This is a genomic window from Shinella sp. SUS2 (assembly GCF_001262505.1).
Taxonomy (GTDB): Bacteria; Pseudomonadota; Alphaproteobacteria; order Rhizobiales; family Rhizobiaceae; genus Shinella.
The window spans coordinates 1-56,639 of the sequence record NZ_KQ410740.1 but is presented as its reverse complement, the minus strand read 5'-3'; the positions used below and the strand labels follow the sequence as shown (position 1 = coordinate 56,639).

52 protein-coding genes are annotated in these 56,639 nt (G+C 63.1%); 34 read left to right on the top strand and 18 right to left on the bottom strand.

Going from position 1 to position 56,639, the window contains the following annotated elements; genetic code table 11:
- The first annotated feature begins 141 nt into the window (after window positions 1–141).
- From AKG11_RS25025 to AKG11_RS25005, 5 genes are all read left to right on the top strand, one after another.
- Window positions 142–972 (top strand): amidohydrolase family protein, encoded by an 831-nt coding sequence (locus AKG11_RS25025; RefSeq protein ID WP_050745879.1) that lies wholly within the window; start codon window positions 142–144, stop codon window positions 970–972.
- A 165-nt stretch (window positions 973–1,137) separates the two neighbouring features.
- Window positions 1,138–2,655, top strand: coding sequence for a sugar ABC transporter ATP-binding protein (locus AKG11_RS25020; protein ID WP_050745878.1), 1,518 nt, complete (start codon window positions 1,138–1,140; stop codon window positions 2,653–2,655).
- A complete protein-coding gene (locus AKG11_RS25015) occupies window positions 2,652–3,650 on the top strand; it encodes an ABC transporter permease (RefSeq protein WP_050745877.1) in 999 nt (332 codons plus the stop codon). Before AKG11_RS25020 ends, AKG11_RS25015 begins: the two co-directional genes overlap by 4 nt.
- Window positions 3,650–4,603, top strand: a complete 954-nt coding sequence (locus tag AKG11_RS25010) for an ABC transporter permease (protein ID WP_023511927.1) — start codon at window positions 3,650–3,652, stop codon at window positions 4,601–4,603. The genes AKG11_RS25015 and AKG11_RS25010 overlap by 1 nt, the downstream gene beginning before the upstream one ends.
- A 28-nt stretch (window positions 4,604–4,631) precedes the next feature.
- Entirely contained in the window at window positions 4,632–5,570 is a 939-nt protein-coding gene (locus AKG11_RS25005) for a sugar ABC transporter substrate-binding protein (protein WP_050745953.1), read from the top strand.
- A 195-nt stretch (window positions 5,571–5,765) separates the two neighbouring features.
- Here AKG11_RS25005 and AKG11_RS25000 read toward each other — a convergent pair whose 3' ends face one another.
- The 3 genes from AKG11_RS25000 to AKG11_RS24990 all read right to left on the bottom strand — a co-directional run bounded on the left by AKG11_RS25000 (window position 5,766) and on the right by AKG11_RS24990 (window position 8,984).
- Window positions 5,766–6,551, bottom strand: a complete 786-nt coding sequence (locus tag AKG11_RS25000) for a sulfite exporter TauE/SafE family protein (RefSeq protein WP_050745876.1) — start codon at window positions 6,549–6,551, stop codon at window positions 5,766–5,768.
- Between the two features lie 67 nt (window positions 6,552–6,618).
- Window positions 6,619–7,497 (bottom strand): MBL fold metallo-hydrolase, encoded by an 879-nt coding sequence (locus AKG11_RS24995; RefSeq protein ID WP_050745875.1) that lies wholly within the window; start codon window positions 7,495–7,497, stop codon window positions 6,619–6,621.
- A gap of 2 nt (window positions 7,498–7,499) precedes the next feature.
- Window positions 7,500–8,984 carry an aminotransferase class V-fold PLP-dependent enzyme gene (locus tag AKG11_RS24990; protein WP_050745952.1) on the bottom strand — a complete coding sequence of 495 codons (1,485 nt, stop codon included), beginning with the start codon at window positions 8,982–8,984 and terminating at the stop codon, window positions 7,500–7,502.
- Between the two features lie 95 nt (window positions 8,985–9,079).
- Here AKG11_RS24990 and AKG11_RS24985 point away from each other — a divergent pair, with 95 nt between their 5' ends.
- Complete coding sequence (locus tag AKG11_RS24985; protein WP_050745874.1) at window positions 9,080–9,565, top strand: Lrp/AsnC family transcriptional regulator; 486 nt, start codon at window positions 9,080–9,082, stop codon at window positions 9,563–9,565.
- 252 nt (window positions 9,566–9,817) lie between these two features.
- Entirely contained in the window at window positions 9,818–9,964 is a 147-nt protein-coding gene (locus AKG11_RS35460) for a hypothetical protein (RefSeq protein WP_245290194.1), read from the top strand.
- Window positions 9,965–10,054: 90 nt separating this feature from the next.
- Here the strand turns inward: AKG11_RS35460 and lhgO are convergent, their stop codons facing one another.
- The 5 genes from lhgO to AKG11_RS24955 all read right to left on the bottom strand — a co-directional run bounded on the left by lhgO (window position 10,055) and on the right by AKG11_RS24955 (window position 16,010).
- Window positions 10,055–11,275 carry an L-2-hydroxyglutarate oxidase gene (lhgO, locus tag AKG11_RS24975; protein ID WP_050745873.1) on the bottom strand — a complete coding sequence of 407 codons (1,221 nt, stop codon included), beginning with the start codon at window positions 11,273–11,275 and terminating at the stop codon, window positions 10,055–10,057.
- 50 nt (window positions 11,276–11,325) lie between these two features.
- The gene (locus AKG11_RS24970) at window positions 11,326–12,243 is read right to left on the bottom strand and encodes a polysaccharide deacetylase family protein (protein ID WP_023513937.1); all 918 of its coding nucleotides are present in this window, start codon (window positions 12,241–12,243) and stop codon (window positions 11,326–11,328) included.
- Window positions 12,244–12,304: 61 nt separating this feature from the next.
- Window positions 12,305–13,405: a substrate-binding domain-containing protein gene (locus tag AKG11_RS24965; protein ID WP_050745872.1), complete on the bottom strand. Its 1,101-nt coding sequence runs from the start codon at window positions 13,403–13,405 to the stop codon at window positions 12,305–12,307.
- A 26-nt stretch (window positions 13,406–13,431) separates the two neighbouring features.
- The gene (locus AKG11_RS24960) at window positions 13,432–14,478 is read right to left on the bottom strand and encodes an ABC transporter permease (RefSeq protein ID WP_050745871.1); all 1,047 of its coding nucleotides are present in this window, start codon (window positions 14,476–14,478) and stop codon (window positions 13,432–13,434) included.
- On the bottom strand, window positions 14,478–16,010 hold the full coding sequence (locus tag AKG11_RS24955) for a sugar ABC transporter ATP-binding protein (RefSeq protein WP_050745870.1): 1,533 nt from the start codon (window positions 16,008–16,010) through the stop codon (window positions 14,478–14,480). The genes AKG11_RS24960 and AKG11_RS24955 overlap by 1 nt, the downstream gene beginning before the upstream one ends.
- 149 nt (window positions 16,011–16,159) lie before the next feature.
- Between AKG11_RS24955 and AKG11_RS24950 the strand changes: the two genes are divergently transcribed.
- Window positions 16,160–16,993, top strand: a complete 834-nt coding sequence (locus tag AKG11_RS24950; protein WP_023515968.1) for an AraC family transcriptional regulator — start codon at window positions 16,160–16,162, stop codon at window positions 16,991–16,993.
- A 307-nt stretch (window positions 16,994–17,300) separates the two neighbouring features.
- Window positions 17,301–17,468: a hypothetical protein gene (locus tag AKG11_RS34685; RefSeq protein ID WP_156334134.1), complete on the top strand. Its 168-nt coding sequence runs from the start codon at window positions 17,301–17,303 to the stop codon at window positions 17,466–17,468.
- Between the two features lie 97 nt (window positions 17,469–17,565).
- Here the strand turns inward: AKG11_RS34685 and AKG11_RS24945 are convergent, their stop codons facing one another.
- Window positions 17,566–17,868 carry a hypothetical protein gene (locus AKG11_RS24945; RefSeq protein ID WP_050745869.1) on the bottom strand — a complete coding sequence of 101 codons (303 nt, stop codon included), beginning with the start codon at window positions 17,866–17,868 and terminating at the stop codon, window positions 17,566–17,568.
- Between the two features lie 138 nt (window positions 17,869–18,006).
- Between AKG11_RS24945 and AKG11_RS24940 the strand changes: the two genes are divergently transcribed.
- The 9 genes from AKG11_RS24940 to AKG11_RS24900 all read left to right on the top strand — a co-directional run bounded on the left by AKG11_RS24940 (window position 18,007) and on the right by AKG11_RS24900 (window position 27,704).
- Window positions 18,007–19,167 (top strand): mandelate racemase/muconate lactonizing enzyme family protein, encoded by a 1,161-nt coding sequence (locus tag AKG11_RS24940; RefSeq protein WP_050745868.1) that lies wholly within the window; start codon window positions 18,007–18,009, stop codon window positions 19,165–19,167.
- A 36-nt stretch (window positions 19,168–19,203) separates the two neighbouring features.
- The gene (locus tag AKG11_RS24935) at window positions 19,204–20,376 is read left to right on the top strand and encodes a M24 family metallopeptidase (protein ID WP_050745867.1); all 1,173 of its coding nucleotides are present in this window, start codon (window positions 19,204–19,206) and stop codon (window positions 20,374–20,376) included.
- Between the two features lie 112 nt (window positions 20,377–20,488).
- A complete protein-coding gene (locus AKG11_RS24930; RefSeq protein ID WP_050745866.1) occupies window positions 20,489–21,928 on the top strand; it encodes an amidohydrolase family protein in 1,440 nt (479 codons plus the stop codon).
- 589 nt (window positions 21,929–22,517) lie between these two features.
- Window positions 22,518–23,606, top strand: a complete 1,089-nt coding sequence (locus AKG11_RS24925) for an NAD/NADP octopine/nopaline dehydrogenase family protein (RefSeq protein ID WP_023512516.1) — start codon at window positions 22,518–22,520, stop codon at window positions 23,604–23,606.
- Window positions 23,603–24,493 (top strand): dipicolinate synthase subunit DpsA, encoded by an 891-nt coding sequence (locus AKG11_RS24920; RefSeq protein WP_050745865.1) that lies wholly within the window; start codon window positions 23,603–23,605, stop codon window positions 24,491–24,493. Before AKG11_RS24925 ends, AKG11_RS24920 begins: the two co-directional genes overlap by 4 nt.
- Entirely contained in the window at window positions 24,490–25,836 is a 1,347-nt protein-coding gene (locus tag AKG11_RS24915) for a dihydroorotase (RefSeq protein WP_050745864.1), read from the top strand. Before AKG11_RS24920 ends, AKG11_RS24915 begins: the two co-directional genes overlap by 4 nt.
- Complete coding sequence (locus AKG11_RS24910; protein WP_245290195.1) at window positions 25,815–26,516, top strand: resolvase; 702 nt, start codon at window positions 25,815–25,817, stop codon at window positions 26,514–26,516. The genes AKG11_RS24915 and AKG11_RS24910 overlap by 22 nt, the downstream gene beginning before the upstream one ends.
- Before the next feature lies 1 nt (window position 26,517).
- Entirely contained in the window at window positions 26,518–26,715 is a 198-nt protein-coding gene (locus AKG11_RS24905) for a 2-hydroxymuconate tautomerase (protein ID WP_018431063.1), read from the top strand.
- A complete protein-coding gene (locus AKG11_RS24900; protein ID WP_050745863.1) occupies window positions 26,715–27,704 on the top strand; it encodes an isochorismatase family protein in 990 nt (329 codons plus the stop codon). Before AKG11_RS24905 ends, AKG11_RS24900 begins: the two co-directional genes overlap by 1 nt.
- A 77-nt stretch (window positions 27,705–27,781) precedes the next feature.
- On the opposite strand, the gene AKG11_RS24895 is transcribed toward AKG11_RS24900, so the two are convergent.
- Complete coding sequence (locus AKG11_RS24895; protein ID WP_082342639.1) at window positions 27,782–29,155, bottom strand: cytosine deaminase; 1,374 nt, start codon at window positions 29,153–29,155, stop codon at window positions 27,782–27,784.
- Window positions 29,156–29,306: 151 nt separating this feature from the next.
- Here AKG11_RS24895 and AKG11_RS24890 point away from each other — a divergent pair, with 151 nt between their 5' ends.
- The 8 genes from AKG11_RS24890 (at window position 29,307) to AKG11_RS24855 (ending at window position 37,831) form a co-directional block, all read left to right on the top strand.
- Complete coding sequence (locus AKG11_RS24890) at window positions 29,307–30,113, top strand: GntR family transcriptional regulator (RefSeq protein ID WP_023512510.1); 807 nt, start codon at window positions 29,307–29,309, stop codon at window positions 30,111–30,113.
- Window positions 30,114–30,136: 23 nt separating this feature from the next.
- Complete coding sequence (locus AKG11_RS24885) at window positions 30,137–30,604, top strand: RidA family protein (RefSeq protein WP_050745862.1); 468 nt, start codon at window positions 30,137–30,139, stop codon at window positions 30,602–30,604.
- A gap of 2 nt (window positions 30,605–30,606) precedes the next feature.
- On the top strand, window positions 30,607–31,605 hold the full coding sequence (locus AKG11_RS24880) for a CobW family GTP-binding protein (protein ID WP_050745861.1): 999 nt from the start codon (window positions 30,607–30,609) through the stop codon (window positions 31,603–31,605).
- Between the two features lie 332 nt (window positions 31,606–31,937).
- A complete protein-coding gene (locus AKG11_RS24875; RefSeq protein WP_050745860.1) occupies window positions 31,938–32,933 on the top strand; it encodes an ABC transporter substrate-binding protein in 996 nt (331 codons plus the stop codon).
- Window positions 32,934–32,997: 64 nt separating this feature from the next.
- Window positions 32,998–33,768 carry an ABC transporter permease gene (locus AKG11_RS24870; protein ID WP_024270775.1) on the top strand — a complete coding sequence of 257 codons (771 nt, stop codon included), beginning with the start codon at window positions 32,998–33,000 and terminating at the stop codon, window positions 33,766–33,768.
- A gap of 50 nt (window positions 33,769–33,818) precedes the next feature.
- On the top strand, window positions 33,819–34,619 hold the full coding sequence (locus AKG11_RS24865; RefSeq protein WP_024270776.1) for an ABC transporter ATP-binding protein: 801 nt from the start codon (window positions 33,819–33,821) through the stop codon (window positions 34,617–34,619).
- Window positions 34,620–34,797: 178 nt separating this feature from the next.
- Window positions 34,798–36,378 (top strand): Re/Si-specific NAD(P)(+) transhydrogenase subunit alpha, encoded by a 1,581-nt coding sequence (locus AKG11_RS24860; protein ID WP_050745859.1) that lies wholly within the window; start codon window positions 34,798–34,800, stop codon window positions 36,376–36,378.
- A 19-nt stretch (window positions 36,379–36,397) separates the two neighbouring features.
- Window positions 36,398–37,831 carry an NAD(P)(+) transhydrogenase (Re/Si-specific) subunit beta gene (locus tag AKG11_RS24855; protein ID WP_050745858.1) on the top strand — a complete coding sequence of 478 codons (1,434 nt, stop codon included), beginning with the start codon at window positions 36,398–36,400 and terminating at the stop codon, window positions 37,829–37,831.
- Window positions 37,832–37,954: 123 nt separating this feature from the next.
- On the opposite strand, the gene AKG11_RS24850 is transcribed toward AKG11_RS24855, so the two are convergent.
- Window positions 37,955–38,989, bottom strand: coding sequence for a helix-turn-helix transcriptional regulator (locus tag AKG11_RS24850; RefSeq protein WP_050745857.1), 1,035 nt, complete (start codon window positions 38,987–38,989; stop codon window positions 37,955–37,957).
- Window positions 38,990–39,341: 352 nt separating this feature from the next.
- Between AKG11_RS24850 and AKG11_RS24845 the strand changes: the two genes are divergently transcribed.
- The 8 genes from AKG11_RS24845 (at window position 39,342) to AKG11_RS24810 (ending at window position 49,099) form a co-directional block, all read left to right on the top strand.
- A complete protein-coding gene (locus AKG11_RS24845; RefSeq protein WP_050745856.1) occupies window positions 39,342–40,895 on the top strand; it encodes an ABC transporter substrate-binding protein in 1,554 nt (517 codons plus the stop codon).
- Window positions 40,896–40,993: 98 nt separating this feature from the next.
- Window positions 40,994–41,983 carry an ABC transporter permease gene (locus tag AKG11_RS24840; RefSeq protein WP_050745855.1) on the top strand — a complete coding sequence of 330 codons (990 nt, stop codon included), beginning with the start codon at window positions 40,994–40,996 and terminating at the stop codon, window positions 41,981–41,983.
- Entirely contained in the window at window positions 41,983–42,897 is a 915-nt protein-coding gene (locus AKG11_RS24835; protein WP_050745854.1) for an ABC transporter permease, read from the top strand. The genes AKG11_RS24840 and AKG11_RS24835 overlap by 1 nt, the downstream gene beginning before the upstream one ends.
- A complete protein-coding gene (locus tag AKG11_RS24830) occupies window positions 42,894–44,726 on the top strand; it encodes a dipeptide ABC transporter ATP-binding protein (RefSeq protein ID WP_050745853.1) in 1,833 nt (610 codons plus the stop codon). Before AKG11_RS24835 ends, AKG11_RS24830 begins: the two co-directional genes overlap by 4 nt.
- Window positions 44,723–45,295 (top strand): GMC family oxidoreductase N-terminal domain-containing protein, encoded by a 573-nt coding sequence (locus tag AKG11_RS35860; RefSeq protein ID WP_157255832.1) that lies wholly within the window; start codon window positions 44,723–44,725, stop codon window positions 45,293–45,295. The genes AKG11_RS24830 and AKG11_RS35860 overlap by 4 nt, the downstream gene beginning before the upstream one ends.
- Complete coding sequence (locus AKG11_RS35855; protein ID WP_371260150.1) at window positions 45,201–46,346, top strand: GMC family oxidoreductase; 1,146 nt, start codon at window positions 45,201–45,203, stop codon at window positions 46,344–46,346. The genes AKG11_RS35860 and AKG11_RS35855 overlap by 95 nt, the downstream gene beginning before the upstream one ends.
- Before the next feature lie 116 nt (window positions 46,347–46,462).
- Window positions 46,463–47,896, top strand: a complete 1,434-nt coding sequence (locus tag AKG11_RS24815; RefSeq protein WP_050745850.1) for an aldehyde dehydrogenase — start codon at window positions 46,463–46,465, stop codon at window positions 47,894–47,896.
- A 30-nt stretch (window positions 47,897–47,926) separates the two neighbouring features.
- Complete coding sequence (locus AKG11_RS24810; RefSeq protein ID WP_050745849.1) at window positions 47,927–49,099, top strand: M20 aminoacylase family protein; 1,173 nt, start codon at window positions 47,927–47,929, stop codon at window positions 49,097–49,099.
- A 109-nt stretch (window positions 49,100–49,208) separates the two neighbouring features.
- Here the strand turns inward: AKG11_RS24810 and AKG11_RS24805 are convergent, their stop codons facing one another.
- From AKG11_RS24805 to AKG11_RS24775, 7 genes are all read right to left on the bottom strand, one after another.
- The gene (locus tag AKG11_RS24805; protein ID WP_023512292.1) at window positions 49,209–50,003 is read right to left on the bottom strand and encodes an ABC transporter permease; all 795 of its coding nucleotides are present in this window, start codon (window positions 50,001–50,003) and stop codon (window positions 49,209–49,211) included.
- An 11-nt stretch (window positions 50,004–50,014) separates the two neighbouring features.
- Window positions 50,015–50,875, bottom strand: a complete 861-nt coding sequence (locus AKG11_RS24800; RefSeq protein ID WP_023512291.1) for an ABC transporter permease — start codon at window positions 50,873–50,875, stop codon at window positions 50,015–50,017.
- Complete coding sequence (locus AKG11_RS24795; RefSeq protein WP_050745949.1) at window positions 50,872–51,945, bottom strand: ABC transporter ATP-binding protein; 1,074 nt, start codon at window positions 51,943–51,945, stop codon at window positions 50,872–50,874. The genes AKG11_RS24800 and AKG11_RS24795 overlap by 4 nt, the downstream gene beginning before the upstream one ends.
- Window positions 51,946–52,065: 120 nt before the next feature.
- A complete protein-coding gene (locus tag AKG11_RS24790) occupies window positions 52,066–53,121 on the bottom strand; it encodes an ABC transporter substrate-binding protein (RefSeq protein WP_024270780.1) in 1,056 nt (351 codons plus the stop codon).
- 58 nt (window positions 53,122–53,179) lie between these two features.
- Window positions 53,180–53,842: an RraA family protein gene (locus AKG11_RS24785; protein WP_023513742.1), complete on the bottom strand. Its 663-nt coding sequence runs from the start codon at window positions 53,840–53,842 to the stop codon at window positions 53,180–53,182.
- A gap of 110 nt (window positions 53,843–53,952) precedes the next feature.
- Window positions 53,953–54,756, bottom strand: a complete 804-nt coding sequence (locus tag AKG11_RS24780) for a carbon-nitrogen hydrolase family protein (RefSeq protein ID WP_082342635.1) — start codon at window positions 54,754–54,756, stop codon at window positions 53,953–53,955.
- Between the two features lie 104 nt (window positions 54,757–54,860).
- Window positions 54,861–55,757: a LysR family transcriptional regulator gene (locus AKG11_RS24775; RefSeq protein WP_024270781.1), complete on the bottom strand. Its 897-nt coding sequence runs from the start codon at window positions 55,755–55,757 to the stop codon at window positions 54,861–54,863.
- Window positions 55,758–56,639 lie beyond the last annotated feature (882 nt).

Genomic DNA, 56,639 nt, shown 5'->3' with positions numbered 1-56,639 from the left:
TCCGTGCAGGCATATCCTGTGGTCTGAATTCTTCCTGTCCTGTGTGTTGGTCTGCACGAATCCGCATTGCGGATGTGTCCATTATAATACTAGTGTTATGCACAAAAGCCAATATGGGCGCCCGAAGCAAGGGGAAGCAGGTTGATCATCGACGCGCATCATCATCTGTGGCGGGCGGATCGTGGTGACTATCACTGGATGTCGTCGGATGTGCCCGTCCTGGCACGCGACTATCTCGCGGACGACCTCCGTCCCGTCCTGCGGCGCGCCGGTGTCGACCGGACCGTGCTCGTCCAGGCCGCGCAGACCGAGGCCGAGACGGATTTCCTGCTTTCTTTGGCGTCGGATGCGGATTTTGTTGCCGGCGTGGTCGGCTGGCTCGATTTCGAGGACGCGGCGTTTCCCGTCAAGCTTGAGGCGCTGATGCGCCGTCCGAAATTCGTCGGGTTGCGGCCCATGTTGCAGGACCACGCGGACGACGATTATATCCTGCGCCCGGCGGTTCTGGCCAATATCGGCCATTTGGCAGCCTCGGGTGCGGCGTTCGATATTCTCACGTTTCCCCGCCATCTGTCCCGGATCGCACGCATGCTCGATGCCGTGCCTGACCTGCGAGCCGTCATCGATCACCTGTCGAAACCACCTGTAGCGAGCGGCAGAATGGAGGGGTGGGCCGAGGATATCGCGCGGGTGGCTGTGTATCCCCACGTGCATTGCAAGGTCTCCGGCCTCGTTACCGAAGCGCGGCATGCGGACTGGGTGCCGACGGATCTCGCCCCCTATGTCCATCACGTCTTTCACGCCTTCAGTGCGGACAGGCTGATGTTCGGCAGCGACTGGCCGGTCTGCCTTCTTGCCGCCTCCTATGCAGAGGTGCTGAACGCCGCGCGGGGCATCCTTGATCCGCTGCTCGATGCTGAAGGCATGGCCAAGGTGTTCGGTAGCAATGCGGTGAAATTCTACCGTCTCTGACCTCGCCATGGCGGGATGCCGTCGTTAGGGCGGCATGCCGGATGGATGCACAATATTGATTGGCCGAGGTCGCTTGTCACTACTGTTATATTAGTGTAATAGAACTTCGCCGGCTGGAGGAACGAGGCATCGCGAGCGATGCGAGCCGGGCTGGGGAGGGGTGAAATGCCGTCGGCCGCAAACGCACTGCACATGAGGGGGATCAGCAAGGTCTTCCCGGGCGTGAAGGCCCTCTCCGGTGTTGATCTCGCCGTTCGCTTTGGAACCGTTCATGCCGTCGTCGGCGAGAACGGGGCCGGCAAATCGACCCTGATGAAGATCCTGAGCGGTGCCTATGCGCCGACAACCGGCACGATCGAAGTGGCGGGCGTGGAAGTGCGGATGAAGCGCCCGGCCGATGCCCAGAAGCTCGGTATCCGCATGGTGCACCAGGAATTGAACCTCGTGCCGGATCTTACGGTCGCCGAAAACATCTTTCTCGGCCGTATGCCGAAGCGGTTCGGCTTCTTCGACCGCGGCGGCATGGTGCGCCGCGCTGGCGCAGTCCTCGGTGAGCTCGGTGCGTCCATCGATCCGCAACAGCGGCTGGGCGACCTGACCATCAGCCAGCAGCAGCTGGTGGAAATCGCCAAGGCCCATGCCGCCGCGCCGCGCATTATCGTGCTCGACGAGCCGACCTCGAGCCTCAGCGAGCACGAGACGGCGGCGCTCTTCCGCATCCTGCGCAAGATGCGTGACGACGGCATTGCCATTATCTACATCAGCCACCGCCTCAAGGAAGTGCTTGAAATCGCCGATGAGGTGACGGTTCTTCGCGACGGCAGCATGATCGAGACGCGGCCCGCCAGCGGCATTACCGCCGCGCAGATGATCCGCCTCATGGTCGGCCGGGAGGTCAGCAACGTCTTCCCGAAAACACCGGCGGCTATCGGCAAAACTGTTCTGGCCGTGCGCGGCATCGGTGATGGCGACCGCTTCCATGACATCAGCTTCGATGTGCGCGCCGGCGAAATCCTTGGCCTTACGGGGCTTGTCGGCGCCGGGCGCACGGAAGTCGCGCGGGCCATTTTCGGTCTTGCGCCGTTCACCACGGGCACGGTCGAAATCGACGGCGTGCCGGTGAACATCGGCTCGCCGGCTGCGGCGGCCCGGGTCGGCATCGCCTATGTGCCTGAAGATCGCAAGGGCGACGGCATCGTGCCGGCCATGACCGTGCGGGAGAATATCAGCCTGCCGGTGCTGCGCCGTCTTGCCAATGGTTTTGGTCGTGTCCGCCGTGGCGACGAGTGCGAGCTCGCCGGCACCTATGTCACGAAGTTCTCCATCGTGCCGCCGGATGGCGAGCGTCGCATCGGCCTTCTCTCGGGCGGCAACCAGCAGAAGGCGGTCATCAGCCGTTGGCTCGCCACCGATCCGAAGGTGCTGATCCTCGACGAGCCGACGCGCGGTGTCGACGTCGGCGCCAAGGCGGAAATCCACGGCATCATCGGGCAGCTCGTCGCAAACGGTATGGCCGTCGTGATGATCTCCTCCGAGCTGCCGGAAATCATGGGCGTATGCGACCGCGTGGTCGTCATGCGTGACGGGCGGGCATCCATGCCGATCGCCCGCGAGGGCCTGAGCGAGGAGCGCATCATGGCGCTCGCGACGGGTGAGGAAAGTGCAGAAGGAGAGGCCGCATGACGGATGTCGCCGCCATGGGACAGACAACGAAGGTGGCCGATCGCTTCAGCCAGGGTAGCCGTGCGGTCGGGCTTCTTTCGCGCGGGGGCCTGTTGCTCGCCATCCTCGCCGTCATTGTTTACGGCACCATCGCCAATCCCGTCTTCTTCACGGCCGGCAACTTTGTGAACGTGCTGACTTCCATGTCCATCGTCGGCATCGTGGTCGTGGGCATGACCTTCGTGCTCGTCGTTGGTGGCATGGCGGACCTCTCGGTGCCTGCGACCATCGCCTGCGGTGCGATCCTGTCGCTCGCCCTCCAGCCCTATATCGGACCCGTTCCCGCCTTTGCCGTCGCGGTCCTGCTGGCGGGGCTCACCGGCCTCGTCAATGGCCTTCTCGTCGGCTATGTCGGTATCAATCCCATCATCGCGACACTCGGCATGGGCACGATCGTTCTCGGCTTCGTGCAGGCTGCCGTTGGCGGCGTCATCGTCTACGGCGCGGACCCGAGTTCGGCGGATTTCGTCAAGAGCCGCGTTCTCGGCGTACCCATGATTGCCATCATCTTCATCGCGATCGCCTTTCTCGGCAATTTCGTGCTGTCGCGCTCCTTTTGGGGGCGATGGACGATTGCGACGGGTGGCAACTACAGCGCGGCACAAGCGAGCGCCGTGCCGGTGCGTGCGGTTCGCGCCGGTGCTTTCGTCATCACCGCCTTTGCCGCAGGGTTCAGCGGGGGGCTGCTCGGCCTGACCTTGCAAAGTGCGCGCCCCTTCGTCGGCCAGGGTTACGAGTTTAGCGCCATTACCGCCGTCGTGGTAGGCGGTGTGTCGATCATGGGTGGTTTCGGCTCCATTCCGCGCGCGATGGCCGGTCTCGTCTTCGTGCAACTGCTCACCAATGTCATGGTCCTCCAGGGTGTGCGCACGCCGATACAGGGCTTTGTCCTCGGCCTCCTGATTGCCGGCGCCGTCGCGCTCGACATTGCATTGCGCAAGCGGGGGGGTGCCTGATGGCCATGCTCCTGCGCTATCGCGTCGCCGTCATCCTCTGTCTCACGCTCATCGTGGCAGCGCTCCTGGTGCCCGGTTTCGTCAGCCTCACGACGCTCAGCCTCGGCCTTGATCGCGGTTCGACCATCGGTCTCATCGCCATCGGCCTCACGGTTCTTCTGATCGCCGGCCAGATCGACCTTTCCGTCGGTTCGGTCTTCGCGGTTTCCGGTATCGTAGCGATCATGCTCCAGCCGGCGCTCGGGATGGGATGGGCTGCCGTTGCAGGTGCGCTGGCCGGCGCGGCGGCCGGCGCCGTCAACGGCTTCCTCGTCGTGGTGCTGCGCATCAATTCGCTGGTCGCGACGCTGGCCACCATGCTGGTCTTCCGCTCGGTCGCGCACTGGATGACGGCAAGCCAGCCGATCCCGGGCACCGACATCATGTTCTCGATCACGCTGAGCGAGATCTATCTGGAGGTCTTCACCGTCCGCAGCGGCCTGTTCCTGATCGCCATCCTCGCCCTGCACGTCTGGCTGACGCGCACGGTCGCCGGCCGCAACCTCTTTGCCGTCGGCTCCAATGCCCATTCGGCGGAGGCGAGCGGAATTTCGGCGGATCGCGTCATGGTCCTGTCTTTCGTCTTCGCGAGCACGCTTGCCGGCGTGGCCGGCGTGCTGCAGAGCCTTGCCACCAATACCGGCTCTCCCGTCTACGGCTCGGAACTGACCGTGGCTGTCATCGCGGCGGTCGTCGTCGGGGGGACGCGGCTGGAAGGTGGGCGCGGTTCGGCGCTCGGCACGCTCGGCGGTGTTCTCACCATCGCGGCACTGACGACGGCAATGGAGTTCCAGTCGGTCCCCGCCTACATGCAGCAGGTCGCCTCCGGGCTGATCCTGCTCCTGCTCGTCGTTCTCGACCGAACCGTTCGCAGCGGCCGGCGCAAGCCTGCCGCGAGCGCTGCCCCCGCCTGATATTTTCCAATCGATGAAGGAGGAAAACATGATTGGTAAGACTGTAAGATTGCCGGCTGCCATTGCCGCCGCCCTGCTAGCTTCGACGGCTTTCGCCAGCGCCAAGACGGTCTGTTACGTCACGGCCGCCGATTCCCATGCCTATGCGACCCCGGCAAACGTGGCCCTCAACGAGCGTGCCAACGAACTCGGCATCGAGATCCTGAGCCTCAGCCAGAACTTCGACGTGCAGACCGGTACCGAGCAGGTCAGCACCTGCATTGCGCGCAAGGCCGACGGCATCATTCTCTGGCCGCTCGACCCGCAGGCCTATATCCCGGCGCTCGCCCGCGCCAAGCAGGCGAACATTCCGGCGATCCTGATCAACTCGCCGATGGCGGAGCAGGCAAATGACTTCATCAAGTCCTTTACCGGTCCTGATGTCTATGAAGAAGGCAAGCTTGCTGCCGACTCGCTGAACGAGGCGATGAAGGGCGAGGGGGCTGTCGTCGTTATCGCCGGTCAGGCCGGCAATGGCACGACCATCGGCCGCGTCGGTGGTTTCGTCGATCGTCTCAAGGAGACCGGCAGCAAGATCGAGGTGCTGGAAACTGTCAATGCCGACTTCGACCAGCAGAAGGCGCTCGTCGCCAGCCGCGACCTGATCACCCGTTTCGGCGACAAGATCACCGGCGTCTACGCCAATGACGACACGATGGCCCGCGGCTTCATCGATGCCTGGAAGGAAGCGAATGCCGGCAAGCCGACGCCGCCGATCGTCGGCATCAACGGCCAGCGCGATGCCTTCGATTCCATCCGCTCGGGCGAGATGTATTCAACGATCGTCCAGTCGCCGGTCGAGGATGGCAAGCTCGCGATCAACACCATGGCCGAGATCCTCGACGGCAAGGAGGTCGGTGCACGCCTGCCGATTCCGCTCACCGTTGTCACCAAGGCCAATGTCGATTCTGTCGAGCCGGCTTTCTGATACACCGTTGTGAAGGCCTTCTGCCGCGCAGTGCCGGTGGTGCTGCGCGGCCTTTCCTGTTGGCTACCGCGTTGACAATTGAAACCGCCCCGGCGTGCCGCGTCTCTATGCACAGACGGTAGGCCGGCATCTGTCATGCCACCACCGCAGAGCATTGCTCCAGCTAACCCGGGGGGGCGTGGAGCCCGGGGCTATTCAGAGATTTGGCTGTACCGCGTAGAGAGCCAGCCCTACGGCGACGCTGAAGGTGAGTGCTGCGAACAGCGTGTTCAAGATACTCGTATAGCGTTTGAGGCCGTGAGCCGCGCGATATCCCGTCAGCGCGCCCAGCACGCCGCCGCCGATGAATGCACCGGCGAGCGGCCAATCGACCAGGCCCGACAGGGAATAGCTGACGCCCGTCGTCGCACCGAAAGAAGCGATGGCCACCAGGGACGATGCGATGGCGTTGATCGCCGGCATGCCGGTCGAGATCATCAGGCCAGGCACGATCAGGAAGCCGCCACCGATGCCGAAAAAGCCGGAGATGATGCCTGTCCCCGCCCCGAAGGCCAGCACTTTCGGCGCATTCGTGCGCGTACAGGTCGATGCGGGGTCGCCAGCCCGGTGGCGCCGTTTCAGCATGGTCAGGCTGACGACCATCATGAGGGCGGCAAACAGCAGCAGCAGGCGCTTGCCGTCCAGCGCCTTGCCGAGTGTAGCGCCAATCCACGCACCTGCGATACCGGTGGCACAATATACCGCCGCGCAGCGCCATTTCACGATGCCGTGGCGAGCGTGCATGGCCAAACCTGACAAGGCGTTCACCGCGACTGCGATGGCGCTGGTTCCGATCGCCATATGCACATTGCTCAGGCCGACAACGTGCACGAGCAGAGGGACGGCCAGAATGGATCCGCCTCCCCCGAACAAAGAAAGGCTGAAGCCCACCAGGCTGCCGGATGCGGCCGCCAGAACATACTGTGCAAAGTCGAGGGGCATGGGTGGCTCTACTGCACTGCGGTGGATGGCGCCCCATTGCAAAGCGGGCTGCCGTTTAAGAGGATGATCAGCTCCAGGCGGCCCCTTGCAGGGCGTTCAGGGGAATTTTCAGATAGCGCCGGCCGTTCTCCTCCGGTTCCGGCAAGCGGCCGCCGTTGATGTTGACCTGCAAGGCGTGGAGGATGAGTTTGGGCATCGGCAAGGTCTGGTCGCGCGCCTGCCGGAACGCCACGAACGCGTTTTCGTCAGAATGGGCGGTCAGGTGAATGTTGTCCGCTCTCTGCCCGGCAACCGTGCTCTCCCAGCGCGGTGCGCGGCCGCCCGGCTGGTAGTCGTGACCGACGAAGACGCGGGTGTCGCCCGGCAATGCCAGGATATCCTGGATGCTCGCCCAGAGCGCCTGTGCGCTCCCGCCGGGAAAGTCCGTCCGCGCCGTACCGCTGTCGGGCATGAAGAGTGTGTCATGGACAAAGGCGGCGTCGCCGGCGACATAGGTGATCGAGGCCAGAGTGTGGCCCGGCGAGAACAGCACCCCGGTTTTGATCCCGCCAATATGGAACGTGTCGCCATGGTCGAACAGCTGGTCCCATTGTGAGCCGTCTGTACGAAGGGTGGGCCAGTTGTAAATATCGGCCCAGAGCTTCTGGACGTCGACGATGTGTGCGCCGATGGCGGTGGGCGCCCCGGTTTTGTCCTTCAGATAGGCGGCGGCGGAAAGGTGGTCGGCATGGGGATGGGTATCCAGGATCCACTGCACGTCCAGGCCCTCGGCGCGCACGAAGTCGAGCAGCCTGTCTGCATTGTCCGTGGCGGTTGTGCCGGATTTCTCATCGAAGTCCAGCACCGGGTCAACAATGGCGCAGGCTTTCGTCGCGGGATCGGCGATCACGTATTGCACGGACCAGGTACGCGGATCGAAGAAGGCAGCGATGTCGGGTCTCGTCATGATCACGCTCCCAGGGCAAGAGCCGTGCGCGGGAAGAAGATGGCGCGCGCCGGATCGAAATCGTAGTGCGGCTCGTAGCGGGATGCATCGGTCGCAAGCTCGGCAACCGCATCGAGAATGAACGCCACATCCTCATCGGGCAGAAGGACGCTGAAGTTCAACCGGATGAACCCGGGCTTGAGCATCTCCTGCCCGGCCAGAAGAGCAGCTCGTAGGTGCAGCGACTGGTCGGCGTCGATGCCGAGAAGGCGATGAACATACGGGCCGGCGCAGGCGCAGCCGCCTCGTGCCTGGATGCCGTAGCGGTCGCTCAGCATGCGTGTAACGAGTTGCTGGTGAACATATCCGCCCCTGCCGTCGCGGACACGAAAGGCGAAGATCGGCAGCCGCGTTGGATCGGGCGGGCCGAGCAGCTCCAGGTGCTTGACATTGCACCAGGCGGCAAGGGCGCGACGGGTCAGGATGCCATTGCGTGCTTGCATCACTGTATGGCCGATCGCGTCTTTGACCAGGAAGGCGAGCGCGGCGCGCACGTCGCCCACGACATTTGGCGTGCCGGCTTCCTCGCGCGCTTCCAGGCTGTCGCTGTAGTCATGGCCTGCCGGAGAGACGAATTTGACAGTGCCGCCACCGGGCCACGTCGGCTTGTCCGCGATCGCTGCATCGCGCCGGAGGATCAGAACGCCGGACGCTCCCGGGCCGCCGATGAATTTGTGCGGTGACACCACCGTCGCATCGATATCGGCATCCGCACCGGGGGACATGGCGATGGGCAGATAGGGACCTGCACCGGCATAATCCCAGACGATCCTGGCACCGGCCGCTTTGGCGAGCCGCGTGACGGCCGCGACATCCGTGACGATGCCGGTGACGTTGGAAGCGGCGGAGAAGGCGCAGACGACAAGATCGGCAGGTTGCCGCAAAGCGGCTTCGAGCTCCGCGAGATCTGGGCCGCTGCCGTCCGCGCCTTCGGCAATCTCGATCACCTCGGCGCCACTCTCTCGCCAAGGCAGGATGTTGGAATGATGTTCATAGGGGCCGATCAGGATGCGTACGCGCTTTCCCGCGGCGACCCCCTCGCTTACACCCAGCAGGTGAACCAGCCGGTTGAGGCCGGCCGTTGCCCCGGAACCCGTGAAGATCACGGCGTGCTCCGGCCCAGCCCCACAACAGGCGGCGATTGCTGCACGCGCCTCACGGCGCAGCCGCGTCATGAAGCCGCCGCAATAGGAAGCCTCGGTATGGCTGTTGGCGTAATAGGGCAGGACCCGTTCGAGAACGAAGCGCTCTACCTGCATCAGGGCCCGCCCGGAAGCGACATAGTCGGCATAGAGGAGGCGTTTGACCCCGAATGGCCCCTTGACTGTCGCGTCTTTGCCCACCAATCCGGCGCGCAACGCCGCAATGGTGTTTTCATCGGCAAGGCTCCGGCGAAAATCCGCGAGTGGGCCGGCAGCATGCAGGTTGTCGAGGGAATGTCGGCTCATCAAGACCTCCGGGATGGTACGGATGATGAGTCTAACCAAGCCGAAGCATTGAAACTTCATCGTTCTTATGCGACTTTTCAAGAAAAATGGGTCGAATGAACGATAATATGGATAAAATTGACGAAATTGATCTGCGAATACTGACTTCCCTGCAAAAGGATGGTGCTGTCTCGCAACGCGATTTGGCTGACCGGGTGGGCCTTTCGCAGAATGCCCTCTGGCGCCGCCTGCAGCGGCTGAACGCCAGTGGTCTCATTCGCGGTACTCATACCGCGATCGATGTCGCGGCACTCGGCCTCGACCTGACCGTGTTCGTGATGATCCGTACCCGTCATCACTCCAAGGAATGGGCCGACGGCTTCCGCAAACACGTGGAGCGCTTGCCGGAAGTGACGGACTTCTATCGGATCGGCGGTGACTGGGATTATCTGATCAAGGTGGTGACACGCGGCATGTCCGGCTATGACGCCTTTTATCAAAAGCTTATCACCGATTTTGATCTCATGACTGTTACCGGCTTCTTTTCGATGGAAACGATCGTGGCCGATCGAATGCCGGATCTGCGCGGTCTTGCGCGCTAAGAGTTTGGTTTATTATTGAGATCCCCTCCGCGCTGAAACACCGCCGAGTTCGGTGGGCCGAAACGGACCGTGGTTCAGTGCGTTGTAGCGTATTACATATTTCGCATAAAATACGAATATTCCGTATGTTCAGAATCGAGGGCGACGATGAAGCAATTCACCTTCTCCGACATGAATCGCGCCTCTGGAGAAGCCCTGGAAACCGCCCTTGTCGAGCCTGTCGGGCTAACCAAACACGGCAAATAGAAGCTCGTGATCCTCCGGGCCGATGCCTACGAGCACCTGAAGCGTGAGACCCATACCACAGCATATCTGCTGGAGGATGCGCGTGAAGAAATCCACGATGAACTGATGGCAGGCATCGACGCGATCCCCGACGATGTAGGCCGCACCGTTTGAAGATGACCAGTTTCTTGGTATTTTCTGGTGATCCAAGCCATTGTATTTGCACCATTCATTGGCCTCGTTTCCGCCCGTTCGGGCGGGCGCCTAAGTAGCGGCCCTTCGTGCGTCGAAAGCAAAGACCTTTTCCGCGAGATCGCTGATGTGTTCTGCAATCGGGATTGCCGAGGTTGCCGCCGGCGAAGGTGCATTGCAGATGTGGATCGTACGGGCGGAACGGCGGATCAGAAAATCATGCACGAGCGTTCCGTCGCGCATCACGGCCTGCGCCCTTATCCCGGGTGGGTGAGGCAGGAGATCGGCGAGCTCCAGTGGCGGGCAGTAGCGTTGGCAGGCTTTCAGGTAGCGGCGGCGGAAGGCGGAGTTCGCCGCTTCCTTGAGGCCGGAGGAAAGATTGGCCTGCAGCGTGCGCCAGAAGCCGGGGAACCGCGCCATGTCGCCAAGGTCGCCGAAATCGATGGCGAGCTTGCCGTAGCCCTCGCGCGCCAGCGAGAGTACGGCGTTCGGACCGACGGTGACAAAGCCGCCGATCATGCGCGTGAGATGGATGCCAAGGAAGGGCAGGGCCGGATCGGGTACGGGATAGATGAGATGGCGCACGACCTCGTCGTGGCGCGGCGCGAGGCGGAAATATTCGCCCTTGAAGGGCACGATGGAAAAATCGCCGCCGAGCCCACAGAGGGCGGCGAGCCGATCGGCCATCAGGCCGGCGCAGACGACGAGATGGCGCGTGATGCGGACGCTTCCGTCGGCGAGGGTGAGGCGCACATCGTTCGCCCGCTCCTCGATGTGCCGCACCTCGGCCCCGCAGGTCACCTGCCCGCCGAGATCGCCGATGAGCGCGGCCATGCGGCGCACGATGGCGCCATAGTCGGCGATGCCGGTCGCAGGGCTCAGCAGCGCGCCGAGCCCGACGATGTTGGGCTCGATCTCCCCCAGCTCCGCGGCGCTGATGCGCCGGACGGCGAGGCCGTTCGCCGCCGCCCGCGTTTCGAGCGCGGCAAGGCGCTCCATCTCGACCGGCGACGTGGCGACCAGCAGTTTTCCCGGTTGTTCATGCGCGATGCCGTGCTCGGCGGAAAAACGCAGCGTGGCGGCAAGGCCGCGGCGGCAGAATTCCGCCTTCAGGCTGCCCGGCGCATAATAGATGCCGGCATGGATGACGCCGCTGTTGCGCCCGGTCTGGTGCAAGGCGAGGCTTTGTTCCTTCTCCAGCACTCCCAGCGAAATGCCGGGAAAGCGCCGCAGCAGTTCATACGCCGTCGCGATGCCGACGATGCCACCGCCGATGATCGTGATGTCGGTCAAGACTGTCTCCCTGTCCCGGGCGGCGGCGACGCCGCCCGCCTCTCCCTGTTTCAGGCGATTGGCCGGATCTTCTGGTCGCCGTGGCGGCGTTCCCAGTCGGCCCATTCGTCATGCGGATTGGGGTCGCGCAAGGTGGTCGGTTCGGAAAAGGCGAAGTCGGCGATGGCGTCCTTGCGCAGGCACACGACGCCCTTGTGCTTCAGCGCGTAGTCGAGGAACCGGTCGAGTGAGCGCACGCGGAAGGGGCGGCCCTGCACGCGGTCGTGGGTGGAAATCGACATCATGCGCCGGCGGGTCGCGGCCTCCTCGTAGAGCACGTCGAACTCGTCCTTGAGCTGGCGCTCATATTCCGTGTTGGTGAATTTGTAGCCCTCGAACTGCACGATGTCGTTGAGGGTCAGCGAATAGGGCACGACGGCGAAATCCTTGCCGCGCACGGGGATGAGAAAGGGTTCGTCCCGGCTGACATCGTCGATGTGATAGCGGAAACCCTCGTCCTGCAGGATTTTCAGCGTGTTGACCGTGCCGCGCATCGCCGCGCCGTTATAGCCGACGGGGGCGACGCCGGTGGCGCGCCGGATCGAGTCGACATTGTCGCGGATGAATTTCCGCTCCTCCGGTTCCTGGAGGTCGACCTGGAGAATCCAGTCGCGCCCGTGGGCTGCGGCCTCGTGGCCGCGCTCGACGATTTCGCGGGCGACGGCAGGGCTGCGGTCGACGGCCGAGCCGACCATGTGCGACGTCACCTTGACGGCATGCTTGTCCCAGAGGTCGAGCATGCGCTGGATGCCCTCGACATAGCCGTAGCGATACCAGCTCTTCGTCGGGAAATCGGGATAGGAGGGGTCCATGTCGATGAAGCCGGAGAAGGGGCCGCCCGGACCGTAGGGCGCTTCGCCGCCGGCCTCGAACTGCATGGAAATGGAAATCACGAGCCGGATGTCGTCCGGCCAAAAGGTTTTGGTCATCTTGCTCTCCATGGGGAAGGGGGCGGGCGCGGCGAACCGAACGCCCGCCGGAAGGAAAGGATCAGTTGACGCCCCAGATTTTCTTGTAGGCGTCGCGGTAGCCGTTGTTCGGATCGAAGGTGAAGCGTTCGCCGCCATCCTCCTTGACGTTCCCGGGCAGGAAGAGATGCACCGGCACGACGTAGCCGGAATCCTTTTCGCCGGCGAAGGCGCGGTTCAGTTCGTCGACGGCCTGCCAGCCGTGCAGCGACAGTGGCTCGGCGACCGTGCCCGTCTGGTAGTAGTTCTGCTGGATGCGCTGGAAGGCCGCTTCAGAGCCGTCGCCGGCCGAGACGTTGCGCGGGAAACCGTCGGCGGCCTTGCCGGCGGATTGCAGGGCCGACGCCATGAAATCGATCGGCAGGTCGTTGATTGTCAGCGAATAGGTCCATTCGTCGCCGAACCGCTGCAAAAGGGCGTTGGTCAGCGGCGGCATGCGGTTGGAGGCTTCGGCGAGCGGCGTGTCCTCGATCGTCAGCAGCTTGCAGGTGGTGCAGGCGCGGATCACCTCGGCCATGGCATCGGACTTGGCGATGGCGATGTCGTAGACGCTGTCGGTGAAGATCACGACATTGGCCTTGCCGTCGCTGTCGGCGACCACGAAGGAGGCCGCCGCCTTGGAAATCTCCAGCGGATCGGTGGTGATGTTGGTGAAGACGGCATGGGTGTCGGAGGGGCCGGTGGTCGCGGTGGCGTGCCAGCCGACGATCTTGATGCCCGCCCCAGCCGCCTGCTTGATCGCCTCGGCCTGCTCGTTGGCATCGACGGAACCGAGCACGATGCCATCGGGCGAAAGCGCGATCGCCTGTTGCAGGGCGGCGGAGCGGCCGGAGACCGTGCCTTGCCCGTCGATCACCCGGACAGTCCAGCCGATGGCGGCGCCGGCCTCCTCGATGCCCTTGGAGACGCCGAGCACGCCGCCATTGCGCAGATCCGCCGCGACATAGACGATCGACTTGCCCTTTTCGGCGAGCGGTCCCGTCGTCGGTCCCGTCCAGGCGGGGTTGGGCTTGGTGATCTCGGCGATGTAGGCCTTCGCGTCGGCCACGGCATCGGCCCGGGCCGTCGTGGCGGCAAGGGACGCCAGAAGCGCAAGCGCGGTCGTCTGAAGCAGTCTCTTCATGTCTTCTCTCCTCCTTGAAGACGGTTTTACGATTTCGGGGTGGGGCGGCGGGCATGGCGCACCGAGCCGCGCCGGCGCTGGGCGTAGCCGGCGATGCCGATCGCCACGAGCAGGGTCGCGCCGTTGAAAAGCGGCTCGACATAGAAGGCGCCGCCCATCTGCTGGATGCCTGAAATGCCGACGGCGAGGATGACGACGCCGATCATCGTGCCCCAGACATTGACGCGGCCGGGCTTGATGGTCGTCGAGCCGAGGAATGCGCCGACAAGGGCCGGCAGCAGGAATTCAAGGCCGACGCTCGCCTGGCCGATGCGCAGCTTTGCGGCAAGCACCACGCCGGCAAAGGCGCCGATCAGGCCGGAGGCGACGAAGGCGCCGATGACGAAGCGGCGGGTGCGGATGCCGTTCAGTTCTGCCGCGCGGGAGTTCGCGCCGATGGCATAGAGATAGCGGCCGATCGGCAGGTAATCGGAAACGAGCCACAAAGCCACCGCGATGGCGAGCACATAGAAGGCGGCGATCGGCAGGCCGAAAAGCTGGGTCGTGTAGAGGGCGGTGAAGGCGGGCGGCAAGAGGCCGATGACCTGGCGTCCCTCCGTGTGCCAGAGCGCGGCGGCGTAGATCAGCGTGCCGGTGCCGAGCGTCGCGATGAAACTGTCGATCTGCGCTACTTCGACGAGCAGCCCGTTGATGAGACCGAGCAGACAGCCGCCGGCAAGCACGATCAGCACGGCGACCGACCAGTGCAGGCCGTAGACCGTCTGCAGGCTGATGGCGAGCACATGCCAGATGACGATGCCGTAGCCGACGGTAAGATCGATGCGGCCAGTCATCATCGGGATCATCGCGGCGAGCGACAGGAGCGCGATGACCGCCTTCTCGCCGAGCACGGCCCGAAGGTTCAGTACTGTCGGAAAGGTATCCGGCAGCAGCAGCGAAAAGAACAGGATGAGGGCGAGCGTCAGGAGCGGCAGGCCATAGACCGGCAGCAGGCGCACGAGGCGGGCACCGCCCGCAAGGTTTGCGAGCTCGGAGCGCGTCGGCTCGAGCGCGTTTGAACGTAGGGACTCCATCAGGCCTCCTCCTGCCTTGAAATCGGTTCCAGGGATGCGGTGTTGAGCAGGGTCTCGACCGTGAGGTCGTCGCCCGAGAGTTCGGCGGCGACGCGCCCGTCGCGGAAGACCAGTGCGCGGTGGCTGATGCCGGCGACCTCCTCGAAATCCGTCGAGATCAGCAGCACGGCGAGGCCCCCTGCGAGCGCTTCGGCGAGCAGCGCATAGATGTCGGCCTTCGAACCGACATCGACGCCGGCGGTCGGATCCTCAAGGATCAGCACCTTCGCGCCGATCTGCATCCAGCGGGCCATGACGACCTTCTGCTGGTTGCCGCCGGAAAGCGTCTCGATCGCAGCCGTGGGGTCGTTGGGGCGGATGTCGAAGGTCCGGCCGATGGCGGCGGTCGCCTTCGCCTCTCTGTCCGGATGGGCGAAATCGGCAAGCCGCCGCCCGGTAAGCGCCGGATTGAGAAAGAGGTTCTCCTGCACCGAAAGGCCGCGCGCCACCGATTCCGCGTTGCGGTCGCCTGCCACCAGGGCGATGCCCGCGCGGATCGCGTCCTGCGGATGGCGGCTTGTGAGCACGTCGCCGCCGCCAAGCACGGCTCCTCCCGAACGGATGGCGCAACGGCCGAACAGCGCCTGGCCAACCGCGTCTTGGCCCGCGCCGCGCAGGCCGACGAGGCCGAGCACCTCGCCGCACCGCAGCGTGAGCGATACCGGCCCGACATCGCCGGCGACGAGATTGTCCAGCGTCAGCGCGACAGGTGCATCGGCTGCGACCGGCGGGCGCACGAAGACATCCTTCATCCGGCCGCCGATGATCAACTCGATCAGGCGGGTGCCGTCGAGCCGGCCAATCGGCTCGTCGGCGACGAGATAGCCGTCGCGCAGCACGACGACGCGATCGGCGATAGCGAAGACCTCGTCCAGCCGGTGCGAGACATAGATGATGGCAACGCCACGGGCGCGAAGCCGCATCAGCACGCCATGCAGCATATCGACATCCGACTGCGGCAGGCTCGCCGTCGGTTCGTCGAGCACGAGAAGTTGTGCGTCGCGCGCCAGAGCCCGGGCGATGGCGACAAGGGATTTTTCTGTACGCGTCAGGTCCTGGACCCGGGCGCCCGGATCGATCTCCTCAGAGACGAGCGCGAGCGCCGCGGCCGCCCGGCGTCGCGCACCCCGCCAGTCGATGAAGCCGAACCGGCGCGGATAGCGGCCGTGCATCAGGCACATGTTTTCCGCGACCGTCATCCATTCGATGAGGCCGAGGTCCTGATGGATGAAGGCGATGCCGGGATGGCCTTCGCGCGGATCGAAACGCGCGCCGCGGACGCGGAATGTGCCGGCATCCGCGGCATAGACCCCGGCGAGTATCTTGATCAGCGTCGATTTGCCGGCGCCGTTCTCGCCGAGCAGCGCCAGGATCTCCCCGGTCCTGACGGAAAAGCCGACACCGTTGACGGCCTGCGTGCCGCCGAAACGCTTGCTCAGCCCGTCGATCGACAAGGCGGCGTCGTCCGCCGCCCATGCGTCGGTAAGTGCCATGGCGATGATCCTCCTCCCTTGCAACGCCGCATACGCTTTGTCCGTTTTTCGACGTTATGATGGTAAAGTGCCGAAATCGGACTTGTCCTGCATTCGATAATCGGCCATTTTTATCAGAAAATCGGCCAATCGGACGGAGAGGGCTCGGCATGGCGGGCAAGGGAAGCGGCGAACGGTATTTCGAGGTCTCGGCCGGCATGGCGAGCCATGCGCGCGCCTTCGGTCCGGGGCGGTTCGATTTTGCCAGCGAAGGTGAAGCGGGCGGCCAGCTCGTGCGCTGCACGGCAGGGGAGCTCGAGCTTTTCGGCCATGCCGGCGAATGGGTCATTCCGGCGGATCATATGGTCTATATCCCGCCGTCCCGCATGTTTCGCCTGCGCGCCAGAATCCCGTCATCCGGCGTTGTCGCGAAATTCTGCGCCAAGGAAGTGGCGTGGCTACACAATGGCTGCTGGGTTGGCGCCGTGAGCGATTTTGCCGGCGGCATGACGGACTATGCCCTGCGCTGGAGCGCTGAAGCCGCCTCGAGCGACAAGAAAGCACGCTGCTTCTTCGTCACGCTCGGCGAGATGCTGCCGGACTGGTTTCGCCACGAGCGCATCCTGTGGACGCCCTATGCAGAAAACTCCTCGATCCAGAAGGTGATCGATTTCGCGAGCCGCCGCGGGCCGGGTGTCACCTTGCCTGAGGTTGCCGATCATGCCGGCATGTCGGAGCGCACGTTGCGCCGGCATCTCCAGGCGGAGCTCGGCCAGAGCTGGCGCGAGTTCATCCGCGAGATGCGCATGAATAGAGCGATGGAGCTTTTGCGCAAAGAGGGCCGCTCGATTACCGAGACCGCCTTCGAAGTGGGCTTTTCCTCCAGCTCCGCCTTTTCCAGCGCCTTCTTCGGCTATGTCGGCAAGACCCCGTCGGTCTATGCGAAGAGTTTCAGCCAGGGTGTACGGTCCCGCTCTGGCGCCCTGCACACGGGAGACCTATAGCCGCGTGAAACTCTCCATCTGATCCGAAAGTCAAGCCGATCACTCCACTGGAAATCCGGTTCTTTTGTTAGACAAGGCAGTCCGGATCCGGAGGAAGTTCCGCGTGGGCATGCTTTGCATTCCAGACAGCACCTCAAGTTCCCTGAAATCACGAGGCAGCCACTTCGACCGGGTATAGCGGCCTGAGCGTCGGTGATGGGACTGAAACCTTGGCATCGGCACAGGGCGGCGGCTCGTCGATCTGATTGTTTGGGGTGCTGCTGGTTGACGATCCTGGATATCACATCTTTCAGATAGCAGCCGCGCCATGTCGACGAGCAAGGCGATGGCGGCCCAGGTCTCGGCCTCGGCATTTGGACCCGCGAAACGTACATTCACCCGATTGAAGGTGACCGGGCTGATGGAGCACTTGGCGACCCTGACGTCGATCGCGATGCGACGCGTCGTCGATGAAGTGGATCATCGCCCGTTTTGATGACCGCGACGTGCAGTGACACGGCGAAGCCTGAGGCGATTTGTGGCGGCGATTGACGGGAGCGTCCCGGAGTTGGTCGTTGCTCCTGCCCGCGGCTTTAGCCCCCATCGGTCTCTACGCTGACATGCCGTTCGAACTTCGCCAATAGGCGGTGCATGGCTTTGCGCGCTTCCTCGAAGTCCGGGGAAGCGGCTCTCGCGGCCCGGTCCGCGTCGTAAGCGTCTCTGGATGCAAACCTGCACTCCCATCGAACATCCGGGCCGTCGCCCTCCAGCTTGACGAGGATCAGCCCCGGCTTGAGCCCCAGGCCGCGCCGGATCTCGCTTGCCTTGCGGCGCTGATCGAGCACCGTGTCGGCCAAGCCTTCCCTGGCAAAGTAGTTGGTCGCTTCGACGATCATGGTTTCCCTCCCATCTGCCGGCGAAAAAATCGATCCGGCCGTCCTTGACATTCAAAATCATGATCATAAAGTGTGATCACAATGAATGATCGCATTCTACAACGAGATGACTGCGACGACAAGGAGAAGGTGGAACCAGTGCCAACGATCAAGTCCATCGAAACATTGATTGTCCAATTGCCCACGCGGCGCGAGCATAAATGGGCGGGCCTTACCGAGGTCATCGGCCGCTACGTCATGGTCAAGATGACCGACAGCGATGGCCGGGTCGGGTGGGGCGAGGCGCCGGCGCTCAAGGATTGGGGCGGCGAATTCGGCCGCTACTTCGGCGAATCCGCCATGATCACCCGCGCGGTCATCGATACCTATCTCGCGCCGGCCGTCATCGGGCTGGAACTCGGCAATTTCGCAGAGCTGCATGCCCGGATGGATGCGATTATCCGCGGTTATCCCTATTCGAAGGCGGCGGTCGAGTTTGCGGTCTATGACCTTACCGGCCGCTGGCTGAACGTTCCCGTGCACACCCTGCTTGGCGGCAAGGCGCGCGGGCGGGTGCCGGTTACCCACTCCATTGGCCTGATCTCCATCGAGGAGGCGCGGATCGAGGTCGCCAAGCTGGTCGAGGAGGGTGTCAAGACAATCAAGGTGAAGATCGGCGTCGATCCGGCGCGGGACGTTGCCATGGTTGATGCCGTGCGCGAGGTCGCCGGTGATGCGGTCGAAATCTGCGTCGATGCCAACGAGGGCTACAAGACGCCCGGCGAGGCGGTGCAGACCGTGCGCAAGATGGAGAAGAACGGGCTCAAATATGTCGAGCAGCCGGTCATGGGCATCGAGCGGATCGCCGAGGTCGGACGCCGGATCGACGCGCCTGTCATGGCCGATGAATCGGCCTGGAATGCGCATGATTCCATCCAGATCGTCCAGAACGGCGGCATCCAGATCGTCTCGATCTACACGACCAAGGCCGGCGGTCTCTACAAGGCGATGGAGGTGGGGGCGGTCTGCCGCGCGGCCGGCATCCTTTGCAACGTCAACGGATCGATCGAGACCGGCATCGGCAATCTCGCCAATGTTCAGCTCGCTGCGGCATCGCCCGCCGTGACACTGTCCTGCGTCATTCCCGTATCGACACCCGCCGAGGCGCAGCACGGCCAGGTCGGCGGCATCTACTACAAGGACGACCTTCTGGTCGAGCCGATGCAGTTCGTCGACGGTGCGATCGTCGTGCCGACGGGACCCGGCATGGGCATCGATGTCGACCTGGCCAAGGTCGAAAAATATCGCGTTCGCGACTGAGCGTCCGCCAGCAAACGCAAGGAGAGAGGAAAGAACATGCGGGCAGAAATCGTTGCAAAACAGGTCAAGGCTATGGCGGAGCATGGGCTCGACGCCATCATTTGCTCCTCGCCTGAGAACTTTGCCTATACGGCGGGCTTCGTCGTTCCGTCGCAGCCGCTGATCCGCCATCGCCACGCGATGACGATCGTCACCGCCGACGGGCGCAGCGCCATCTTCGGCGTCGACATGGAAGCATCGACGATCAAGCGGCGGCTACCGGACGTGCCGTCGCGCATCTGGGCGGAGTTTTCCGACGACCCGATGCTGGTGCTGGCGGACCAGCTCTCAGGGCTCGGCCTCGCCAAGGCGCGCATCGGCATCGAAATGGATTATCTGCCGGCAGGCGATTTCGCCCGCCTGATCGCGGCGATGCCCGGTGCCCGGTTCGAGCACGCGGAACCGATCCTCGCGCGGCTGCGCCAGATCAAGACGGCCGAGGAAATCGCGCTGCTCAGCAGACTGTCACGCATTGCCGACCAGGCCATTGCCGACGCGCTGGCGGAGGTCGATGCGGGCGACAGCGAAATGGACATTGCCGGCCACCTGACCCGCAACGTTTATTCGCTCGGCGCGGAGCATTTCAAGCTCCTCATCGTCGCCACCGGCGAGCGTAGCGTGCTGCCCAATGTCGGTCCGTCTGACCGCATCCTCAAGCGCGGGGACGTCTGCCGCGTCGAGATTTTCTCGGTCATCGACGGCTACCAGGCCGGTGTCTGCCGGACCGCCATCGTCGGTGAGGCGCCGCCCATGGCCGACAAGATCTGGGCCCATCTGGTCGAGTGCAAATACGAGATCATGGAGAAGGTGAAGCCCGGCGCCAGCTGCCGTGCGATCTATGATGCGTTTATCGCCAAGCTCGCCAAGCTGGACTTGCCGCCGATCTCCTTTGTCGGCCACGGCATCGGCCTTCATCTTCATGAGGATCCCTATCTCGGACTGACGCCGGTGCTCGGCAAGCCCGGCAGCGATGCGCCGCTGGAGGAAAACATGGTGCTCGGCTTCGAACCGCTCTGCTACAACACCGGCTACGGCTTCGGCATGCAGAACAAGGACATGTTGCTTGTAACGTCGAGCGGATCAGAACTCCTGTCCGACTACACCAACACGGACAAGCTGATCGTCTGTGGCACGGCCAGGCAGGGTCTGAAGGCGCAGGCTGTCGCCTGAGAGTGCAGTTCGCGGCCGGGCCGGTCTCCTGTCCGCGGCCATGAGTGTCGCCCGCCGTTTTGCATGGCGGGCGATCGGGAGGGAAATTTGTTGAAGCATTGGGTGGAGCCGCATGCGTACGCTGATTGAAAATCTGAACTTCGCTTTCACGGTCGACAAGGACGATACGGTGCTGCGCAATGCCAGCGTGGTGGTCGAGAACGACCGCATTGCCGACATCGGAGCGGCGGAGGAGGTCAAGGCGCGCCACCAGGGCGAGCGGTTCGACAAGGTGATCGACGGCAGGATGCTGGGCATGTGCCCGGGCTTTGTCGATAGCCACGTTCATCTCTCGGAAACGCTTTCGCGCGCGGTCTTCCCCGACAATCTCAACACGCGCGCCTGGGTCTTCCACTGGGCAAAGCCCTTTTATGCCTTCATCACGGAGGAGGACGAATATTGGGGTGCGCTGCTCGGCATCACCGAAATGCTCCGCTGCGGCACGACCTGCTTCCTCGACATGGGCTCGCAATACGATCCCGGGATCGTCATCCGTGCGATGGAAAAGACCGGTATGCGCGGCATTACCGGCCGCCACGCCGCGGACAACCGGCCGGCCGAGCTGCCGCACGGCTGGACCGAGGAAATGGCCGAGCATCATTTCTTCCCGGACGCGCAGACGGCGCTGAAGGTGCTGGAGGAATGTGTCACACGCTACAACAATACGCTCAATGGCCGCGCCCGCTGCTGGGTGAACATCGAAGGCAAGGAGCCGTGTAGTCTTGAACTGCATGTCGGTGCCGTTGCGCTTGCCGAAAAGCTGGGCGTCGGCACGACCTATCATCTGGCGACCTCAATCGAGGAAGCCAAGGTCTGCGAGAGCAAATATGGCTGCTGGCCGATCACCCGGGTCGACCAGGCCGGTGGCATCCGCAAGAACCTCGTCATCGCTCATGGCGCAGCGGTATCGGACGAAGAGGTGAAGCTGCTGGCGGAGCGGGGCGCGAGCGTTGCCTTCTGCCCGTGCTCGTCCTTCAAACTCGGCAAGGGTGCGACCTCCATCGGCAAATATCCCGAGATGGTCAAGGCCGGCGTCAAGGTCGGGCTTGGAACCGATGGTGTGTCGGCGGCCGGCAACATGAACCTCATGCGGCAGATGCTGATCGTGGCGGGCATGTTCAAGGATGCACGATTGAAGCCCGACGTCTTCACCGCGCGTGAGGCGCTCCGTGCTGCCACCATCGAGGGCGCGCGTGCCCTGATGTGGGACGATGAGATCGGCTCGCTCGAAGTGGGCAAGAAGGCGGATTTCATTCTCTTCGATCTCGACCACATCGAATGGACGCCGTTCTACGATCCCCTGCAGGCGCTGGTCTTCTCCGCATCGACCGCGTCGATCACGCAGACCTGGGTGGATGGCAAGGCGCTTTATGCTGACGGCAAGGTGCAGGGCGTCGATGAGGTGGCGATCCGCAGCAAGGCCCGGGAACTGGCCGCCGCCGCAGTGGTCCGCGCCGGGCTCCACCACAGCGATGTCGAAACGACGACGACGCTCTACGACGAAGGAAACTGAATCGGACCTGCCCGGCCGGCTTCCATCGCCGGCTGGGCATATCGCGGTCGAAAGGTGGCTGCAAGGCGGTTGCATGAAAACGGCGCGCTGTCATCACAGGCGCGGCGTGCGTTTTTCCGTCGCTCACCTTGTGCTGCCGGAGCACTGTGAAATCTGTGCACGTTGCCATTCGCGATGCCGAATTTGGGCCTCTCTCGGCCTTGTGTGACAGTGTCGCTCCGAATGCGCCTTCCGTTGGATAATACGGTAGAAACAATATTCTAGAAGGTTATCGTCAACGCGGATTCTCGCGGCCGTTGGGCGTATGGGTGCTCGTGGGCCCAAGGCGGATCCCGTGCGAATGCCGGCCTTGCCGATAGTCGAGGATTTGTCTGGAAAGGGTGAGTGCCTGGCGCACGCCACATGTTGGAAACGGCTTCCGACGGTCGACGATTTGAGAATGCGAAAGCACATTCTTCTGCTTGACAATTCTATGTGTGATCATAAAGTGTGATCAAAGTTGTTGAGGAGAAACCAGTGGAGGCGGGAAAACGAGCCCGCTTCAGGCATGGGACGGGCGTGTTTTCCCCGCATCCCCCGGGAGGAGAGAATGAAGGTAGCAGTACTAGGTGCAGGCGCCGGAGGGGCGGCCTCGGTTGCGGAGCTGGTTCAGGCGGGGCACGACGTGCATTTCTGGGCGCGGTCGGCGGAAACGCTGGAGCCGCACGTCAAACTCGGCGGCGTCGCTCATGACGGCAAGCTCGGCGAGGGTGTCGCCAGGCCGGCGCTGATCACCACCGACCTCAAGGCGGCGATCACAGGCGTTGATGTCGCGGTGGTGGCTTTGCCCACGTTTTCGCATTCGCCGATTGCAGCAGCGCTCGCCGCTGCAGGCTGGCCTTCGTCCAGCCCCGTCATCCTCAATCCGGGCCACACTGGCGGCGCGCTGGAATTTGCGCAGACTTTCACGCGCAGCGGGCGTGCCGCGCCGGCTGTCGTCGAGTTCTCGACGCTAACCTATGTGGCGCGCAAATATCGGCCGGACGGCGTGAGCGTCTCCGGGCGGGCCAAGCGGCTCAAGGCGGCTGCCCTTAAGGGAGGGGCGGAAGTTCTTGAAATTGCCGGCACGCTCTTTCCGGGCCTCGATCCCGTTGCCGACGTCATCGCCTCGGACCTTTCCAATGTCAACATGGTCCTGCACCCGCCGGGTGCCGTGCTGGCGGCCGCCTGGGTCGAGGCGACGGGCGGCAGTTTCACCTTCTATGTCGATGCCATGACCCCCGGTGTCGCGCGCGTCATGAAGCAGCTTGACGAGGAGCGGCTGGCGGTGGCCAGTGCCTTCGGGCACGAACTGCCGAACCTGATTGAGGAGATGAAGCTTCTCGGCACGGTGGAGGCGGATGTGGTTGACACCAGCGACTACCGGGCAGCGATTGCCGGCGGCGAGGCCAACAAGCGCATCAAGGGCCCGGACTCGCTGGAATACCGTTACTACAAGGAGGATTTCGGCCACGGCCTCCTGCCGTTCCTGGAATTCGCGCGGATCGCCGGCGTTGAGACGCCGGTGGCCCATTCCCTCTACAGTCTGGCGCAGATCGCGGTCGGTGCCAACTATCGCGAGGGCGGCCGTACCGCCGAGGCGATGGGCATTGCAGGGATGAACAAGGATCAGGTGATCGAGAAGGTGAGGGCGAAATGAGCTGGAAGAACACCGTCATCGCGGTCGTCGCCGGGGATGCTCGCGAACAGGAGATCGCTCGCTGCGCTTTGCGGGCCGGCGCGACCGTCCGCGCCTATGGTTTCCCCTGGCCGGACGAAGGCATCGAGGGCGTCTACCACGCCAGGGACGCGGCCGATGCGCTGAGGGGGGCCGATATCGCGCTCTTCCCGATCCCCGGCATCACGGCGGAGGGCGCGTTGTTCGCCCCGAAGTGCCCGGAGAAGATCATTCCGACGCGCGACATGCTCGCGGGCATGAACAAGCCGGGCCACATCATCCTCGGCTGGGCCGATGCCAATCTGAAGGGGCATTGTGAAGCGCTCGGCATCACCCTGCACGAATATGAATGGGACGTCGATCTGATGCTGCTGCGCGGCCCCGCGATTGTCGAAGGCGTGCTCAAGGTGATCATCGAGAACACGCAGATCACCATCCACAAGTCGAACGTCATGCTGGTGGGGCAGGGCACCATCGGCTCTCTGCTGACCAACACGCTGGTGGCGCTCGGCGCACACGTCCATGTCGCGGCACGAAACCCCGTGCAGCGGGCTGCCGCCTATGCGGCCGGCGCACAGTCGCTGACACTGGAGGAGCTGCCCGACTACCTGCCCCGAATGGATATCGTCATCGGCAGTGTCCCGAAACGCCTGATGGGACGTCAACAGCTCGAACTCCTGCCCAAGCATGCGCTTCTGGTGGACGTGGCGGCTCCGCCCGGAACGATCGATCGCGAGACGGCTGGTGAACTGGGGCTGAAGGCCGTCTGGGCCCGGGGCATGGGGGCGCGCGCGCCGATCACCGTCGGACGCAGCCAGTGGACCGGCATCAGCAGGCGCATCGAAGGCATATTGGAGCAAAAGCAATGAAGGCGGATCTGGTTATCAAGAACGCGCGCGTGGTTCGCCACGATGGTGAGTACTTCGGCGGGGTCGCCGTCAAGGCCGGCAAGATCGTGCTGACCGGCGCCGACGAAGTCCTGCCGGACGCCGCCCGCACCATCGATGCCGGGGGCCGGGTGCTGATGCCGGGCCTGATCGATCCGCATTGCCATCTCGGCGTGAAGTTTCCGTTCCCGGAGGACATGCGGACCGAGACGGCCGCCGCTGCCTCCGGCGGCGTAACGACGGCGCTGCTCTATATCCGCAACTTGAAGGAATCCTACCTGCCGTTCTACGAGGAGCGCAAGGCGCTCGGCGAGGAGAATGCGGTCATCGACTTCGGCTTCCACTTCGGCATCCAGCGCGAGGAGCACATCGCCGAGATCCCCGAGATCGTTGCCAAGACCGGCGTAAAATCCTTCAAGTGCTATTTCGGCTATGAGCCCAACAACCCGATCGGCATCGTCCCGGCGACGGATGGCTGGGTCTATGCCGCCATGCGCATCCTGTCGAAGATCCCCGGCGCGGTGATCAACGTGCACTGCGAGAACACCCAGATCGCCTCGTGGATCAAGAAGGAGATCGCTGCGACCGGACGCCAGGACCTCGGCGCCTATACGGAATCGCGACCGGCCTTCTGCGAGGTCGAAACGATCCGGCGCATGATCTTCCTCGCCGAGAAGACCGGTTGCTCCCTGCATCTCGTTCATACGTCGGTCGGCATGGGGCCGGTCCTTGCCGCCGAGGCGCAGGCCCGCGGCATCCATGTCACGGTGGAAACCTGCCCGCACTACCTGACGCGTACCTGCTACGACGACGATCTCGACATGCGCGCGAAGATCTCGCCGCCGCTGCGCGACCGCAACGAACTGGAAGGCCTGTGGGCCGGCATGCTCAACGGCTCGGTCTACAGCCTTGGCACCGACCATGTGCCGTTCCTGCCCAAAAAGCTCGAGGACCTCTGGACGGAGTTCCCCGGTGTCGTCAGCTTCCCGTGGGAGCTGTCGCTGATGCTGCACTTCGGTGTGCACCAGCGCGGGCTGCCGCTCAGCCGCCTGGTCGAACTGAATTCGTTCAATCCGGCGCGTCGGTTCGGCCTCTGGCCGCGCAAGGGCCATATCGACGTCGGCTTCGACGCGGACCTCGTTCTGGTCGATCTCGACGAGGAGCGCACGGTCGAGCACACGGGCAAGGGCACCTGCATCTATGAGGGCTGGACGCTGAAGGGTTGGCCGGTGATGACGGTCGCGCGCGGCGAAGTCGTCTATGAAAACGGCGCGGTCGATGAACGGCACTACGGCCGCGGCCGTTGCGTGACCGTGCCGGCATGACCATGGCGATCCCCGACCATCTCGACCTCGCCGGTCGCATCCCGTTGACACCGGCACGGCTGCCGGTGCGCGAGGCCGTTGCCAGGATCGCCGGCCGAAAGGCGTCGATCCGCCAGGAGAGACTGTCGGGGATCCACAATCCCTGGGGGCACGGCATCGCCCTGACTGATCCGTGGGCCTTCCTCGAACTGTGCGAAAGCGATCGTGTCGTTGAAGCGGCAAGGAGCGTACTTGGCGCCGACATCATCCTCTGGGACAGCGAGTTGTTCGCCGAGGCGGGCCGATACCGCGCCTTTCTGGATCAGCACCGGGAAGGCCGGTACTGGCCGGTCGCGCCGCTCGCCGGCGTCGTGGTGCTCGTGCCCATCGCCGGAGAAAATCCTGTTCCGCGGGCCGTGTCGCTCGAGGCGATGGGTCCCGCGGCGCTTTGCGGCCTTGCGGATGCAGAACCGCTTTACGTGATCCGGCTGATGCCGGCGACGAGCCGCTTCGTGCGTGATCCCGCGCACCCCGCCAACCGGGCCTGCATGGAAGAGCAGGTCCTGGTGAACTATTCGAACCGCCCGCTCTGGCTGCTTTCGGGCGCCGACCGGGCCAACAATGATCTGGTTTCGGGCTTTGCGTCCGCCGTGCCCGTCTGGGCCTCCGGCGCCATGCCCGCTGAAAGAGAGGAGACATAGAATGCCATTCGTCGTCGTCGAAATGTGGGAGGGGCGCACCGTCGAGCAGAAGCGCAACCTCGTGAAGGCCATCACCAAGGCCATGGTCGAAGAGGCCGCCTGCAAGCCGGACCACCTGCATGTGGTGATCCACGAAACGCCCAAGGATAGCTGGGGGCGCGGCGGCGTGCTCGGCATCGACATGGTGGAGCACAAGTGATGATCCTGGAAACCCTCGACTATCGCAAGTCGGCGCTTCTGGTCATCGACCTGCAGAATGCCTTCATTCACGAGCAGGGGACTCTGGGCGTTTCCGGCGTCGATACCAAGCGCCTCTCCTCCATCGTGCCGCCGCTGGCCAAGCTCATCAAGCGCTGCCAGGACACGGGCATCCCCGTCATCTGGACGATGCAGGAGCATTTTGCGATCGACCACAATCGAGCCAAGAAGAAGCTGCTCGGCCATACTGCGCGCCGCAAGCGCGTTTCTGCGCTCGCCGGGACCTGGGACGAGCAGATCATCGACGAGCTGAAGGACCTTGCGGATTTCGATCCGGCCTTCGTCATTCGCAAGCATCGTTTCGGCGCGTTCTACGAGACGCGTCTCGAGATGATGCTGAAGATGCTGGGCACCCAGCATCTCTTCGTCGCCGGGGCGACCACCAATGCCTGCGTGGAAACCTCCATTCGCGAAGCCTATCTGCGCGATCTCGATGTCATTGCGGTCGATGACTGCATTTCGGGGGTGAATGCCGATTGGGAGGCGACGGCCAAGCAGGTTTGGAAGCAGTATTTCTGCGAGATTGCTCCTTCGTCCGAGGTGCTCGACTGGATTGGCGAACAGGTCAAGCCGCGGGTGACGAACTACGGCCACCAGTTGATCATGGTCGACGATATCGTCACGTCGGTCGATTTCTACACGAACCTGCTCGGCTTCACGATCCGTCCGGCCAAGCCGCTTGCCGACGGCCGCCCGTTCACCGCCTTCCATCAGGGTATCGCCCTCATCCACGGCAAGACGTCTGAACATCGCCAGCTCGACCATATCGCCTTCGAGGTCAACGATGTGCGCGCCATGGATGCGAAGCTGAGGAGAGCCGGCGTCCGCTACTTTACCGACCTTCACGACGGCCCCTATGGTCTGACGATCTACATCGCCGACCCTGATGGTACGAAGGTGGAGCTTTATCAGGTCGGTGCGACGGCCTGATCTGCTTGAAGGCGATCGGAATGTTTTGGGAAACCTCGCCTGACCGGGCGGGGTTTTCTTTTGGCAGGACCGGCGCTTCAGCCGGGCGCCAATCCCTCCAGTGCATCAAGCTCCGTATAGGCGGGAAGGGGCGTGGAGATCGGCGAGCCGTTTCGGATGACGATGCGGTTGCTCTCCGCCCGGGAGAGGACTTCCGACCAGGAGCGCCCCTCGAAAAGGATCAGGTCGGCTGGTTGCTCCGCTGCAATGACGCCGTGGCCGTCGAGGCGCATGACCTGCGCCGGTGTCGTGCAAACCGTCCGAATCCAGTCGCCATGGGGATGATCGAGATGGAGGGCGCGCGTGCCGAGGCGGAACGTCTCGAGCATGTCCAGATCCCCGTAGGCGTTGAACGGGTCGCGCGTGTTGTCCGAGGCGAGTGCAACGGCTATCCCGCGCCGCTTCATTTCATGCAGGAGGGTGACGCCACGCCAGCGCGGCGTCGTGCCGTCGGTTCTGCGGTCCTGAAGGTAGAGGTTGCAGGTCGGCAGCGCCACGACGTTGATGCCGGCCGCCGCGACCTTGTCGAGCGTCGCGTCGACGACTGAGGGTTCTTGCATGGCCAGAGAGCAGCAGTGCCCGACCGTTATCTTCTTTTCGAAGGACGAGCGCAGGGCCGTTTCGGCGATGCGGCGCAGCGCGTCGGCGGCCGGATCGGCGGTCTCGTCGGCATGGAAGTCGAGGTCGAGGCCGTATTGTGAGGCGGCGTGGAACATCCGGTCGAGCAGATGATCGATATCGGGTACCGGGTAGGCGACGGCACCGAGGATCCCTCCGGCATTGGCGACACGCTCGGCGATATCGCGCAGGAACGTATCGTCCCGTGCCATGTCGATCGGGAACAGGCAGGCCCCCTGCAACGCGATGCGCCCGTGCCAATGCTGGCGGAGTTCCGTGAACAGGGGCCAGGAGATTCTGCCCTGCGGTGGCTGTGAATCGAGATGCGTGCGGATGGCCGATGTGCCGTAGTGAAAGGCGGAGCGGAGGGCGAAGTCGATGCGCTTGCCGAGGTCGTCGGCTGACCATCGCGCCGTGCGGTCGCTGCGCGTCGCCGCCAGCGCGCCGTCGAACGTGCCGTCTGCCGCGGGCGTGCGCGGCAGGATATGGCCCTTGTCGAGATGCGTATGGCAATCGACGAGAGTCGGCAGCGCGACACGCCCGCCAGCGTCGATCGATGGCAGATCTGCGTTGCCGGCGGCAAGGATGTGAGGTTGCGCGGGCGTGATTGCTAATATTCTACCGTTCTCTACATTCACATCAGCGAGGAAGAATGCATTGCCCGCCGCAGTGGCAGCGTCCGTCCTCGTGGTCGCCGTATGAAGCCTCACGTTGCGCAGCACATAGCGGCCGAGGTTGGCGGTACGGTCTAGATGGGCGCGCAGGGCAGATTGGTCGGAAACGGTCGCAGCCATGTCTCATTCTCCCATTGGAGTGTCAGACGACTTTTCCTCCGCGGCGTCTGTCGAATGGTCGGACAGTTAACGGTTGCCGTCTGATGAAAAGTCGTTTATTGATCACAATGTGAGATCACAAATTCCACCTGTCAATCCCTGAGACGGGTTGGTGTGGCGGGGTTGGCCTTCGGGCGGATCGCAGATTTTAGACGAGATGACGGAGTCTGAAGACAAGATGCCGATCAAGAAGCCGGAAAACGAGGCCAACAGCGACGCTGCCGAAAAGCCGGCGCGCGGCCATGTCCATGAACATGTTCTTCGCTACATGCGCCGCGGCCTCATGGTTGGCGCTTTCCTGCCGGGGCAGGTGATGAGCCTGCGCAAGCTGGCTGTCGGGCTCGGCACCAGCCCGATGCCGGTGCGCGAAGTGCTCAGCCGTCTCGTCGCCGCCAACGCTCTGGAGGAGACCAAGGGCGGTTCGGTCCGCGTGCCGAGGTTGCGGCCCGAAAAGCTGACCGAGCTGTTCACGATCCGGGAGATGCTGGAGGGCATGGCGACAGAGCTTGCCGTAAAGAAGGCCCCAGCGGGATTGGCGGACGAGCTGTCAGCGATCAACAAGCAGCTTCTGGTGGCCATCGAAAAACGCGACATCCTGAACTGCCTTTCATCCAACCAGAAATTCCACTTCACGCTCTACCACGCGGCGGACAGCGAGGTCCTGATGCCGCTGATTGAGTCGTTGTGGCTGCAGTTCGGGCCGACCATGTACATGTCGCTGCTGATCCCCTCGATGCCGTGGAATGCATCGGACCACCAGAGCATTCTGGCGGCCCTGAAGGACAAGAACGCCGCGGCGGCCAAGAAGGGCATTGTCCACGACATCCGCACCACCTGCAAGGCCCTGGTGAGCGTCGCCGGCCCGCAGGGGCTGGAGCTACCCTTCGCGCATGGGCCGGAGCTGCAATTCGACTACTGACACACTGCCGGGAGGAGCGCATCGTGGTAGGGAAGATCGACGAAAAACTGGCAAGCCTGGGCATCGTACTGCCGGCGACGACGGCGCCGCTCGCCAACTATGTGCCGGCGCGCCGCCATGGCAGCCAGGTCTATATTTCCGGCCAGGTGCCGGGCGAGGGTGGCAAGGACAAGTTCACCGGCAAGCTTGGTTCCGACTTCTCGGTCGAGGATGGCCAAGCGGCGGCGCGCCTGTGCGCCGTGAACATTCTTGCCCAGCTCAAGGCGGCGCTGGACGGTGATCTTGATCGCGTTGTCGGCGTGATCCGGCTGGGCGGATTCGTCAATGCCGAGCCGGATTTCAAGGACCATCCGAAAGTCATCAATGGCGCATCCGATCTGATGGTCGAGGTTTTCGGTGAGGCGGGGCGCCATGCCCGCGCAGCCGTCGGCTGTTATTCGCTGCCGCGCAATGTGCCGGTGGAGATCGACGCGATCTTCGAGGTGGTCTGACCATGCAACCCGCTGCCTCCGCCCAGGATGATCGCATTCCCGTGCATGTCCTGACGGGCTTTCTCGGCAGCGGCAAGACCACCTTTCTTCGCCATCTGCTGGGCGAACCGGATTTCGCCGATACCGCCGTCGTGATCAATGAGTTCGGCGAGGTCGGCCTTGATCACCTCCTGGTGCGCGAAGTGTCGGAAGATGCCGTGCTCTTGTCCTCGGGCTGTCTGTGCTGCGCCGTACGGGACGATCTGGTCTCGACGCTTGCCGATATGTTCGAGATGGTGCGCCGTGGGGAGGTGGAGCCATTTCGCCGCGTCGTCGTCGAGACGACGGGGCTTGCCGATCCTGCGCCGATCATGCAGGCGGTGATGAGTGACCTGCGGTTGCGGCGTGGCTACCGTGCAGGCACGATCGTTTCTACGGTCGATGGGGTCGGTGGCGCAGGCACGATCGCCCGCTTCGCCGAAGCCGTCCAGCAGGTGGCGCTGGCCGATCGCGTCGTGGTGACGAAGTCCGATCTCGCCGAGCCCTGGCGGCTCGATGCGCTCCGCAATGATATCGCTGCGATCAATCCGACGGTCGGCCAACTCGTTTCCAGCAAGGCGAAGATGCCGGGCGCCGGCGCGCTTTTCGAGAGGGCGGGGGACGAACGCCCACGTTATCTCGACGTTTCCGACCAGCTACTTTACGGCCGACACAGTGCCGGCGTCGAGACCTTCGTCGTCGACGTCGCGGCTGCCGTGGATTGGCCGGCCTTCGTCGATTGGCTGGAATTGTTGCTCGCCAGTCGCGGTCAGTCCATTCTGCGGGTCAAGGGCCTCTTGTCCGTCGCGGGCGATCCTCGCCCCGTGGTCATTCACGGGGTCCAGCACGTCGTCTACCCGCCCGAATATCTGCCACGCTGGCCGGATGGCGTTTCGGGCGGATGGCTGGTGTTCATAGCCAGGGATCTCAGCCGTTCGGCCATTGAGAACGCGTTGTCGAGCATTTTCGCCTCGACATCCTGACGTGAAAAATGGCCTCGTGGAGGTCCCGCTGGCGGAGGCCGGCAACATGCATCACACTCCCGCAACGGAGGGTGGTGATGGCGACGTTCGGTTAAAATTTCCAAGCGATTTCCGTATATTGAAGGATATGCGAGGCTGCCGCCCGTGCGTGTGCCTCATCGGGAGCATCATGCGATTTCTCGCAGATTCTTTACTTGACAATCCCAATGTGTGATCACACTATGAGATCAAGAATTGAGCAAATGGGTAGGAGGCCCTGGCTCAGTTCCTGGGGAATGAATGAGGCAGGAAGCCAACAGGGCGCCAGCGGGCGTCCGCTAGGGAGGAGTGAAATGATGCATGTCAGACGTGTCATTCGCGGAGCCGCACTCGTCGCGACGACCGCTATCGCCACGCTTGTGGCCATCCAGGGTGCAATGGCCGAGGAAGTGAAGGTCCGCTTCAGCTGGAAGCTGAAGGGCGAGTACGGTTTCTTCTATCTCGGTGAACAGAAAGGCATCTACAAGGATGCTGGTGTCACCCTCAAGCTTGGCGAAGGCGCCGGCTCGCAGGCAGCACTTGGTTCGCTGATCCAGGGCCAGGAGGATGTTGTCATCCTGCCGGGCATCTTTGCCATTTCCGCCATCCAGAAGGGGATGCCGGTCAAGATCATCGCACTCTACCAGCCGGAGTCGCCGATTGCGCTCATCTCGCACGCAGAAAAGGCGGTGAAGACGCCGAAGGACTTGGAAGGCAAGACCATCGCGCATGCGGTCGGTGAGACCGGCACGTCCTATCTCAACGCCTTCTGTGAAATCAACCAGGTGGATTGCAGCAAGGTCTCGAAGGTCCAGATGGATTCCCAGTCCCGCGTCCCACAGTTCCTGCAGGGCCAGGTTGACGTGGTCAGCGTCTACAAGACCAACGACCTGCCCGTGCTCGAAGACAAGACCGGCCAGACTTTCCCCACGCTTGACATGGCCGAATACGGCCTTGCCATTCCCGGCATGGCGGTGGTGGCGAGTGATGCCGGCATTGCCGAAAAGGCGACAGCGCTGAAGAGCTTCCTTGCAGCCAATGCCAAGGCGATCGAGATGACGCGGAGCGATCCGGCCGCGGCCACCGCAGCCCTCAAGGCTGTCTGGCAGGCCGGCCCCTCGGACAAGGTCGTCCAGCGGCAGATCGAGGCGACATCGGCATCGATCCACGCACCGTCGAGCGGCACGCCCGTCGGCTGGGTCGACGAGAAGGCAATCGGCGATGCGCTGAAACTCGTCGGCAGCACCGAGGAGATCGGCGATCCCAAGCCGGCATCGACCTTCTTTACCAACGAACTTCTGACGCAGTGAGGCTAAGGTGGCGAGCACGAATGTATTCGGCGCCGATCGCGCCCAGTCAAAACAGGATAAGATCATGCGCAGGAAAAAATCGCGGGGGTCGTGGCTTGAACGCTATTCGGCGATCATTCTCGCAACCGTATTGCTTGCGGCCTGGCAGATCCTGGTTCCGCTTTCCGGACTTTCGGAATTCGTCCTGCCGACGCCGGTGGCAATTGCGACGCGTATCGTCAACGAGCTTCCTCTGCTCGCCAGCCATGCCTACGTGACCCTGTTCGAAGTCGTTTCCGGATTTGCGATGGGCGTGCTCGTCGGCATTCCTCTGGCGCTCGCGATCTTCTACTCGCGCGCATTCGAGCGTGCCATCTATCCGATCCTGGTCGCGCTTCAGACCGTGCCGAAGGTGGCGCTGGCGCCACTGCTGGTGCTGTATCTGGGTTATGGCTGGGCCCCGAAGATCACGCTCGCCTTTCTGATCTCCTTCTTTCCTATCGTCATCTCGACGGTGGTGGGGCTCCAGGCGCTGGACAAAAACCTCGTCAACCTCGTCCGCTCCATGGGCGCCAGCGAATGGCAGACTTTCTTCAAGGTGCGTCTGCCGGCGGCACTGCCGAACATCTTCGGCGGCTTCAAGGTGGCGGTGTCGCTTGCCGTGATCGGGGCGGTCATCGGCGAATACGTCGCCGCCGAACGCGGCCTCGGCTACCTGCAGCTCCAGGCCAATTCGCTGTTCGATACCACGCTGAATTTCGCGACTGTCGTTGCCATCTCCGGCCTGGGCGTGATGCTCTATTTCGTCATCGATTTCGTCGAAAGCCGCGTCACCTACAAGCGCGACACCAAGTAGGGCCACCCTCTGGGCGGTCCGAAGTAAAGAAGATTCAGTGAGGTAGTCCCATGAATGCTATTGTCCAGGCGGGTGCGGCGGTCGACATCTCCCGGCTCTCGAAAATCTACAAGACGCGTGAAGACGAAGATGTCGTAGCGCTCGAAAAGATCGACCTCAAATTCGAGCCCGGCACCTTTGTTGCCGTGGTCGGCCCGAGCGGCTGCGGCAAGAGCACGCTTCTGTCGCTGCTGGCTGGCCTGACGGGCGCATCGACTGGTACGATCGCCATCGATGGGGAGACCATCGTCAAGCCGCATCCCAAGATCGGTGTCGTCTTCCAGTCCGACCTTCTTCTCTATTGGCGCACCGTACTTGAAAACATCCTGCTGCCCATCGAGATCAAACGGCTCGATGTCGCGCGATACCGCAGCCGTGCAGAGGAACTGCTGGCCCAGGTGGGGCTCGAAGGGTTCGGCAACAAATACCCCTCGGAACTGTCCGGCGGCATGCGCCAGCGCGTGGCGATCTGCCGTGCGCTGATCCAGGAGCCCGGCCTCCTGCTCATGGACGAGCCGTTCGGCGCGCTCGATGCGCTGACGCGCGAACAGATGATCATGGATCTCCAGTCGATGTGGATGCGGCTCGGCAACACGGTGCTCTTCATCACACACGGCATCGACGAGGCGGTGTTCCTGGCGGACCGCGTTTTGGTCATGTCGCCTCGCCCGGGCCGCGTCGACCTTGATCTCAACATCGATATGCCCCGTCCCCGCCAGTGGAGCCGGATACACGAGAACAAGGACTATCACGGCTATGTCCGCAAGATTCGCGATATCTTCGAGGCCAAGGGCATTCTGGTCGCCCACTAGGGCGCGCCGGTAGGAGCAAGTCTCGGTGACCTTGTGTGCCGCGTTTTCGCGCGCACAGGGTCGCAGCATCGCCGGTGAACGCCGTATCGCGGGAGAACGTCTCCACTGCGCGTTCCCCTCTCGGCGATTTTTCGAAATACACGCGTACATCAGAGGGCCGGCCCTGCCGGAAAGTGAAATGGGACAGAAGGTTGGAGCTCTCAAGGAGCTGGCCATTGGAGAGCTGCGCGTTGCGCTGACGCCCGATAGCGCGGTTCAACTGGCAAAGCTGGGGCATACGTGTTTTGTCGAAGCGGGTGCGGGGCTTGGGGCAGGTCTATCGGACGATGCCTACCGCGCCGCGGGCGTGACGGTGGTCGACAGTGCGGCGGCGCTGGTCGCGGCGTGCGATGTCATCGTCAAGGTCCGTCCGCCTTTGAACGGAGAGATCGAGCTTCTGTCCGCGGGCCAGACGCTGATCTCGTTCTTCTATCCTGGCCAGAACGGCGAACTGCTGGATCAGGCCCGGGCGAAGGGTGCAAACGTCATCGCCATGGACATGGTGCCACGCATCTCGCGCGCCCAGAAGATGGATGCGCTGTCGTCGATGGCCAACATCGCCGGCTACCGCGCGGTGATAGAGGCCGGCAACAATTTCGGCCGTTTCTTCACCGGCCAGATCACGGCCGCCGGCAAGGTGCCACCGGCCAAGGTTCTTGTCATCGGCGCGGGCGTCGCGGGCCTTGCGGCGATCGGTGTTGCGACCTCGCTTGGCGCGCAGACCTATGCCTTCGACGTGCGCCCGGAAGTGGCCGAACAGATCGAGAGTATGGGCGCGGAATTCGTCTATCTCGACTTCGATGGTGGTGCGCAGGACGGCGCGGCGACCGGCGGTTATGCCGCCCCGTCCTCGCCGGAGTTCCGCGAGAAGCAGCTTGCCAAGTTCCGTGAGCTAGCCCCGAAGGTGGACATCGTCATCACGACGGCGCTGATACCCGGCCGCGATGCGCCGAAACTGTGGTTGGCCGACATGGTTGCTGCGATGAAGCCGGGCTCCGTGGTCGTCGATCTTGCGGCCGAGCGTGGCGGCAATTGCGACCTGACGGTCGCTGACCAGAAGATCGTCTCGGACAACGGTGTCACCGTCATCGGTTACACGGACTTTCCGAGCCGCATGGCAGCGCAGTCCTCGGCGCTCTATGCCACCAACATTCGCCACATGCTGGCCGACCTGACGCCGGGCAAGGACGGCAGGATCGTCCACAACATGGAAGACGATGTCATCCGCGGGGCGACCGTTGCCTTCGAGGGCACGATCACCTTCCCGCCGCCGCCGCCGAAGATCGCGGCGATCGCTGCGCAGAAGCCGAAGGAAAAAGTCAAGGAACTAACGCCGGAGGAAAAGCGCGCGGCCGAAACCGCCGCCGTCAAGGCCGAGACGAAGAGCCAGCTTGCGCTGCTCGTCGCCGGCACGACGCTGCTGCTCATCGTCGGGGCCTTCGCACCATCGGCCTTCATGAGCCACTTCATCGTCTTCGTGCTCGCCTGCTTCGTGGGCTTCCAGGTCATCTGGAACGTCTCACATTCGCTGCACACGCCGCTGATGGCCGTTACCAACGCGGTCTCGGGCATCATCATCCTTGGCGCGCTGCTGCAGATCGGCTCCGGCAGCCTGCTGGTGGTGGTGCTTTCGGCGTTGTCCGTACTGATCGCCACGATCAACATTGTCGGCGGCTTCCTCGTCACCCGGCGCATGCTCGCCATGTTCCAGAAATCCTGATCGCGCAAGGGTCCTCATCATGACGATCGGTATCGTTTCGGCCGCGTATATTGCGGCAGCCATTCTCTTCATCCTCTCCCTCGGCGGGCTCTCCGGCCAGGAAAGCGCCAAGCGCGCCGTCTGGTACGGCATTGTGGGCATGGGCCTTGCCGTCATCGCCACGGTCTTCGGACCCGATGTCGGCAACTGGTTCGTCATCGTGCTGATGATATCAGGCGGCGCGGTGCTCGGCGCCTTCGTCGCCTCCCGCGTGCAGATGACGGAAATGCCGCAGCTCGTTGCGGCGCTGCACTCTTTCGTCGGTCTCGCTGCCGTCTTCATCGGTTTCAACGCGCATCTGGAGGCGGCGCATGTCGCGAGCCTTGACGAGGCCGGACGCTCCGCACTGACGGGTTTTGCAGCCATCCTCGCCCACAAGGAACCCGTTGAGCTGTCGATCATGAAGGCCGAGGTGTTCCTCGGTGTCTTCATCGGTGCGGTCACCTTCACCGGCTCGGTCGTCGCCTTCGGCAAGCTGGCCGGAAAGGTGGATGGCAAGGCCAGGAAACTGCCGGGCGGCCATGTGCTCAACGCTGGTGCCGCGCTGCTCTCGCTCGTCCTGCTCGTGCTCTATGTCCAAGGTGCCGATGCGTGGACACTCATCGTGATGACGCTCGCCGCCTTCTTCATCGGTTACCATCTGATCATGGGCATCGGCGGCGCCGACATGCCGGTGGTCGTTTCCATGCTGAACAGCTATTCCGGCTGGGCCGCCGCCGCCATCGGCTTCACGCTCGGCAACGATCTCTTGATCGTCACCGGCGCGTTGGTCGGCTCGTCGGGTGCGATCCTCTCCTACATCATGTGCAAGGCGATGAACCGCTCCTTCGTCTCCGTCATCCTCGGCGGCTTTGGTGCGGCGACGGGTCCGGCGATGGAGATCACCGGCGAGCAGATCGCCATCGATGCCGAGGGCGTGGTCGCTGCGCTCAACGAGGCTGACAGCATCGTTATCGTGCCGGGCTACGGCATGGCGGTGGCGCAGGCCCAGCAGTCGGTCTCGGAACTGACGCGCAAGCTGCGAGCCGCCGGCAAGACCGTACGCTTTGCCATCCATCCCGTTGCCGGCCGTCTGCCAGGCCACATGAACGTGCTGCTTGCCGAAGCCAAGGTGCCCTACGACATCGTTCTGGAAATGGACGAGATCAACGAGGACTTCCCGGACACGGATGTCGTGATCGTCATTGGCTCCAACGACATCGTCTACCCGGCCGCCCAGGAGGATCCCAACTCGCCGATATCGGGCATGCCGGTCCTCGAGGTCTGGAAGGCCAAGCAGGTGTTCGTGTCCAAGCGCGGCCAGGGCACGGGCTATTCCGGCATCGAGAACCCGCTGTTCTTCAAGGACAACACCCGTATGTTCTACGGTGACGCCAAGAAGAGCATCGATCAGCTCCTGCCGGCGCTGGCATAGCACAAGGACGGGGACGCCCAGCGGAAGGAGGAGGTCTGCATTCGCTGGGAACCTATATGGTTCGGCGACCGCTTGTATCATCGTCGGTCGCCGGCCTTGCCGAAGGCATAGCGCCCGGAAAGCTCACTTCATCTGGTATTTCTTCGGCGCGATGCCGAACTGTTTGCTGAAGGCGCGGGTGAAGGCGGAGATTTCGGAATAGCCGACCTGCTGGGCGACCTCGCTCACCGACATCTGCCGGTTGACGAGCAGGTCGCGCGCCTTCTGCAGGCGCCAGTCGCGCCAATAGGCCTCGACGGAGGTGCCGTAGACCTCCTTGAAGGTGGTGACGAGCTTGGTGCGGTTCATGCCGACGCGCCGCGCGATATCGGCAAGCGAATCCTTCGAGGCGGGGTTCGACGTGAGGTAGCTCGCCACCGCCTCGACCTTGCGATGGTCGCCATCGCCGCAGAACGATCGTTTCTGATTGGCCTGGTCGACCAGCGACTGATAGATCGTTGACAGCAGTTCCAGATATTTGGAGCGCACGAACGCCCGGCGCACGCCGCCGGAAAAGTTGCACGTCAGGACGTCGTTAACGGCGTGATACATCTGCGTCGTCAGCGGTATCGATGCATGATGGACGCGGTCCACCCGGCCTGCCTTCAGCCAGAACAGCTCATCAGGAATGCGCGATTCCGTCGTTTCGAGCATTCTCAAGAGGGCGTTCGGTTTGAACCAGAGACAGGCGATCTTGTATTGCCCGTCGAGCCGCGACATGCGGTCGATCACCGATTTGGCCGGATAGCGTGTGATCGTGCATTCGTAGCGCTCCTGCTCGACCACTTCCTGACCGAGCACGTTTTCGCAGATCGCGGAATCCAGACAGAGGGTGAAGTGAATCCAGTCCTCGTCGCCGACGGTCTGCACATGATGGCGCACATTGGGCAGCGGAAACGGGCTGCCGAAGCCGGCAAAGGCGAGCACGTCCGGCTCGAACTGGATCAGGTCCTGGCGGAATGGGCCGCCGTCGACATGGGTGCGCACCACCATTCCGCGGTCGTCGTCATAGTAGCGTCCGGCCGGCTCGGGCTCGACGCCATAGTAAGTTTGCGCCGTTTTCCGATCGAAAAGCATCTCATAGTCGATACGCGATGACAGATCGATAACGCGTTCCATTCGTAACCCTTCGACGCATTGGCAGTTCGGGAGGTTTGACGTCGGGCGCCTCGCGCGGCCTGTTCGTCATGTTTTCATCATGATTGCCGGTGCCCGGCCGAATCGCAAGGCCTTTTGCCGCGTGCGGTGACAAAAGGCGGCGAGACAATTGTAGTGCGCTCGCTTGATGCACGGATAGATTGCTCATGCGCGCCGGCCCGTTGCTACAATCCTGCCGTTGCGACAAAAAAGACGTACGTGGTGTCAAGCCGAGAGGGCCGTGCTGCTGCTAACGTTGCTGCAATTGAAGGGGACGGTGGTCGGGAAAGCCGCCGTTCTCCTCCGGCAGATCAACGATAAAGGGAACCTATCCATGATTACACGTCGCGAATTGCTTGCGAGTACAGGTGCTGTCGTTGCAGTTGCGAACTTGGCCTCGATTGCGGGGCCTGCCGCAGCGCAGGCGAAGAAGACCGTGGTCCTCGCCTCGATGGGGCCGGTGACCGGGAACTGGGACCCGACATCGCACACCACGCTTGGCCAGTCCAACTTCGAAAAGTTCGTATTCAGCCATCTGACCCGCTGCCAGATGGAAGAGGGCAAGGTCCCCGAGCTTGAGCCGGATCTCGCGGTGAGCTGGCAGCTCATCGACGCAAACACGCTGGAGTTCAAGCTGCGCGACGGCGTGAAGTTCCATGACGGCAAGGACTTCGGCGCCGAGGACGTCAAAGCGACGATGGAATATGCCTCCAATCCGGAACGGCCGGCCGCATCCTTCTATCCGGGCCGCGTCGACGTTGAGGTCGTGGACCGCCTGACCGTGCGCCTCAGCACCGCCAAACATGGCTATCCCGCGTCCGCCTTCTGGTTCATCTCCAGCTTCCTGCCGATCCTGTCGGCCAAGGACGTTGCCGATCCCGCGACCCTGCAGAAGCGTCCGAACGGCACCAATGCCTTCAAATATGTCGAGACGGTCGGCGATCGCAGCACGCTGGCGGCCAATGACGCCTATTACGGCGGCCGGCCGAAAATCGACCAGATCGTCTATGCCTATGTGCCGGATGCCAATACCCGCCTGCTCGGCCTGATGAACGGCGAATATCAAATCGCCGAGCGCCTGGAGCCGGAGCAATATGCCTCGCTCGCCGGCAACGCCACTGTCGTCGGGCATCGCGGCCTCTCCACCGAGAACAAGTACCTGCATTTCCGCTGCAACAAGGCGCCCTTCGACGATCCGCGCATCCGGCTTGCCGCCTGCCATGCGATCGATCGCGAACAGATCCTCATGCTGATGGGCGACGCCGCCTCGGCGACGAGCTGCTTCATCTCGCCGATGAAGTTCGGCTTCAAGGATATCGAGACCTATCCGAAATACGACCCGGAGGAATGCCAGCGCCTTTTGGCGGAAGCCGGCTTCCCGAACGGCGAGGGCCTGCCGCCGCTCGAATACATTACCTCGATCGGCTTCTACCCGAAGACCAAGGAATATGGCGAGATCATCACCGCCATGATGGCCGAGCAGGGCTTCAACGTGCAGCTGACCGTGCTGGAGCCGGCCGCCTGGGAACAGGCGATCTACCGCGCCGCCGATGGCCAGGGCCAGGGCCATATGTGCGACGTGGGCTGGATGACCGGTTCGCCGGAGCCCGACCTGGTGCTGCGCCCGAACTGGCATTCGAAGGCGGCGCTCATCACCGGCGTCAACGATCCGGAGATCGACGCCGTGCTCGACGAGGAGCGGGGTGCCGCGACGCCGGAAGAGCGCCTCAAGATCCTTCAGGAAAAGGTCTTCCCGCTGATGGCGCAGAAATCGCCGAGCTTCTCGCTGTTTTCCGCCGTCAACTTCCACGGCGCGGCGAAGGGCCTTCAGGGTGCCTATTACTTCCCGAACGGTCCGATCGATCTCAGCAAGGCGGACCTGATCTAAAGTATTTCCAGCCGAAGCGGCATCGCTTCGGCGTCGGATAATGCGGCAGAAACAAAAGGTCCGCCGGCAGACTGTAACGGCATCGCGGGGTACCCTACATGCTCTTTGCTCTCGATTTCTTCATGCGAAGAATAGCGCAGGGTCTCATCATCGTTCTCCTCGTGGCACTGCTCATCTTCACCTTGTTGAGGGTGGTGCCGGGAGACCCCGTGCGCATCATGCTGGGGCCGATGGTGTCGCCATCGGTCGCAGAACAGACGGCCAAGGAAATGGGGCTGCGCGACCCGGTCCTCGTGCAGTTCGGCCGCTATGTCGGGCAGATCGCCCAGGGCGATTTCGGGCGTTCGTTCGTGCGCAGCGCCCAGGGCGCCAGCACCGGCGGCACCCGCGCCGCCGATACGTTCAACGCCGCCAACCGGGCGTCGGTCCTCGGGCTCATCGCGACGGCAGTGCCCTACAGCCTGCTGCTCGCCGGCCTTGCCTTCGTCTTCGCGCTGGCGCTGGCGGTGCCGATCGGCATCTATGCGGGGCTGCGGTCGGGCAAGTGGCCGGATCGCTTCGCGCTCTATTTGAGTTCGATCTTCGTCTCGCTGCCCAATATCTGGCTGGCGCTGGTGCTGATCTTCCTCGTCTCGGCGAAGGCAGGCTGGCTGCCGGCCATCGGCTACAAGGGCTTCAGCTACGCCATCCTGCCGGCGATCGTGCTGGCCGTGGAACTCGCGCCGGTCTTCATCCGCTCGATCGCGGTGTCGGTCAGCGGCAACCTGATGGAGGCCTATGTCTCGGTCGGCCAGATCCGTGGCCTGTCACGGTCGCGCATGATCGTCTTCCACGTCTTCCGCAATTCGCTGATCCCGCTTCTCAACACGCTCGGCATCCAGGCCGTCGGCGTGCTGCTCGGCAGCCTGTTCCTCATCGAATACGTGTTCAACTTCCCCGGCGTGGGCCTCCTGATGATCAACGCGGTGTTCCAGCGCGATTTCCCGATCATCCAGGCGATCTCCATCCTCGCCTGCGTGGTTCTCGTCGTCGTCAACATCCTCGTCGACTTCGCCGCCACCACCATTGACAGAAGGCTGCAGTACTGATGGCTATCGGAACGGATATCGATCCCGCCGGAACGGCCGTCGCAAGAAAGCGCGGCCCCGGCACCAGCCTCTTCGCAAAGGCATGGCGCACCGCCGATTTCAAGATCGGCTTCGCCATCGTGCTCGGGCTGCTCATCCTGTCGGTGATCGGCCCCTATCTCCTCAACCTGTCGCCGACGCAGTTCAACGTCAGCAAGAAGTTCCTCGAACCCGGGCTTCTCGACGGCGCGAACATGCCCTACCTCTTCGGCACGGACCAGCTCGGGCGCGACCTGTTCTCGCGCTCGCTGATCGGCCTGCGCAACGCGCTGTTCATCGGCGTCGTCAGCGTCATCGGCATGTTCATCGTCGGCTCGGCGATCGGCATGATCGCCGGTTATGTCGGCGGATGGGTCGGGCTGGTGCTGATGCGGCTTACCGATGCGCAGATGTCGATCCCCGTCGTCATCCTGGCGATCACCATCCTCGGCGTCACGCGGCCGACGCCGCTGACCATCATCCTCGTCTTCATCCTCGCCGGCTGGCCCGCCTATGCCCGTGTCGCCCGCAGCGTCACGCTGTCCGAGCGGCGGCGGGAATATGTGCGGGCGGCCAAGATCCTCGGCGCGTCCGACCTCCGGATCCTGCTCGTGCACATCGCGCCGAACATCCTGCCGCCGATCGCCTTCGTGGCCGTGCTGGATGTGGCGAAGATGATGATCTTCGAGGCCGCGCTCGGCTTCATCGGCATCGGCGTGCAGCCGCCGACGCCCACCTTCGGCACGATCATCGCCGATGGCACGAAATACCTCATGAACGCCTGGTGGATCACCACCGTGCCCGGCCTGCTGCTGGCCCTCTCGCTGTGCGGCATCAATTTCATGGGTGGTGCACTGGAACGTTCGCGCAACAAGATTCTGCAGGGGGTCGAATGAACACGTCCTCGAAAATCCTGGATGTCCAGGGCCTCTCCGTCGATCTGCTTCTCGGCTCCGGCGCAAGGCGGCCGGTGCTCCGGGACGTTTCCCTTAGCATCGAGGAAAACCGCGTGCTCGGCATCATCGGCGAAAGCGGCTCCGGTAAGACCGTGCTGTCGCGCGCACTGATCAACTGGGTCGCCAGGCCGCTGGAAATTACCGGCGGCAAGATCCTCTATCGCGGCGAAGACCTCGTCACGCTGCCGCAGCGGCAGATGCAGGCGCTGCGCGGCCGCAAGATCGCCTATATCGGCTCCGATCCCGGCAGCGCGCTCGACCCGACCATCCCGATCGGCCACCAGATCGTGGAGAAGCTGAAAGCCGTCGAACCCGGCATCAGCAACGCCGACGCCGCGCGCCGGGTCGTGCGCACGCTCGATGCGGTGCGGATTCCCTCGGCGGCGCAGCGCTTCCAGGAATTCCCGTTCCAGTTCTCCGGCGGCATGATGCAGCGCGTGATGATCGTCGATGCGCTCGTCACCCAGCCGGATCTGCTGGTGGCCGACAACATCACCCAGCCGCTCGACGTGACGGTGGCGGCGCAGATCCTGCGCCTGCTGAAGGATCTCCAGCGCGATTTCAACACGGCGATCCTCTTCGTCTCGTCCTCGCTCGGCACCCTGCACGACATCGCCGACGAGGTGCTGGTCCTGTCCGCCGGCCAGGTGGTCGAGCACCAGCCTTTCGAAGACCTGCTCAGCGCGCCAAAACATCCCTATACGGCGAACCTCATCTCGGACCTGCCGAAAATCTGGGAGGCCGACACGCGCAACACCGGCGCCTCGATAGCCGACAAGATTTCCGACAGCGAGGTGGTGCTGTCCGTGCGCGACATCAGCCGCGTCTACAGCACCAAGGACCCGACGAAACTCTTCGGCAAGCAGCATGTGCATGCCGTGCGCGGCGTGTCCTTCGATGTGCACAAGGGCGACAGCCTCGGCATCGTCGGCGAATCCGGCTGCGGCAAGTCCTCGCTCTCGCGGCTGCTCAGCCTGCTCGAATTGCCCAATACCGGGCAGATCCTGTTCAAGGGCAAGGATATCGCGCGGCTCAATGCCAAGGGCCAGCTCGACCTGCGCAAGCGCTTCCAGCTTCTGCTGCAGGACCCGTTCAACGCCATCCCGCCGCATTTCACCATAGGCCGGACGATCGCCGAACCTTTGAGGATCCACGGCATGGCGGGCAGCGCGATCCGCCCGAAGGTCGAGCAGGTCATGCAGGAAATCGGCCTGTCGCTCGATCTGCACGACAAGCTGCCGGTGGGTCTCAGTGCCGGCCAGCGCCAGCGCGTGAACATCGCGCGCGCCATGGTGCTCGATCCGGAACTGCTGATCCTCGACGAGACGCTGTCGGCGCTCGACCAGGTGGAGCAGACGAAGCTTCTGGCGCTCTTCGAGAAATTGCAGCGCGAGCGCGGCATCACGCTCCTCTACATTTCGCATGATCTCGGCATGGTGCGGCGCGTCTGCAACCGCGTCGCGGTGATGTATCTCGGCCGCGTCGTCGAGCTCTCCGACAACCAGACGACCTTCTTCAATCCCGGCCATCCCTATACGCGCGCACTTCTCAGCGCCGTGCCGTTGATCGAGGCGCGGCCCTACGACCCGGAAAAATACCTTCTCGAAGGCGAGCCGCCGAACCCGATCAACATTCCGCCGGGATGCAGCTTCCGGACGCGCTGTCCCTTCGCGATCGAGAAATGCGCAACCATCGATCCGGTGCTGACACCGCGCGCGGGGGAAGCCTTCGCCGCCTGTCACCTGGCGAAAATCGTCGAAGCGGCGTGACGGAAAATCCAGAGGTCTACAGCGCCAGAGGTCTACAGCGAATGAGTGCCTTGAAAGAATTTGATTATATCGTGGTGGGATCGGGCAGCGCCGGTTGCCCGCTGACCGCCCGGCTTCTTGAAAAGAAGAATTCCGTGCTGCTGGTCGAGGCCGGCAAGAAGGAACGTCTGAACCTTACCCACATTCCGGCCGCGCTCGTGCACACGATCGGCAACAAGCGCTACGACTGGGATTTCCAGACCCAGCCGGACCCAACCCGCGACAACCTCGTGGAAAAATGGCCGCGCGGCCGCGTGCCCGGCGGCTCGTCGGCCATCAACGGCATGATCTTCATCCGCGGCGCGGCGAAGGACTACGACGCCTGGGAAGCCATGGGCAACAAGGGCTGGGGCTGGAACTCGGTGCTGCCCTATTTCCGCAAGATGGAGACGGCCGACAACGACAAGGACAACGCGCTGCGCGGCGGCCTCGGCCCTGCGCTGGAAACATCCGGTCTCCGAGGCCTTCCTCGACAGTTTCGTCAATGCCGGCGTGCCGCTCAACCCAGACCTCAACGGCGCCTCCCATGAGGGCGTCGCCTGGAACCAGGGCTCGACGCGCGAGGGCAAGCGGCACTCGGCCTGGGAGGCCTTCATCAAGCCGAAGCTCGGCAATCCGGACCTCACCTTCGTCGACGGCACGATCGTCGAGACCATCCTCTTCGAAGGCCGTCGCGCCGTCGGCATCCGGGCGATCAAGGACGGAACGCGCGTCACCTTCAAGGCGCGCAAGGGCGTCGTGCTGTCGGCCGGCTCTATCAACTCGCCGCAGATCCTGATGCTGTCCGGCATCGGCGATCCGGCGCAATTGAAGCGCCACGGCATCGAGCCTCTCGTCGAAAGCCCGGATGTCGGGCGCAACCTCATGGAACATCCCGGCCTCTATGTGCTGGCCGAGATGAACGTGACGACGGCCAACAGCCTAGCGACGCCGATCAACGGCGTGAAGACGCTCGCCGAATGGGTTTTCCGGCGCAAGGGCTTCATGAGCGTGCCGACCGCGCAGGTGCTCGCCTTCCTGAAATCCGATCCGTCCTTCGAAGAGCCGGACCTGCAATTCCACCTCTTCCCCTTCGGCTGGGTGAAGAAGAAGGGCCGCTATACGGTTCCGAACCGCAAGCTCACCACCATCCTGGTCAACATCAACCACCCCAAGAGCATGGGCCATCTGGAGCTTCGCTCGAAGGACCCGCTGGCGCCGGTGGCCATCTATCCGCGCCTGCTCGACCACCCGGACGATTTCGACGGCGTGAAACGCGGCCTTGCCTGGGTGCGCAAGATCGCCTCGACGGCGCCCTTCGGTTCGCAGGTGATGAACCTGATCGACGTGCCGGACCCGAGCGCGGGGGCGGTGGCCGACGAGGCCTATATCCGCAAATCGACCGTGCCCTTCCTGCATCCGGTGGGCACCTGCCGCATGGGCATCGACGCGCGCGCGGTGCTGACGCCGGACCTCAAGGTCCGCGGCGCCGACAATCTCTGGGTCGCCGATGCCTCGATCTTTCCGCGCCACATTGCGGGCAACACCAATGCCACATCGATCATGATCGGTGAGAGGGCCTCAGACCTTATAGAACCCTGACAATCTGACCCCACCACAGTCCGGCCACCGGTCCGGACACCGAAATCCTCCACCTTGCCCGCGCCTGCGCGTGGGCGAGACACCCTTCCTATAACTTCGAACAGGCTGAGCGCGACATGGTACATTTCACTGGAAACTTCATTGGCGGCCGTCGACAGGAGCCACTGGGCGCGGAGCGCATCGAGGTCCGTTCGCCCTATGACGGCGCGCTCGTCGGCTCGGCGCCGCTGGCCTCGCGGGCGGATGTGGACCTTGCTGTGACCACGGCCCGCGACGCTTTCGACAAGGGCGCTTGGCCCCGCCTGACGCCGGCCGAGCGCATCGCGGTGCTGCGCCGCTTCTTCGATCTCTACGAGGCGAAAGCGGAGGAATTCGCGCAGTTCGTCTCACGCGAGATGGGCGCACCGCTCTGGTATACGCGGGCGATCCAGACGCTGATCCGCGACCAGAGCCTCGCCTATTTCAAGGCGGCGGAAGAATATCCCTGGGAGGCGACGCGGGATGGCTTTCCCGAAGCGAAGACCCTCTGGATGCGCGCGCCGGTCGGCGTCGTCGCCGCCGTCATTCCGTGGAACGCGCCGCATCAGGTGGCACTCGTCAAGCTCTATCCGGCGCTGCTGGCCGGCTGCACGGTCATCCTGAAGCTCGCGCCGGAAACCGCGCTCAGCGGCCAGTTCCTCGGCGAACTCTTTGCCGAAGCCGGCGTGCCGGAGGGCGTGGTCAGCATTCTTGTGGCGGACCGCGAAGTCAGCGAACATCTCGTCAGCCATCCGGGCGTCGACAAGATCGGCTTCACCGGGTCGAGCGCCGTCGGCAAGCGTATAGCGCACATCGCCAGCGACCGGCTCGCCCGTTTCAGCCTGGAGCTCGGCGGCAAGTCGGCGGCGATCGTGCTGCCGGATGCCGATATCGAGAGCACGGTCAGCGCGCTGCGTTACCGCTCCTTCCCCAACAATGGCCAGGTCTGCGTCGCGCAGACGCGCATCCTGGTCTCCGAGGGCCAGCACGACAGCTTCGTCGATGCCATGGTGGACGAGGTCTCCAAGATGGTCGTCGGCAATCCGTCGGAGGAGCAGACCTTCATCGGCCCGCTCGTCTCCGAACGCCAGCGCAAGCGGGTGGACGACTATATCGCGCTCGGTATCGAGGAGGGCGCTTCGGTTGCGATCGGCGGCCATGGCATGCCCGATGGCATCAACCACGGCTCCTTCATCCGGCCGACCGTCTTCACCGGCGTGACGAACACGATGCGGATCGCGCGCGAGGAAATCTTCGGCCCGGTCGTCAGCGTCATCCGCTACCGGGACATCGACGAGGCGGTGGAGATCGCCGGCGATTCCGAATACGGCCTCGCCGGTTCCGTCTGGACTCGCGACGTGCCGGCCGCGCTCGACATCGCCCGCAAGGTGCGCACCGGCGGCCTGTCGATCAACGGCGCGGCGGCCGACCTGATGGCGCCCTTCGGCGGCTTCAAGCAGAGCGGCATCGGCCGCGAGTTCGGCGCCGAGGGCATTAACCACTACATCGAGCACAAGACGATCAGCTTCTGATCCCAAGCCAAAAATCCGGAGATTATGCCCATGCCGCTCAACAAGGACATCGCCCCGATGCTCGAGGAAATCGTGGCGTGGCGGCATGATTTCCATAGGCATCCGGAATTGCAGTTCGAGGTGCACCGCACGGCCGGTATCGTCGCCGAGAAGCTGGCCGAATTCGGCTGCGACCAGGTGGTGAGCGGCATCGGACGCACGGGTGTCGTCGGTCTCATCCATGGCTCGGCCGGCGCCGGCGGACCCGTGATCGGCCTTCGGGCCGACATGGACGCGCTGCCGATCATGGAGGAGACCGGCTGCAGCTATGCCTCGCAGACCGCCGGCCTGATGCATGCCTGCGGCCATGACGGGCACACGGCGATGCTGCTCGGTGCCGCGAAATACCTCGCCGCCACACGGCGCTTTGCCGGAAGCGTCGCGGTGATCTTCCAGCCGGCCGAGGAGGGCGGCGGCGGCGCGAACGAGATGGTGAAGGACGGCCTGCTGGAACGGTTCGGCATCACCCAGGTCTACGGCATGCACAACATGCCGGGCCTTGCCGCCGGCACGTTCGGCATGCGCACCGGCCCCATCATGGCCGCGGCCGACCGTTTCCGCATCGAGATCGACGGCCGCGGCGGCCATGCCGCCCGCCCGCACGATTGCATCGATCCCATTCTCGTCGGTGCGCAGATCGTCAGCGCCGCCCACTCGATCGTCGCGCGCAATGTCGATCCGCTGAACAGCGCCGTTCTCTCCTTCGGCGCCTTCAATGCGGGCTTCACGGACAATGTGATCCCGAACGTCGCGCTGCTGAAGGGCACGGTGCGCACGCTGAACGGGGCGGTGCAGGACCTGATGGAACGGCGGCTCGGCGAGGTGGTGGATCTGACGGCGAGCACCTTCGGCGCCACGGCACGGCTGCACTATCTGCGCGACTACCCGGTGACCGTGAACGCGGACGCCAATGTCGACATCGCCTTTGCCGCCGCCGCCGCGGTGGCGGGTGCCGAAAATGTCGATCGCGACGTGGCGCCGATGATGGGCAGCGAGGACTTCGCCTTCATGCTGCAAAAGCGCCCCGGCGCCTACATCTTCCTCGGCCAGGGCAAGACCGCCGGCCTCCACCATCCGAAATACGATTTCAACGACGACGTCATTCCTGCCGGCGTCAGCTATTGGATCGAGCTGGTGTCGTTGGCGAATGCGGGCGGGATTTGAGGCCCTATCGGTTTTCGTCTCAAGCCGATCTCCAGCGAAGACGGCCGAGGGACGAGGGCCGAGGCTGGTTTGCCGTGGAAGGCGACTTCATGGTGGGGTTCGCCGTCTCCTATTTGACGAAAGCCTTGCCAAGACCCATCGCCCGCTCGACAATCATGATCACGGTCAGCGTCAGCAGGATCAGTAGCGCGGAGGCGGCCGCCACGAGCGGGTCGGCTTGGTTGTACACATAGTTGTAGAGCTCGACCGGAAGCGTACTGATGCGTGGACCGGTGAGAAAGAGCGTGATTACCACTTCATCAAACGAGACAAGAAAGCAAAGGGCGGCCGCCGCAACGATGCCGGGCCTCAGCATCGGCACGGTGACGCGAAAGAACACGGTCAGCGGTTTGGCACCAAGCGTGCGCGCGGCCTCCTCGCAGGCACGGTCCTGGGTGCTGAGCGAAACGGCGAGCACACGCAGGGCATAGGGCAGTGTCACGACAAGATGGGCGAAGACGAGGCCTTGCATTGTCGCCAGCAGCCCGAAGGAGGCGAAGACGATGAGGATGGCGAGGCCGAGCACAATGGTGGGCAGCAGCAATGGTGCGGTGAAGATATTGAAAAGAAGATCCCTCCCTGTGAACTTCAGCCGGGTCATCACCCAGGCGGCCGGTACGGCGATGACAATTGAGAGCGCCGTGACGATCGCCGCCAGCGACAGGCTGGTCCAAAAGGCTTTCAGCATCTGGCTGTTCGCAAAGAGCGCCGAATACCATCGCGTCGACCAGAAGGACGGGGGGAAGCGCAGCACCTGATCGCCGGAGAAGGATAGCGGAAAGACGAGAATGACTGGCGCCAGAAGATAGACGAACAGCACGAAGACGAGGATGCGCATCGGCCAGGAGGTCTTGTGGATTTCCATGATTTTACCTCCTAGTCGAGACGTCGCAATACGGCGGAGTAAGCCCAAAGTGCGGCGCCGAACACGACGAGCACGAGGATCGAAAGTGTGGAGGCGAGCGGCCAGTTCAGGGTGACGATCGCCTGGTCGTAGATTTCGGTCGCTAGCAGGAAAACCCGCCCACCACCCATCAGCTTTGGTGTGATGAAGGATGAGACGGCGAGCACAAAGCAGAGCAGGCAGCCAAGTGCGATGCCGGGCAGTGTCAGTGGCAGGATGACCTTGCGGAAGGTGCGGGCGGGTGTCGCACCGAGTGTCCGCGCGGCTTCCTCGACCCGCGGATCAAGCCGGCCGAAGCCGGCCATCAATGCCAGGATCATGTAGGGCATGAGGATCTCGGTAAGGCCGATGAAGACGCCCTTGATGTTGAACATCAGGCTTGGTGCCGGCAGGCCGATTGCTTTTATGGCGCTGACCACCGGGCCGTCGTCGGTCAGGATCGCGATCCATCCATAGGTGCGAACCACGGCGGAGGTCAGCAGCGGCGAGATGACGAGAACGGTAAGGAAGGTTCGCCAAGAGCCGGACGCACGGTGCAGGTAGAGTGCGATCGGGTAGGAGGCGACGAGGGTCGTCAGCGTGATGGCGAGGCTGATCCAGACGGAATTGACGACCAGTTCGAGATAGAAGGGATCGGTGAGCAGGCCCGCCCAGTTCTCCCAGGTGAAGACCTGCTCGATACCGCCGCCGATGCGCGACTTGTTGAAGGAGTACCGTGCGAGGTTCAGCACCGGCAGGATGAAGCCGACGGCATTGATGAGTGCGATCGGGAGGAGCAGGACGACGGCGAGCTGGTCGTCGCGCCAGGTGCGGGGCAGGGCGGCGGCGCTCATTTCTCGCCCGCCGGATAGATGAGTGTGTCTTCGGCCGACCAACCGAGCGTGACGCTATCTCCTGTTGTAAGTGGGCTGCGGCCTCGCCGTGTTGCCTCCTCGACGACGATCTCCTCGCCACTGACGCTGACGCCGTACTGCACGAGGTCGCCGACGAAGGTGATGGTTGAAACCGTGCCCTGGACCTTGTTGTCGGCCTCACCCGTCTCCTCAAGGCGGATGCGGTGCGGTCGAACGAGGATGTCGACAGGACCTGCCGGCAGGCGTGTGGCAGAGCGGAGCTGCTGGCCTGCACCCGAGAGCGTGCTCTCCGTTGTGATCATGCCTTTGAGGCGGTTTGTGCGGCCGACGAAATTGGCGACGAAGGCCGTTGCGGGGCGTTCATAGACTTCGGTCGGCGTGCCGAACTGCTCGACATGACCGCCGCGCATGACCACCACGCGGTCGCACATCGATAGCGCCTCGACTTGATCATGGGTGACGAACACGGCGGTGATGCCGCTCTGCTGCTGGAGTGCGCGGATTTGCACGCGCATCTCGTCACGCAGCTTGGCATCGAGGTTGGAAAGCGGCTCGTCAAGCAGCAGGATCGACGGTTCGATGACGAGGGCGCGGGCGAGCGCCACACGCTGCTGCTGGCCGCCCGATAGCTCCTTGGGCTTGCGATGGGCAAGGTGCCCGAGCTGGACCATCTCCAGCGCCTGCGCCGCCCGCTTTTGCGCCTCGCGGGAGGGGACGTTGCGCATCTGCAGCCCGAATTGGACGTTGTGCGATACATCCAGGTGGGGGAAGAGAGCGTAGCTTTGGAAGACCATGCCCATGTCGCGATCATGGATGGGAAGGTGCGTGATGTCGCGCCCTCCCACCATGATATTGCCCCGGGAGGGTTTGTTGAGGCCGGCGATGATCCGGAGTGTCGTCGTCTTTCCACATCCCGAGGGGCCGAGGAAAGCGACCATCTCGCCCTTGCGAACGGAAAGATCGAGCGAAGGGATCACGTTGACGGCGCCGAAGCTGACGCCGATCCCTTCCAGTCTGAGATGCTCGTCGGGAGCGGAAGTCGTGGGCATGAGGAACTCCTGGGGCAATTCCGGCAGGGAGCGAAGCTGTTTCCAGGGGCGGAACTGCGGAAAGACAGAGAGATGAAGCGCTTCCGTGCCCCGAGAGGATGGAAACGCTTCAGGTCGGCATCAGCGGCTGAGCGGAATGACGCGGCGACGCCACTGCTCGGTAATGGCGTCTCGGACCTTTGCGACCTCGAGCCAATTGATGTCGATCATCTTGTCCATGGCGCCTGCAGCCGTGCGCTTCAGTGCCTTTTCCGAGATGAGAGCCGCGGCCTTGGAATTGGTGGGTGCGTAGAACATCTGCTCGGTAAAGGCGGCTTGCGCTTCCGGACTCAGCGCATAATCAATGAATTTCTTCGCGCTCTCGCTCGCGGGCCCGCCCTTGACCAGTCCGATCACGTTGATCTGGAAGCCACTGCCTTCCTCAGGCAGAACCACACCGAGTTTGCCGTCCGAGAGGTCGGCATAGACCTGCGCGCGGGCATTCCAGCCGATGCCGATCGCCGCCGTGCCACTGGAAATCGGCTGGTAGACATCGGGCCGCGGTTCCCAGGTCTGGACGAGGGGAGCAAGTTCTTCCAGCCGCTTGATGCCGGCCTCGACGCTCTCGATATAGGTCGTGCCCCCGGCCATCTTGTCGGTGATGATGGTCAGTGTCGTGCCCTGGATATCAGGCACGGCTGGAATGGAGACCTGTTTGGCATATTGCGCGTCCCACAGCGCGGTCCAGGAGGTTGGGGCCTGTTTCACCTTGTCGGTATTGTAGAGCAGGACGAGATTGTCGAAGGTGACACCGACGGCGTTGACGCCTTCATAACGCGCCTGTGGGTAGAGGTCGGCAAGATGCTTCGTGATTGTTTCGTCCATGGGCGCGAAGATGTCTTCGTCGGTCGCGGCCTTGGCGACTGAGACGTCCATGATGGCAATGTCGATCTGCGGCGCGCTTGCCTGTGCGCGCAGTGTGCCAAGCATCTGGGCGGAGTTCGGCATGCCGTAGAATTCCACGGTGATGTCAGGGTTGGCTTTCATGAACGGCTCGACGACAGCCTTCACGTAGTTTTCTTGGAAGATGCCGGAATAGGCGGTCAGAACCACCGTATCGGCCATCGCCACGGATGTGGCGAGAGCCATGGCAAGCGCTGTGAGGCCGGCGCGGGTTGCGTTTTTTACTGCGGTCATGAGTTTTCCTCCGCTCTTGAACCGATTGTTCCCATTTTCTTTATCGCATTGAGCCGCTTCAAGCGGCCGAGGCTTCCACGATTTTCGTGGCGCCGGAAATGTCGGGCAATTTTTCGCCGCTGCGCAGTCGCTCGAGCAGGATGAGCTCGCTTTCCTGCATGCCGATTGCCTTGTCCACCGCCCATTCCGCCCTGGAGGGCTCAAGCACAAGAACGCCGCTCTCGTCCGCAATGATGGCGTCGCCCGGGTTTACTGTCTGACCACCCACCGACACAGGCACGTTGATTGCTCCTTCAAGGCCAAGAATCTTCGTGGTGATCGGCGAGGGGCCACGGCACCACATCGGCAAGTCGACGCGACGGATCTCGGAAAAGTCCGTTGCCGGGCCGTCGATGACCGCGCCGACAATGCCGCCCAGCTTCATGGAATGGGTCACGACGCCGCCCCAGCAGGCATGCTTGTCGTCGCCGCAACGATCGACGACGATAAAGTCGCCCGGCCGTACCAGTTTGGTGAGGTAGTGCAGGATGGTCGAATCGGCGTGGGGCAGACGCACGGTAACCGCGGTGCCGGCGATGCGTTTTTCGGGCAATACGGCGCGAAGCTCGCGGGTCATGAAGCCGGAATGCAGGAAGTGGCCGACCGTTGCGGTCTCGACCTGCTCCATCTTTCTGATGAGGGCCGGGGCGATCTGCTGCGGCATGGGATTGACGACGAACATGACAGGAATTGCTCCACAAGGCGGCTCCGGGAAAAATGCGCGGCACTTTTGCGTTTGGAACCGCATAAAACAAAGAGAAGGGTTTTCGGCCCCAGAGGGCTGGGATTGTCCTAGAGGACGTGGTGCTGGGCGACCGGAACGTCGCGGCGCACGGCGCCGATACGGTTGAGGTCAAGCTTGGCCGTGGCGGCACCAACGCCGTCCGAGCACTGTGCAACCATGTGCCCCCAGGGATCGATGACCATGGAATGGCCCCAGCACCATTTCTTGCCGTCTGCATGGGCGCCGGCCTGACCGACCGCGACAAAGTAGGTCTGCGTTTCGATAGCCCGGGCCCGGGCAAGCACTTCCCAATGGTCCTTGCCGGTCATCAGCGTGAAGGCGGCGGGAAGCACGATGACGTCGGCGCCCCTGTCGCGCAATGCCCGGAAGAGCTCGGGGAAGCGGATGTCATAGCAGATGGCGCAGCCGACGGTCGTGTCGCCGACCTTGTAGGTCACCACGTCCTCACCGCGGCCGATCGTGTCGGATTCTCGGTAGGAGACACCGCCGGGCGTGTCTACGTCGAAGAGGTGGATCTTGCGGTATTTTGCGATCTCATTGCCTTCGGGACCGAAGACGACCGAGGCATTGTAGTGGTTGTTGCCAGCCTTTTCGACCATCGAGCCGCAATGCAGCGTCACGCTGAGTTCCTTGGCAAGCGCGGCGAAGCGCTGATAGGTGCTGCCTTCCGGGAAACTTTCGCCGCTGCCGTGCACGGCATCGCGTCCCTCGCCGAGAAAGGCGAAATATTCCGGCAGCACGACGAGGTCTGGCTTCTCTTGGGCCACCACGTCGCGCACCATGCGCTCGGCGTCATCAAGGTTCTTGGCTTTGTCGGAGCCGGAATTCATTTGCACAACACTGATCTTCATCGAAGTCCTCCAAGTCTCAGCGAAGGCATCGTCGAGCCTCATGACGGGAATGACAAACGATAAAGAATTGTCGCTCCCGATAGAAAAAACTTGTGGTGATTGCGCTAGGCGGTAATACCTGTTGTGTCGAGCGATGCTTCTCTGGCGATCACCGAGAGCATTGAAGGAATTATATTTTCTGGATCATCCGCATAGACGGCATGGAGCTTGAGGGCGGGGAAGTTCGGCGTGATCGCAAGTTCCTCCAGCGTGCCGTTGGCGATCATAGGTGCCACCATGGGCACAGGCAGCAATGCAATGCCAATGCCGTCCTGGGCGAGCCGCAACATGGCAGAAAGGGAGTTGGAATTGGAAATGACCGGTGGCTGCACACCCAGTTCCTCGAACTGCCGCAGCAGCCAGATATGCGGCACGCTGTTGCGCGAGAAGGTGAGCACCGGATAGGCGGAAAGGTCCTGCAGCCGCAACTCCTGCCCACCGAGCCGGAAGGTGGGGGCCGCGACCCAGGCGCATTCCATCGTGCCGAGGTCAATGTTCTTGAGGCCCGGGGTAAGCACTGGCCCCATCAGCAGTGCGAGATCGAGCCGCCTGTCGCTGATCTCGCGGCCGATCGCCAGTGATGTATCCACGTTGAGGTCGAGACCGAGCGCGGGAAAGCGTTCTTTCACCCGCTCGATGAAGTTCGGCAGCCAGGCATGCACAATGGAATCGATGGTGCCGATTGACACGGTCGCGCGTAGGTTTTGCGGGCTGCCGACCGCAACCTTGAAACTGGTGGCGGCCTTCAACAGCTCTTCGGCGGGTTGCATCGCGCGCTGCCCGATGGTCGATAGCCGTACCCCGCCCGGCACTCGCTCGAAGAGCTCGCAGCCCATCTCCGCTTCGAGGCTCGCGATCCGGTTGGAGACGGCGGCCTGAGTTGCGTTCAGCCGGTCGGCTGCGGCCCGGAAGCTTCCAAGCCGTGCAACCCAGACAAATGTCTCGACGAAGCGCAGATTCATTGCCTGTCCATCCCAGGAGTTTCGTGTCCCCTCGATATACACGCTGGTGGGTGATTTCCACGGCTTTGGAACGGACACCTGTCCCGACAACAAGCCGGTCTGCCCTTTTCATTAAGGTCGATGATCGTTTGCTCATTGTCGATCGTTCCGTGGAGACGGGTGCTAATATTCATGTGCGCCCTCAGAACCGATACCATCCAGAAACCAGTGTCGGCAGCAATGCTGAGCGTGATCAGTCGAAGCAGGGCGTAACGTCGCTCCTGTTCCGATGAGACGGGACGCAGCCGCTTGCTGAGAGAGGCGAGAACGACCTCACCACGGGCGCGCGTTAGGGCGCTTGGCCGCCAAGCTCCCGCCCAGTTGCGAAATCAACCGGCCATTGCGGATCAGAGCGGGAATCCCCAAACGCTTGATGCTTTGAATTTCGGCCTCGGAATGCGGGCTATCCTTGTAAACAGTTCCTTGTCGTTGCGAGACCGCGATCGGAACGTTCTGCGGGGATGATGCGTTCGATTTGCCTGGCCACAGGATTATTCTCGTTTTTTTGCGATTTTATGAAATCCGGTGTTGACGTAAGCGGATGAGTGGGCCTATAACCCGGCCATCGAACGAGAGCGGCGGCGCTTCTGGCGACCGACGAACTCGCTCTAGGGTTTCCTGATGGGACTGGTGAGAATTGAGCCTGATTTGGTTCGGGTGATTTTTGCAGTTCTGGTGAGACTGGGACGGTGTTGACCGTCGGTTATTTGACAATTGAATAGAGAAGAAAGAGAAACGTGGTCGGCGGGGTCGTGGACTGGTTTAACCGGTCCGGAAAGAGACTTTGGCGGTCACGTTTATCAAGAGAAGTTACACTGGTTTTCGGGGCTGGCCGCAAGGTTG

What these genes read in the sequence shown, in the direction of transcription:
- AKG11_RS25020 (WP_050745878.1), top strand. Translation starts at nt 1,138, where the DNA reads ATGCCGTCGGCCGCAAACGCACTGCACATGAGGGGGATCAGCAAGGTC.
- AKG11_RS25015 (WP_050745877.1), top strand. Translation starts at nt 2,652, where the DNA reads ATGACGGATGTCGCCGCCATGGGACAGACAACGAAGGTGGCCGATCGC.
- AKG11_RS25010 (WP_023511927.1), top strand. Translation starts at nt 3,650, where the DNA reads ATGGCCATGCTCCTGCGCTATCGCGTCGCCGTCATCCTCTGTCTCACG.
- AKG11_RS25005 (WP_050745953.1), top strand. Translation starts at nt 4,632, where the DNA reads ATGATTGGTAAGACTGTAAGATTGCCGGCTGCCATTGCCGCCGCCCTG.
- AKG11_RS25000 (WP_050745876.1), bottom strand. Translation starts at nt 6,551, where the DNA reads ATGCCCCTCGACTTTGCACAGTATGTTCTGGCGGCCGCATCCGGCAGC.
- AKG11_RS24995 (WP_050745875.1), bottom strand. Translation starts at nt 7,497, where the DNA reads ATGACGAGACCCGACATCGCTGCCTTCTTCGATCCGCGTACCTGGTCC.
- AKG11_RS24990 (WP_050745952.1), bottom strand. Translation starts at nt 8,984, where the DNA reads ATGAGCCGACATTCCCTCGACAACCTGCATGCTGCCGGCCCACTCGCG.
- AKG11_RS24985 (WP_050745874.1), top strand. Translation starts at nt 9,080, where the DNA reads ATGAACGATAATATGGATAAAATTGACGAAATTGATCTGCGAATACTG.
- AKG11_RS24970 (WP_023513937.1), bottom strand. Translation starts at nt 12,243, where the DNA reads ATGACCAAAACCTTTTGGCCGGACGACATCCGGCTCGTGATTTCCATT.
- AKG11_RS24965 (WP_050745872.1), bottom strand. Translation starts at nt 13,405, where the DNA reads ATGAAGAGACTGCTTCAGACGACCGCGCTTGCGCTTCTGGCGTCCCTT.
- AKG11_RS24960 (WP_050745871.1), bottom strand. Translation starts at nt 14,478, where the DNA reads ATGGAGTCCCTACGTTCAAACGCGCTCGAGCCGACGCGCTCCGAGCTC.
- AKG11_RS24955 (WP_050745870.1), bottom strand. Translation starts at nt 16,010, where the DNA reads ATGGCACTTACCGACGCATGGGCGGCGGACGACGCCGCCTTGTCGATC.
- AKG11_RS24950 (WP_023515968.1), top strand. Translation starts at nt 16,160, where the DNA reads ATGGCGGGCAAGGGAAGCGGCGAACGGTATTTCGAGGTCTCGGCCGGC.
- AKG11_RS34685 (WP_156334134.1), top strand. Translation starts at nt 17,301, where the DNA reads ATGTCGACGAGCAAGGCGATGGCGGCCCAGGTCTCGGCCTCGGCATTT.
- AKG11_RS24945 (WP_050745869.1), bottom strand. Translation starts at nt 17,868, where the DNA reads ATGATCGTCGAAGCGACCAACTACTTTGCCAGGGAAGGCTTGGCCGAC.
- AKG11_RS24935 (WP_050745867.1), top strand. Translation starts at nt 19,204, where the DNA reads ATGCGGGCAGAAATCGTTGCAAAACAGGTCAAGGCTATGGCGGAGCAT.
- AKG11_RS24930 (WP_050745866.1), top strand. Translation starts at nt 20,489, where the DNA reads ATGCGTACGCTGATTGAAAATCTGAACTTCGCTTTCACGGTCGACAAG.
- AKG11_RS24925 (WP_023512516.1), top strand. Translation starts at nt 22,518, where the DNA reads ATGAAGGTAGCAGTACTAGGTGCAGGCGCCGGAGGGGCGGCCTCGGTT.
- AKG11_RS24920 (WP_050745865.1), top strand. Translation starts at nt 23,603, where the DNA reads ATGAGCTGGAAGAACACCGTCATCGCGGTCGTCGCCGGGGATGCTCGC.
- AKG11_RS24915 (WP_050745864.1), top strand. Translation starts at nt 24,490, where the DNA reads ATGAAGGCGGATCTGGTTATCAAGAACGCGCGCGTGGTTCGCCACGAT.
- AKG11_RS24905 (WP_018431063.1), top strand. Translation starts at nt 26,518, where the DNA reads ATGCCATTCGTCGTCGTCGAAATGTGGGAGGGGCGCACCGTCGAGCAG.
- AKG11_RS24900 (WP_050745863.1), top strand. Translation starts at nt 26,715, where the DNA reads ATGATCCTGGAAACCCTCGACTATCGCAAGTCGGCGCTTCTGGTCATC.
- AKG11_RS24895 (WP_082342639.1), bottom strand. Translation starts at nt 29,155, where the DNA reads ATGGCTGCGACCGTTTCCGACCAATCTGCCCTGCGCGCCCATCTAGAC.
- AKG11_RS24880 (WP_050745861.1), top strand. Translation starts at nt 30,607, where the DNA reads ATGCAACCCGCTGCCTCCGCCCAGGATGATCGCATTCCCGTGCATGTC.
- AKG11_RS24875 (WP_050745860.1), top strand. Translation starts at nt 31,938, where the DNA reads ATGATGCATGTCAGACGTGTCATTCGCGGAGCCGCACTCGTCGCGACG.
- AKG11_RS24870 (WP_024270775.1), top strand. Translation starts at nt 32,998, where the DNA reads ATGCGCAGGAAAAAATCGCGGGGGTCGTGGCTTGAACGCTATTCGGCG.
- AKG11_RS24865 (WP_024270776.1), top strand. Translation starts at nt 33,819, where the DNA reads ATGAATGCTATTGTCCAGGCGGGTGCGGCGGTCGACATCTCCCGGCTC.
- AKG11_RS24860 (WP_050745859.1), top strand. Translation starts at nt 34,798, where the DNA reads ATGGGACAGAAGGTTGGAGCTCTCAAGGAGCTGGCCATTGGAGAGCTG.
- AKG11_RS24855 (WP_050745858.1), top strand. Translation starts at nt 36,398, where the DNA reads ATGACGATCGGTATCGTTTCGGCCGCGTATATTGCGGCAGCCATTCTC.
- AKG11_RS24850 (WP_050745857.1), bottom strand. Translation starts at nt 38,989, where the DNA reads ATGGAACGCGTTATCGATCTGTCATCGCGTATCGACTATGAGATGCTT.
- AKG11_RS24845 (WP_050745856.1), top strand. Translation starts at nt 39,342, where the DNA reads ATGATTACACGTCGCGAATTGCTTGCGAGTACAGGTGCTGTCGTTGCA.
- AKG11_RS24840 (WP_050745855.1), top strand. Translation starts at nt 40,994, where the DNA reads ATGCTCTTTGCTCTCGATTTCTTCATGCGAAGAATAGCGCAGGGTCTC.
- AKG11_RS24835 (WP_050745854.1), top strand. Translation starts at nt 41,983, where the DNA reads ATGGCTATCGGAACGGATATCGATCCCGCCGGAACGGCCGTCGCAAGA.
- AKG11_RS24830 (WP_050745853.1), top strand. Translation starts at nt 42,894, where the DNA reads ATGAACACGTCCTCGAAAATCCTGGATGTCCAGGGCCTCTCCGTCGAT.
- AKG11_RS24815 (WP_050745850.1), top strand. Translation starts at nt 46,463, where the DNA reads ATGGTACATTTCACTGGAAACTTCATTGGCGGCCGTCGACAGGAGCCA.
- AKG11_RS24810 (WP_050745849.1), top strand. Translation starts at nt 47,927, where the DNA reads ATGCCGCTCAACAAGGACATCGCCCCGATGCTCGAGGAAATCGTGGCG.
- AKG11_RS24805 (WP_023512292.1), bottom strand. Translation starts at nt 50,003, where the DNA reads ATGGAAATCCACAAGACCTCCTGGCCGATGCGCATCCTCGTCTTCGTG.
- AKG11_RS24800 (WP_023512291.1), bottom strand. Translation starts at nt 50,875, where the DNA reads ATGAGCGCCGCCGCCCTGCCCCGCACCTGGCGCGACGACCAGCTCGCC.
- AKG11_RS24795 (WP_050745949.1), bottom strand. Translation starts at nt 51,945, where the DNA reads ATGCCCACGACTTCCGCTCCCGACGAGCATCTCAGACTGGAAGGGATC.
- AKG11_RS24790 (WP_024270780.1), bottom strand. Translation starts at nt 53,121, where the DNA reads ATGACCGCAGTAAAAAACGCAACCCGCGCCGGCCTCACAGCGCTTGCC.
- AKG11_RS24785 (WP_023513742.1), bottom strand. Translation starts at nt 53,842, where the DNA reads ATGTTCGTCGTCAATCCCATGCCGCAGCAGATCGCCCCGGCCCTCATC.
- AKG11_RS24780 (WP_082342635.1), bottom strand. Translation starts at nt 54,756, where the DNA reads ATGAAGATCAGTGTTGTGCAAATGAATTCCGGCTCCGACAAAGCCAAG.
- AKG11_RS24775 (WP_024270781.1), bottom strand. Translation starts at nt 55,757, where the DNA reads ATGAATCTGCGCTTCGTCGAGACATTTGTCTGGGTTGCACGGCTTGGA.